Genomic DNA, 57,671 nt, shown 5'->3' with positions numbered 1-57,671 from the left:
CGACGTTATACAGCGAGCTGCTCATCAATGGTGTTTTGCGTTTAGGCTGCCCAACAATGACGCGCGACGATAAACGCTCAGCGCCATCCTGATAATAGATCAGTGAATAATTGGGGATGTTCACCATGATACCAGTGTGAACATTATCCGGTAACAGGCGCAGACGCTGGATATTCAGCGCCAGCAGCGTTGCGCGCATTTGCGGGGACACATTGAGCCAATCGCGCGTACGCTTACCAATAACGCCATCATCCTCCAGCCCTTGCCAGTGCTGGAAGCGTTTAACCGCATCAACCAGTTCGCCAGTATAACTGGCGTCGATAGCAGCGCCCTCGACCAGCGGAACCTGTCCTGTCGATACTGGCGTCGCGGCGGTATTTTCGTTAAATAGCGTAATGCTCTCCGTTGAAGACAGCATGCCAGTACGTTGCAGAATTTCACGCAGTACCGCCAGTTCCCGACTCTGCTGTTCCGGGCGCAGAGACTCCGCCAGATTCAGGCTCGGCCACGGGCGATTGTCCGTCAGCATCGTCTTCAGCGCTTCATGCATTTTGGCGTATTGCGAATGCTGTGGTGCCAGCGAAACGACATAAGCCGCGCTAGTGCCGGATTTCACGGCCTGTTGCCATTGCGCAACGATATTGAGCGCTGGCGATTGCAGACGGTAAGGCACGCTGCTGTACAGCCAGTCGTTACCGCTGCGTTCTACACCCGAGACGAACTGCAAATAGCCCAGCATCGCATCCGATAGCACGACGTCACGCGCAAATCCGGTCAACTGCGGATCGGTCAGCCAGGTTACCCACGTGGTGAACTGCGGCTGTACGCCAGCTATCGCCAATTCGGCCAGCTGTTGTTGAAACTGTTGAACCGCACGATTATCTGCCCACATAGGTTGCATCTGATGTTGGGCATAAAGCGATGATAAATCAGAGAGATAATGTACCGACATACCGTGTGGCAGCGCGGCCAGAAGCCCTGCACGGCTATTTTCTACAGACATCACGCCCGAGCTTTGCGATAAGCCGGATACCACCATCGGAGATGCTGCCAGCACCGAAAACGAAGGAGACAGGCTTCCGACCCAAATACAACCCGCGCGTAACAGCAGCCTGACCATTTTTCGTTTATGTAACAACAACATCCATTTATCCCCTGTACTCATTAATCACTATGCTTTCACGACAATCCACGTTGGATATGGAAATAACAAACCGAATTCGCTCGTATACGGTCATACTGGCGTAAGCACATTCTTTAGGTTTTTTTGTGTAGAAAACGAGAAAGAATGAAATATGATCATTTTATATAGCGTCCGTTATTACGGTACGCCACCTTGCAACATAAAACCGCAAATCCTTCTACGATCTGTAATCGTTTCATCGTCAGTATATAAAGAGAAAAATATTTTTGCTTCTTCTTCTGGTTATTATCTTACGCGTTTGATGAAGCTATTCGCATTCAACATTCCCTTTACACCACGCTTTACGAAAAAATAAAGCCGCTTAAAAAAGCGGCTTTATCATTATAGAGGAAAATATCGGCAAGGTTTGCAACGGTAAAATTTACCGCTCCCCATTACGAGGTTTGCTCTTGCGTCTCTGGCGCTTCCGTTCCAAAACCACGCAGCCCGACCACATGGACGTGCTCGTTGTTCTGGTAGACTTTACGCACCAGCTTATAGGTGGTTCCCTTCTCGGGGCTGATATTTTCCGGTGCCGCGATGACCAACTGCATTTCCAGACGATCGCAGAGCTCGAACAGCGTCGCGATCGATTTGGCATCCAGACGCGCCGCCTCATCGAGGAAGAGCAGACGACACGGAATAATATCTTTGCCGCGCAGGCGCTTGGACTCTTCTTCCCAGCTCTGCACCACCATAACCAGAATCGACATCCCAGTACCGATGGCTTCCCCAGTCGACAGCGCCCCACTTTCCGCCCTTAGCCAACCATCCGCGCCACGGTTAACTTCAACTTCCATTTCAAGGTAGTTTCGGTAATCCAGCAGCTCTTCACCGATGGTTTGCGGCGTGCGCTGCCCCATGTCAATTTCAGGATTCAGGCGCTGATACAGTTTTGCCAACGCTTCCGAGAAGGTCAGACGGTTGCTGTTAAACAGATCCTGATGCATTTCCTGCTGTTCGGACAACACGTTGAGCAGCGTGGTATGCGCTTCGCGCACGTTGACGTTGAGGCGAACGCTCTTCACCTGACCAAATGCGACCGCTTGCAGCCCCTGGTTCAGCATCCGAATGCGGTTCTGCTCGCGCTGGATCGTTTTACGAATGATGTTTGCCACGCTGCGTGAGCTGATAGCCAGCATCTGCTCACGCGCCGTCAGCTCTTCCGTCAGACGGTTAAGCTCGATCTCCATCTGTTCAATCGCTTCTACCGGATCATCGGTGCGGATAATATCCTGACGAATACGCTCGCGCAGATGCTGGTAAACGGCGATATAGAACTGGATTTTGCGTTCGGGCCGCTTCGGATCTTCGGAAAGCCGCAGCACATCGCGCAGATGTTCGTTATCCGCAACCGCCAGACGCAGCGCCCCCAGCGCCTTATCCGACATAGACCGCAGTTCGTCACCTTCCATATAGGCAAGTTCACGACGGTGCAGACGACGCTCGACGCCGTTGTCTTTCACCAAACGCATAACCGCACACCAGCCTGCTTTCGCCGTCACAACCTGCTCACGCATCTGATGGTAATCACGCTCCAGTTTACGCAGCTTCTTCTGCAAACTGTCCATTTCTGCTTCACAGAACGTAATCTGTTTTTCCAACTGATTACGCCGCGAGCGGTTGGTGCTTAATGCGGCATGCAGCTCATCACGACGCTGACGGGCGCGCGCTTCGGCATCCGCATCCGCACGTACGCCGATATCCTGAAGTTCTTGCGTCAGTTCCTTCAGCATGTCCTGTTTGGCATCGTAAGAACTTTTCAGCGAGGCTTGAACCTGACTGTACTGCGTCAGCTGTGCCTGATGCTGGCGTAGCTGCTCACGCGCTTTTGTCCGTTCTGCTTCAGCCTGTTCTAAACGATGGCGCAGTTTGTCATTCAAGCCAGCATTCTCACCCAGCATTCCAGCTGAATCGGCATAGCTGAAGTGCGCGCGACGCTGCACAACTTCGGTCAACGCAAACGCCTGCTGTTTTGCCTGCCGCTGGGCGTTCTGCGCCTGCGCATAATCTTCCTGCAACTGCTCATGCTGCTGCGGGTCGCTTTGCAGGACAGAAACCAACGGTTCCAGCTTAGCCAGCGTTGCACCGTGCTGCTGAATGAAACGGGCAGACTCTTCCGTTTCATCCAGTTCCGCACGAATCTCTTCCACACGATCCTGCAATGTCTCATCGCAAAGCAGGCTAATGCGCGGAATCAGTTTATTCAGCTGTGCGCTGGCTTCTTTCGCCTGATCGTACTGCTGACGCTGCTGCTGGTTTTCGCCATCAAAGCTCGCCATCGCCCGATCCAGCTCGCCGCGACGGGCACTGAGCGTACGGATTTCCACTTCGGGATCGTCATCAAAAACAACGGCCAGATGGGTACCAATAAAGCGACCAAAAGACTGGTGCAAGCGCTGCGTTTTCTGCACGTCAAACGACAGCGTGGCATACTGTTCCGCCAGCGCTTCGCGCTCATCACGCAGGCTTTCCAGGCGCATTTCCCGCGCGGCGCGGCCAAACAGCGGCACTTCTGGGAAACGCGAATAACGCCACTGGCGCTCCGCGACTTTCACCACGACGGCACGTTCCAGCTCGTCAACGGCAAATACGCTGTCATCAAACGACTGCGGGTCCCCCTCGATCAGGTACAGATCTTCTGGACAGTCTTCCAGACCGGCAAGCTGATCGCGAACCAGCGAGAGATCGGATACCACAATCGCATGGCGGGAGGGACCATAAAGCGCCGAGAAGTACGGCGCATCATCCAGCGTCACGTCATCATAAATTTCAGACAGCAACACGCCGCCAAAACGTTCCGCCAGCGCGTTCAGACGCGGATCTTCCGAACCACCGGGCTGACTCAGCCGCTCAATCTGTGCTTCAATCTGGCGTTTGCGAGCAGCGATGTCGTCACGTTCAACTGTAGTTTCACGCTCGCGCTCCAGCAGTTGCTGCATGAATTCCGTCACCTGACGGCTATCTTCGAACGTTTCACCGCTCTGCTCACTCAGTTGCGTCAGCATTTCCTGTGCGGCCAGCCAAACTGGCGCACGCATCGTCAGCTTCTGAATACGCTGCTGGGTTTGCTCCAACTCCTGACGCAGCGCCATACGACGCTCGCCCGCTTCCGCCACCAGCGATGACAGCGTTTCTATTCGGGCATCAAGTTCTTGCTGAAGTGATTCCAGCTCTTCCGGTTGATAATCCTGACCGTTGCGTTTGCTGAAATCCTGCAATAACCGCTCGGCATCCTGCTGCTCACGCAGGCGCTGTTCCAGCTCAGACAAACGCATCCGCAACGGCTGTACTCGCTCCGCCTGATAACGTTGTGAAGAGCTGTCGCGCAGCAAATCGCGCGCAACCTGCCAGGCCTCGTTGCGATTCACCGCACCGGCAATCTTAGTCACTAACTGATAAGCTTGTTCAAACTGACCGTGCGCCGCATCAGCCACGCTCAGTTTCTGCTCCAACATCAGCAGAATCTCTGTCGCTTCCTGCTCTTTCGCCTGATAGCTGTCCAGCCACTCATCCGCGTTGTCTGCCGTTAAATCCGGCAATTGGCACAGCATGCGGGCGCGTTCCAACGCCTGCTGAGCCTGCTGGTACTGAATAGCCCGCGTTTGCTGCACGTCCAACGCCTGCTGGTAATCGGCAAGCTGACTTTTCAGTTCATCCACTTCCAACTCGGCAGCATCGGCACGTTCTTCGTTTTCCGCCTGCTGCTCCCGCGCCTCTTCTACCACCTCGTTCTGTTCTTCGAGGCGATAGCTCAACTCTTCCAGATCGGCGTTATAGCGCTCGATTTTTTCCTGCTGACGCATGGCGGTCTGCACCAGATTCAGGTGATCGCTGGCCGCCTGATAATCTGTTTCCAGATCGCCTTCGGCACCGCTCTGCTCCGCCAGCTCCCGCGCCATTTCTACATGACGATATTGCTCAGTCGACAGTTGCTTACGGCTGGAGAACAAGTCACGACGCAGTTCCAACGCCCCATCCAGATGAATACGGCGCTCATTGGCATGCCGCATGTAGTCAGCGGCAACATAGGATGTCGCTTCAGAGATCAGGTGCTTAAACAGATCGCGATCGGACTGGGTAACACGGATCGCCTCCAGCGTCATGCGGTTTTCACGCAGCGCCGCTTCCATATCCTGAAACGCTTTACGCACGCCGCTATTTTCCGGCAGCAAATAGTCACGCAGCGAGCGAGTAATGGCGCTGGAGATACCACCGTACAGCGAGGCTTCGATCAAACGATAGAACTTGCTACGATCGGAAGCAGAACGCAGGCGGCGCGGCACGACGCCCAAATCAAACATCAGTGAATGATAATCGGTGATGGAGTTGAATTGCTTGAACTGAACACCTTCCATCTCCTCAACGCGTTCTTTCAGCTCCTGCAAGGAGAGCACTCGCGCCTGACGATCGCCGACCACCTGCGTCAGAATTTGCGTCGGCTGTATCGCCGTCGGTAATCCCTGAATGGTGAAAGGCTTGATATCAACTTTACGGTCGCGCCCTGCAACCTGCTGGAGACGAACCCCAACCAGCACGCGCTGATGACGTGAATTAACGACATCGAGCGTGGAGTAACAGACACCCGCGCGTAATTTACCGTGTAGCCCTTTATCGCGTGAGCCGCTGGTGGCCCCCGCTTCGGTGGTGTTTCTAAAGTGCAGCAGCGTCAGGTCAGGGATCAGCGCCGTAATAAAGGCGGCCATCGTGGTGGATTTCCCAGCACCGTTACCACCGGATAGCGTGGTAACCAGTTCATCCAGATCGAAGGTGCGGGCGAAAAAGCCGTTCCAGTTGACCAGCGTTAGTGAGCGAAATTTACCGCGTTCAATCATTCCTGTTCATCCTCAACACTTAAAGCCTGCCCCAGTAGGAATGGGATAGTCTCTTATTCATCCTCGCCCGTTTCTGGCGCGGTATCATCGGTGCGATCGTTATCGTCGCTGTCATCTTTCAGCGACAAACTACCTTCAACAGGCATCGCTTCACCATCGCGAATCATGCGTAGCTGTGCTTCGCGGGCATCATCGCCGCTGCGCACATCCGCTCCGAAGCGGAACACCGATTCAGTAATTCTGAATTTGCTGCTGTCATTGCCCATAAAGTAGATCATACCTAACCGACGTAAGCGGTTAAGTGAGGTTCTGACTTTTTCCTGCAATTTTTGGCGATCCAGATCGGAACCGGTGGAGCGCTGGTTAACCAGCTTCAGCAGTTTGCTTTCATCCGCCAGGCTCAGCAGCTCTTCATACAGTTCCTGCTGGCTGAAAATGCCTTCGTGCGCCAAACGCTCTGGGCTCAGATAGAGATAGCAGAGAATTTTCCCTACCATCATATCCAGCTCAGACAGCACCGAGCGCGGGATCAGCGTGGTAGAGCGCGGACGCAGATAGAAAAACCCTTCCGGCGCACGAATCAGCTCCACGTTATAACGGCTGTAGAACTCCTCCAGCACGTCCTGAAAATCCATCAAAAATACGTGGTTTTCCAGTTCTTCAATGCCAACATGACGCCCGGCACGCAATTGGCTGTCCAGCGCAGGAAAGAGATTATTCGATAACGCTGTTGCCAGCTTCACTGGCATAAATTGTTCAATATTTGTCGATGACATGGGCCTGCACCTTGGCTCCGTAATCATTGATTGCCTGCCACAATGCAGGCAATCCGGTGAAATCTGTTTCGGCTACGCCCAGACGTACAGCCTGGTCGACCACGATTCGGGCAACATCAAAATGCCGCGAGCGAGGATGCTGCGTGAGGTACTCTCGCATCACTTCACTCAAATCCAGCGGAATCTGTTGCGCTTTATATTTATGCAATGCCTGCTCGACCAGCGCGATCAGCTGCTCGCGCATTTCACTAAACTCTTCGTATTCCAGCTCCGGCGGCAGTTCACCGGTGACTTCTTCACTACGCAGCGTCAGTTCTTCATCACGCATATCGAGTAGACGATCGGCGTTGGCGAACGTCAGCGCCCAAGGGCTATCGAAATAGCTCTGCACCGACTGACGCAACCGCTGGGCAAAGACGCGGTTTTTATCCATATCAATCGCGGTACGGATGAACTTATGTACGTGACGGTCGTAACCAATCCACAAATCTATCGTCTGCTGCCCCCAGCTCACAATGCGATCGAGTTTGTTTTGCAGGTCAAACACCAGTTTGTCGACAAACTCCAGATTATGCGGGTTATTCATAATCGCATCCTGAATGCTCAACAGACTCGTCTGTAATTTGTCTCCGGCAGCTTCAAGCGTATCCTGCAGCTCACGCAACGTCGATGACGTTTCCGTTAGCAGTTGCTCACAGCTACTGATCGCCGCTCGCCAGTCCTGATTTAACAGCGCGGCGATATCGTCTTTAACGCCCTGCTGTTGCTCATCCATCACGCGCTGTGACAGATCGATACTGTCAAAAATTTCAGCCACGGAATATTTCAGTGGCGCAAATACGTTACGGTGCCAGTGAAACTCATCACCGTTTTCCTCCGCCGCATCGGCTGCACGGCTAAGTTCTTGCGCCACGATAGAGAGCTGCATGGAAAGGCGCAGCGTCGAGAACTCACGCTGGCGGATGTAATAATCGGTAATGCCGATCCCCAGTGGGGTCAGACGGTAAATCGCATTGCCTTCCGCCTGCTCGCTGGTAAAACGGTTAAGCAACCGCTGCCGCACCAGATCGTTAATCGCGTTATTGCCGCGGACGGTAATGGTTTCATTCGTCTGAGCAAATCCCTGACTCACATGACGGAAGGCATCAATCAACTCACCTTCACTCATTTCACCATCCATGCGTTCGCCATTAAGCGTGGCAATCGCCATCAAAAACGCTAGGCGTTCGGTGGGGAGGGAAATGGAGAAATCGTTTTTTCGTGCCCAGGCGACCAGTTCGGGTACAGTCTGGGAAAAATCACTCATAATGCATCCTTCAAATGGGGTTTATGCGCCATGACATGGATATAACGGCCCAAACTCACAAAAGGCTCTTGCCGACAATACAGCTGTTCAATCTCCAGAATGTCGTCAAACTTCTCAACTTGCTGCTGTTTATTTTTCAAGTAGTCATGAAACACGCGCACGCCGGTTTTCCCGCTAATAGTCAGCCCCATCTCATCAAGCCAGCCGTATACTTCTTGCGGGTTCAGCGGGTGATCCGGCGAGAGCGAGCGCCGTTTGCCCTTAGGCATTCCGGCCTGAACATAATCAAAGTTGCCCACCACCATGTTACGCATCAACAGCCCATGATGGTTATAGAACATCAGGGACAATGCCCCCCCAGGCGACAGACTATCGTACAGAGTTTTCAGTACCTGTTGTGGTTGCGCGACCCACTCCAGCACCGCATGGAACAATATCAGATCGGCGGGACTGTCCATATATTGCGCGACACCCTGTGCGGCACACTGCACAAAACGCATGTTATGGGTAACGCCCTGTTCCGCTGCGGCATTTTTGGCGCGCTGAATCATCTCACCGGAGACATCACACAACAATACCTGATGTCCTAAAGCTGCCAGACGACAGGCCATCTGCCCTTCGCCGCCTCCTGCATCAAGGATGTGCAAAGGCCGTGCCGGAAGTCGGGTCAAAAGATCGCTAAGATCCTGCCACAATACCGCCAACCGAAGTCTCCCCTTCGTCGTGCCATAGATATTCTGAGCAAATTTTTCGGCGATATCGTTAAAATTGCGATCCTGCATCAGTCATTGTTCCGCAGCATATAAACGGGGTTCTCGTGCAGGACATGTCTGCGCGATGCGATTTTTTCCAGCCTGCCATTTTGGCACAGGCTGGCTTAGAATAAATGGCCTTACCGCATGATATCTTCCCAAATGCGGTTTTTTCACTCAAAAGGAATGCAATTTTATGCTTTTCACACTCAAAAAGTTCGTCGGTGGGCTTATGCAGCCCCTGCCATTGCTATTGCTTCTGATGGGTGTTGGCCTGTTGCTGCTCTGGTTTACCCAGCGACAACGCACGGGGAAAACGATAATATTAACCAGTTGGCTGATGCTTATTCTGCTCAGCCTGCAGCCTGTTGCCGATCGACTGTTGTTACCATTGGAATCACACTACCCAACCTGGCGACAAACGCCGCAGGCGAGCAAAGCCGAGTATATTGTCGTGTTAGGCGGGGGGTATACCTATAACGCGGAATGGGCACCCAGTTCTAATCTCATCAGCAACAGCCTCCCACGCGTCACGGAAGGCGTTCGCCTTTATCATGCCAATCCTAGCGCAAAATTGATTTTTACTGGTGGATCCGCGCAGGGGAACCCTGTCAGCAGTGCGAAAACCGCGGCGCTGGTTGCCGAAAGCTTGGGCATTCCCCAGCAAGACATCATCATTCTGGATACGCCAAGGGATACGGAAGAGGAAGCGACGGCAACCGCTAAAATTGTTGGCGAACGCCCTTTCTTGCTGGTGACCTCAGCCAACCATTTACCTCGCGCCATGCGATTCTTCCAGGCTCAGGGGTTAGCGCCGATTCCCGCGCCAGCCAATCAGATGGCGATCACCTCCGCGCTCAACCCGTGGGAAAAAGTATTCCCTTCCGCTTACTATTTATCACACAGCGAGCGAGCTTGGTACGAAACACTCGGTCGCCTCTGGCAGGCACTGAAGGGAACCACGGCAGCACCGCACGCCGCGGAACAACAGCAGGCTCACTTCACTCCAGCCAAGGGGATAACTCACGGGAAGCCACATCAAATAGCTGACGGTCCAGCTGTCCCGTATGGATATAGCGGGATACCGCTTCCCAAATGACATATAGCCAGCGCCGGTAGACAAAGGATTCAGATACCGGTGCCTGTTTTAGATAGTGATAAAGTAACTGCTCCGGCATGCCGGATTCACAAAGGCGGAAGAGTTCGTACTCTCTGGGTGCCCACAGCATCATTCCCGGATTGATCATGGCCAATAGCTGATCGCTACGTGCGTCCTTCAACATACTGCGCAGCGAAAGGTTACCGTGTACCAGCACACAACCATCTTCGAAATCCTCAAACAGCATCTCTAAACACTGGCGCGAACGATAAAGCACGCTCCGGTCCTGCTGCGTAAGCTGCGGCGCATTGACATTGAGCAACGTGGACCACAGGACTTCCAGACGCTGCTGATACCAACTGAACCAATCATTGTCCTGCGTGCTGTCCACCGAACCAACGCAGCCATGGCTATCAATTCGGTGCCAGGCCAATACATTTTCAACGATTTGATCCATCAGCAACGTCCAGCGCTGGCCGCTTCGTGGCGGCGCTTCCACCGACACACCGCGCAAACGCTCAATCAGCAGCAGTTCCCGATAGGGCTGCTGCTGCGTCAGCACCAACCCGTAAACGGTTGGCAAACGCACGTCGCCTTCACGCGCCAGCATCGAGAGTTTGTAAGCTTCCTGCTGCGCCACGCCCTGACAAACATAACTTTTAGCCAACAAAGGCATAGCGTTGCCTTCTTTATCATACAAGGCATACAGATCCGCATACGGCTGTTCGCTTATGCGCTCAAGTCGGCTGAGGCTTTCCCCTAACACCGTACTGAGTTCCGATTTCAACTGTTCCATAAACGGCTATACCTCAGTTGAGCCAAATAGCTCCACTCACCATGATGCGGCGAGCGGATGACAAATACTTCAACGCAGATCAAATAAAAGGGGATCTCATGACGGCAGAGAGCACACCCTGCCGGGGTTGTTGCAGCGATATTCCCTGCCCGTCAGCAGGGAATATCGTGAGTGGTAGGCTAGCGTGTTAATACGTCGCCATTATTCGCGCTCAAAGGCACCCAGGTCTGGGGCTGATCCTTTATAAGGAAGTTTGACATCGCCACCCTTGTTGATCAGCGCACTACCTGAAGCAAGACGCAGGCTTTTCAGTACCGGCAAGCTGCCGTCAGCCTGACGCGGTGCATCCCATCCGGTCACGGACACGCTCTCGAAGTCAGAATCTGATACTGCAATTTTCAGATCCCACGAGTTATAGCGCATGTTCGCTCCATCGGAGAACGACAGGTCCTTACCGCCGTGAGAAACGTTGTTGCGCAGCGTACCCAGCCCAATCGCTTTTCCGTTTGCATCGATGCCGCGGATATTAAAGTTCGGGTTATTTTTATAGCCGGTGTTGTTAAAGAAATCGTTCGCTACCGGATGGTGGTTGGCATAAAATCCGGCCGCTTTATTTAAAAACGCCACCGAATTACGCACGGTATGTTTCACCGCATTCGCCACATAAACGCCACCGTAGCCACCGATTTTAAAACCATTCCCGTTACCCGCAGCCAGTGATTGTGTCGTCCCCGGTAAATAACCGTGTGACCAAGCCCAGGAATTTTCAATCAACACCGGAGAATAGGCATTAATTAAATCAAAGCCATCATCCGAGTTTGACCACGCCCGGCAACCGCGGAAAATATTACCCGGTTGGTTAGCAGGGATATGTGCACCAAAACCATCACCACTTTGGCCAGCACCATTAGAGGTCAGTGGATCGTAATTATGGTGAGAGTCGCTATTCAATACCAGATTATTTCCCCCACGCTGGATGAACAAACCCGTACCCATAATATGGTGAATATTCAACTGCTCGAATATATTATTACTGCCTCTAATCCACACGCCCCAGGATTCATGATTAAGGTTATTACGCTGTGGGACACCGGTTATTTCCAGCCCTTTTATGGAAACCCAATCTGCAACGACGTTGAACCCTTTAACCCGGCAATCATCCTGCATCTGACTGAAATCAAAAATCGGTACTTCCCCGCTAGAGGCCCAATATTCAATACGCTTACCTTCAGTGCCGCTCTTACTCAGCGTGATCGCATTCACCACATCGGTACGCGTCGTACAGACGTTCAGCCCTTTGGTAAACACGTATTTACCGCCACGGATCCACAGGCGGTCGCCAGGGTTTAATGTTTTCTGTGCGCGGTCGATTGTTTTCCAGGGAGAGTTTTTACTGCCGCTATTCGCGTCGTCGCCGTTGGGAGCCATGTAATAAACCGCCGCACTGCTGCCCGCCGCAGCCCCCATTAACATACCGCCGAGAAGAATTTTTGCGATGTAACGTTTAGCATTCATATCATTACCGTCCTTAGTTGAAATAACAAAAACACCATGAAGAAACATGGCGAATTGATAGTAGCATTTAACTATAAAAATAAAAGTTCCACTCGTGATGATTTAATTCAGAATGGGAATAAGCCATCCGCATAAATAAAGCAGCGCAGCGTAATTTGAGAATTTTTAAGAATATTTATCTAAATAAGTGCTAAATAACTTAAAAGATAATATGTCGTATAAAGAAAAAACGTCATGGAGAAAATCTATTCCGGCAAGAATAGATTCCCCCATGACGTATTCATCGTCGCATCGCGTGATAGATATTACTGACCTGCCATGACGTGCCGCACACGTGCCAGATCTTCTGGGGTATCAACGCCAACGCTAGGAACGGCTTTAGCGACTGCAACGTGAATCTTCTCGCCGTACCACAGCACACGTAGCTGCTCCAGTAGTTCGATTTGCTCCAGCTGGCTCGGTGCCCAACTAACATAACGGCGTACAAAACCCGCACGGTAAGCATAGATACCAATATGACGCAGGAAGTGATCGCCAATGGTTTCCTTAGACTGAGCAAAACGCTCTCTGTCCCAGGGAATGGCCGCACGGGAAAAATACAGCGCATATCCCTCAGCGTCGGTAACCACTTTTACCGCGTTCGGGTTGAATGCTTCTTCGCTGGTTTCAATCGGCACCGCTAGCGTTGCCATTCCCGCTTTACTCGCTGCGAGGTTTTCCGCCACCTGACGAATGATAACGGAAGGAATGAGCGGTTCATCGCCCTGAACGTTAACGATGATGTCGTCATCGGTAAAACCGTAACGTTCAATGACTTCAGCCAGACGCTCCGTGCCAGAATTATGATCGGCGCGGGTCAGACACACTTCGCCACCGGCTTGCTGCACGGCCGCCTCGACGTCGGGATGATCGGTGGCCACAATAACGCGCTGCGCCCCCGATTCCAGCGCCCGCTCCATCACATGGACGACCATCGGTTTGCCGTTGATGTCCGCCAGCGGTTTACCCGGCAGTCGGCTTGACGCAAAGCGCGCAGGAATGATCACAGTAAAGGTCATTGTGTTATCTCATCAGCCCCGAGTTTACGCGCCTCGCTTTCCAGCAGCACAGGGATACCATCACGAACCGGATAGGCCAAACCATCGACCTTGCATACCAGCTCCAGTTTCTCTTTATTAAAGTACAGCCGACCATTACAAACAGGACAGGCAACAATCTCAAGTAAACGGTGATCCATGCTTCCTCCATCTTTGGCCGATTGATGACCGGCATGTTCTTTCTCGCTATCGCAGCGATCTAATAAGGTGATATCCACAAGGGATATCTGAAACCGTGGTAACAGACTAATTTATGTTCTGCTACCCGCATTCCGATTAAGTACATTTTCCAGTTTGTCGAGCAATTGCGTGCCGTAGGGCTCAGCTAACACGGCATCGACAGGCAGATACCACCAGTTATCCTGAGCAAACGCCTTACATTTTACGGCATCTTTTTCCGTCATCAGCAGTGGCTGCGTCGCATCCTGAGTCAGCGAGTCGAGCTGTTCTGGCTGGTACGATTGATGGTCAGCAAAGGCGACTTCACGTGCAATACGAACACCAGCATCACGCAGCGTAGCAAAAAAACGCGGAGGATGTCCGATGCCCGCCATCGCAACGACATCATGCAACTGGCTCAGCGGTCGCGATTCACCGGAAAGCAAGTTAACCGCCATACCCGCCGTTAATGTCATGCCTATCTCGTTTGCTCGCGGCGTACCGCCGTTAACAATGACCGCATCCACCGACGCCAGACGGCTTTCTCTTTCCCGCATTGGGCCAGCAGGCAGCCACCATCCGTTGCCAAAACGCCGCATCCCGTCAATCACAACCAGCTCGATATCTCTTTCCAACGCATAGTGCTGTAATCCATCGTCAGTGATCACCACATCTAGCGTGTGCTGTGCCAATAACGCACTCACGGCATCCCGCCGACGGGGAGCAACCGCAACGGGCGCACCGGTACGCTGGAAAATCAGCACTGGCTCATCGCCTGCCTGCGCCGTCGTCACCGACTCATCCAGCATCAGCGGATAACGTTCAGCTTTCCCACCGTAACCACGTGACACCACACCGACACGATAGCCTCTGCGTTGCAACTGTTCGACGAGCCAAATGACTACCGGTGTTTTCCCATTGCCGCCTGCCGTCAGATTCCCCACGACCACAACGGGAACGGGAGATCGCCAGCTTTTCCGCCACCCTAGTCGATAGCTCTGGCGGATTAGAAACGTGATGAGTCCGTATAGCCACGAAAGCGGCAGCAGCAGCCAATAGAGCCGTGACTGCCTAGACCAGATACGTTCAATCATTCGCCAAACTGCATTCTATGCAACTGAGCATAGGCACCGTTTGCCGCCAGTAACGCAGCATGGTTACCACGCTCAATGATTCTGCCGTCTTCAACAACCAGAATCTCATCTGCTTTTTCAATCGTGGAAAGGCGGTGTGCAATTACCAGCGCGGTACGATCTTTTTGCAACTCGTCTAATGCAGCCTGAATCGCACGTTCAGATTCCGTGTCCAGCGCCGACGTAGCCTCATCCAAGATCAGTATCGGGCTATCACGCAGCAGAGCACGGGCAATCGCGATACGCTGCCGCTGTCCACCGGAAAGCATCACACCATTTTCACCAATAATCGTATCCAAACCGTGTTCCATCTTATTGATGAAATCCATCGCATACGCCATTTTCGCCGCACGCTCAATTTCCTCACGGCTATAGTGCTCATTGCGGGCATAGGCGATGTTGTTCGCTACCGTATCGTTGAACAAATGTACGTTTTGAGAAACCAGCGCGACCTGATTACGTAAGGAAGGCAGGCGATACTCGCGTAAATCATGGCCATCAAGCAGAATCTCTCCTGATTGAATATCGTAAAAACGGGTGATTAAACTGGCAATGGTCGATTTACCCGAACCAGAGCGGCCAACCAACGCCACCGTTTTACCCACGGGAATATGCAGATTGATATTCTTCAGCGCCAGATTTTCTCTTCCCGGATAGGCGAAATTCACCTGACAGAATTCGAGTTCACCTTTTGCGCGCTCGATCTCAAGCTTGCCCGTATCACGTTCCTGTTCCATGTCCAGAATCGCAAACAGCGTCTGGCACGCAGCCATACCACGCTGGAACTGCGCGTTAACGTTGGTCAGTGATTTTAACGGACGCATCAGGGCGATCATGGAAGAGAACACCACTGTGATCGTCCCCGCAGTTAGCGTTTCCATCACGCTGGGGAAACTGGCAGCATACAGCACAAACGCCAACGCCAGCGAAGCAATCAGCTGGATGATAGGATCGGAAATCGACGAAGCGGACACCATTTTCATGCCCTGCTGACGCATCCGGTTGCTAACCTGATCAAAACGCTTGGTTTCCACTTCCTGACCGCCAAACATCAGTACTTCTTTGTGGCCTTTAAGCATTTGCTCTGTGCTGGTGGTGACATGCCCCATAGTATCCTGCATGTTTTTACTGATATTGCGGAATCGCTTGGACACCATGCGCATTGCAATTGAGACGATCGGTGCAATCACAATCAGGATGATGGAAAGCTGCCAGCTGTAGTAGAACATCAGAATGAACAGGCCGATAATCGATGCCCCTTCTCTGACAACCGTAATCAACGCACCGGATGACGAAGCCGCAACCTGCTCCGAATCATAGGTGATGCGAGAAAGCAGCGTGCCAGTTGACTGCTGATCGAAGAACGACACCGGCATCCCCATGATATGGGAGAACAAGCGGCGACGCATATTCATCACCACTTTTCCTGAAACCCATGAAACACAGTAGCTGGACACGAAACCGGATAACCCTCTGACAAGCATCAGCCCAATGACAGCCAAAGGCATCCAAACCAATACGGAACGTTCCGCTTTGCCGAATCCTTCATCGAGCAAGGGTTTAAGCAGAGAGAGCATTAATGTATCGCCAGCTGCGTTTATGATGAGTGCAATTGCAGCAACAGTAAGCCCTGCTTTAAAAGGAGAGATCATCGGCCATAGGCGGCGAAAGGTCTGCCAGGTGGAGAGATCTTTATCATTCAGCATGTAGTGAACCTGAATCGGGAAGAAATAGCCGACCATTTTACTCATTATACCGCGCTACGCCAAACCACTGATGATACCAACGAGGCGATATGTGATCCCTAAACCGCAGAACATGCCATGAATCGCCGAAAAAACGAACACTTAGCTGACCAAATGATGCGGTATCCAGCCACGTGTATCCATATTGCCGATATCGTTCAACAATCTTTACTGAAGGCAACCGCCACGGGTTATAGCGTGCCGCAGAAGCCATAACAAACTCGGCATTTACCGCACGAATAAAGGGAGGCGATGATGATGTCTTGCTGCCATGGTGAGGGATTTGTAACAAATTCGCATGCAGCGCATTACGCTCTAACTTAATCAACGCCTTTTCCGCCTCCGACGCCAGATCGCCCGTCAGTAAGATACGGTGTTTTCCATCATCAACGCGGATAACGCAGGAGTCGTTGTTTTCCGCTCGTTCGACAAGCGCTAACGGCCATAGTACGGTAAACGTGAGCCCCTGCCAGCGCCAACGCTCGCCACGTTGGCAAGGACGATGATTCATAGGCCTGATTGCACTATATACCGTTGCTTCAGGATAGGCTGCCTGTAGCGTCTCTAGCCCCCCGATATGGTCCATATGGCTGTGGCTCAGGATAATGTTTTCCACATCGACTCCCCGCCATCGTAGGTAAGGTAGAATTTCCCGCTTCGCCATATCTCCGCCCTCCCAACGATTTCCCGTATCGTACAATACCGCCTTCCCATGCCGTTCGATCACGATGGCAAGGCCGTGACCGACATCCAGCATGTCCACTCGCCATTCCGGTTCATCACTCTTTGTGCGGAAAACCAATAAAACCAGAATCAGAGCACCGACACTCGCAGGATGGATGCGCCACCAGCTAAAGCGCCATATCACAACCGCGCCCCAGCCCGCGACGCTTCCTAGCAGCAGCGATGCATCAAGATACACCCACCCCGTTTGTAGATACGTCAGCGGGGCGAATACCACGCGCAACGAAATATCCGCCAGCCACCAGAGCATTTCACTCAGCGGCGCAAATGCCATCGTGCTCAATGCCAGCAAAATGAGCGGAGTGGTAACGAAGGACACCAAAGGCACAGCCCAAAGGTTCGCGGGCAGGGAAGTGATACTGAAACCGTGGAAAATATGAAGTTGCAAGGGCATCAATAGCAGCGTGACTCCCGTTTGCAGGTGGATCCAACGCAGCCAGAACCACCGTCGCCGGGTCTGTAGCCGATGAGGAAGTGGTGCCCACTGAAACCAGAAAATCAGCGACGCAACGGCAAGGCAAGATAGCCAAAAACTGTCTGACAATACGCTCAATGGATCGCTAACCAGAATCAGCGCGACACACCATAGCCAAACCTGCCAAGCGGAACAGTTGGCGCTCCACACTTTCAGGCAAACCCATACGCTAAGCGCCAACGCCGAACGCACCGCAGGAGGGTTACCCCCTGCCAGCCAGACATATCCCCAGGCAGCCACGGCGCTCATCAGCAAGGGAAAACGATAGCCAACCCACGACACGGGAAAGCCATATTGTAACCCCCGCGCCATCCCCCAGCCAACCAGCCCCGCAAGTACGATATGGAGACCCGAGATCGCCATCAGGTGCATTGTTCCGGTATTCTGAAGTAGGGTCTTGAGTTCCAGGCTAACCGTTTTCATCTCGCCAAACGTCAACGCCAGTAAAATAGAACGCCACGGTAATCCCTGCACCTGCTGTTCCGCCTGTGCGATCGTGCGCTGGCGGAAATCACATCGGCTATCAACCACCTTTGCCGCCAGCACACGACCCGATAGCGGTTGCCGTTTGGCTATCGCCCAGCGTTGGCTATCGAAACCGCCTTCATTTAATCGACTGTGAATAGGTCGTAAACTGGCAGTGATTGCCCAACGTTGACCACCACACCAGTTTTCCATAGCCGGTGATAAGGTCAGTTGGGCATATAATGGTGGGAAGATTCTGTGCTGATTTATCTCTTCCAGCCGCACCGTGATCCAATCATCATCATGCTCATTGAACCGTATGCTGCTTATGGTCACGACAGCGTTAACCTGCCCCTGCGTAACGCGCTCAATTTGTAGCAGTAAGGTTTGAGCATTCAACGACGCCCAGCAAAAACTCACCGCAGCAAGAGCGACAAACCGAATCCCTGCGTGACGATATCCCATTAGCAGCGCACAAGCAGACAGACCCGTTCCCCACCATAGCAACGTTTGCGCAGGGATCTGCGGTAAAAAAAGCAGCGGCAAGATGCCAAGCACGCTCGCCCAAGCCAGACTATTTACCGACATCATCCATTACCATGACACAACTGCCCTCTTTCCCTGTGGTTCGCACAGAAATATTGCAGTACCTCAAACGCATGTGACAGAAAGAAAAATGCAGGTGGGAAAGCGTCTCGCAAAGAAGCGGCTACATTGCAAAAAATAGCATCTGGAATACGAGCTGGATGCCAATTATTGGGCATTCGATACGGTTACTGGCGACCAAGCTATAACAGCCGAGGCATTAGCAAGCACACGTTTAAGCAGAAAGAGGAAGGATTACTGATGCAGAAACTAAACGAAAAAAGATCGCCGAAGCGATCCTTTTTACACTAAAAACTGTGCGTTAGGTTACTTAACTTCGCCCATCGCTTTCAGCTTTTTAGACAGCTCACGGCGTTCTTTCGATAGATCGGCGTTTTTGATGATGTAGTCATCAACGCGGTCTTCATAATCACCGCGCATGTTAGCGATGATATTTTGCACGTCCTCAATGGACATACCGGGTTTCAGATATTCGCTCAGGTTGTCCAGCAGCAGAACGCGCTTTTGGTTATCACGAATTTTCTTCTCGTTGTCGACGATTTCACGCTGAAGTTTGTTTTTACGACGAAACATGCGCACGAATTCCAGCACATCCTGGAAACACGGCTTAGTGTCCTTATCCATCTTTTACCCTTACCTTAAGTCATACATAAATTCTTTATGCATTCACCATACAGGTTATACCCAGCGTCTTTCAAGCAGTGCTTACGCCCTTTGCGCTAACACCTCGCTGAGCGGATAATCTGTCATCAAACCATACCCTAAATAATTCGAGTTGCATGCAGGCGGCGACCGCACGAGTCCCCAGGAGCTTACCCAAGTAAGTGACTGGGGTGAGCAAGGGAAGCCAACGTACATGCGGCTTGAAGTATGACGGGTATTCAGCGGTAATATACTGCGATACGCTGGTTATGAACCTGCTCAATGGCCACTTCCGTATCGAAAATATCTTCCAACACCTCGGATACCATAATGTCTTCCGGTTTTCCCGTGTAGATGATCTGCCCTTTGCGCATCGCAATAATGTAATCCGAATAGGCGGAAGCAAAGTTGATATCGTGGATAACCAGCACGATGGTTTTGCCTAGCTCGTCGGCCGCACGGCGAATCTGCTTCATCATCGCTACGGCGTGCTTCATATCCAGATTATTCAGCGGTTCATCCAGCAGCACGTATTCCGTGTCCTGACACAGCACCATCGCAACATAGGCACGCTGCCGCTGGCCGCCGGAAAGCTCATCTAAAAAGCGATCTTTCAATTCGGTCAGATTGAGGAACGCCAGCGCGGCGCTGATACGTTCACGATCGTCAGCATTCAGCCGCCCTTTGGTATAAGGATAGCGACCAAACCCTACTAGCTCCGCTACCGTTAAGCGGCTGGTAAACTGATTTTCCTGACGCAGCACGGACAAACACGTCGCCAGTTTATCGCTTGGCGTGGTCATCACGTCCATGCCGTTGACTTTTACCTGTCCGCGATCCGCGTCCAGCAGGCGACTGATGATGGACAACAATGTCGACTTCCCTGCACCATTCGGGCCGATAATCGACGTGACGCCACCGCGAGGCACCGTCGCCGTGACATTATTCAATACCGTCACGTTATTATACGTTTTAGTTACATTGCCGATCTCAATCACACGGAAACCTTTTTCAGTAGCAACACAATAAACAACGATCCACCCACAAATTCGATCACGACCGACAGCGCCCCAGACATATTCAGCAGATGCTCAAGCACCAACTGTCCGCCAACCAGTGAAATCACGCCCAGCAGGAAAGCCGCGGGCAGCAACAGGCGATGCTGGCTGGAACCAATCACTAAATAGGCAAGGTTTGCGATCATAAAACCTAAGAAGGTAAGCGGGCCGACCAGCGCCGTTGAAATGGCCACCAGCACGGAAACCAGCAGCAGAATGATCGTGACGCTGCGCTTGTAGTCGATACCTAGGTTAATCGCGTTATTACGTCCCAGCGCCAGCACATCAAACCGAAAGCGCATGCGCCAGATCACCACCGCGACCACCAGCGTAATGCCAACCGACAGCGCCACCAGTTCAGGCACGGTACGGGTGAAGGTGGCAAACATCCGCCCTTGTAGAATGGCGAACTCACCTGGCGTCAGCAGACGCTGCATTAAGCCCGCCATGCTGCGAAACAGCGTGCCGCAGATAATCCCGACCAGTAAAACCAGATGTAGGTTATTGCGGCTGCCGGTGAACAGCCAGCGGTACAGCAGCGCGGAGAAGAGGATGAGCAGCAGCGTCTCAAGAACGAATTTGCCTTCAACGCCCAGACCCGGAATACCGCTAATGCCGAAAACAAACACCAGCGAGGTCTGAATCAGGATAAACAGGGCTTCAAACCCCATAATCGATGGCGTCAGCACCCGGTTATTCGTCACCGTTTGGAACAGTACCGTCGACGCGCTGGCGGCAAATGCCACCAACAGCATCGTCGTCAGCATCAGCCCGCGGTGCGTTAAAATGTAGCGCAGGTTGCTGCCTAGGTTGATGGTCATAAACAGCACGATCACCACGACAGCCGCGCCAGCCAGCCACATCAACCGCTGCGTCGGCGATAACCCCGCACGTTTTTCGCTGACGGTTCCGGTCAGCACCGTATTACGTTCATTGACTGACATGGCGTTTCTGGCTTAGCAATAAGAGAAGGAAAACGGCAGCGCCAATGACGCCAAGAATCACGCTTACTGGAATCTCGAAAGGATAGCGAATCACGCGGCTGATAATGTCGCAGCACAGCACCAGACCGCCGCCAAGCAGGCACACCCACGGGATCGTTTTGCGCACATTGTCGCCCATCATCATGCTGATCAAGTTCGGCACGATCAGTCCGATAAACGGCAGGCTGCCAACAACCACGACTACTACACCGCTGACGATGGCGATAATGCTCAGCCCCATCATCATCACCTGCCGATAGTTGAGGCCGACATTGACGGAAAATTCACGCCCCATGCCTGCGACCGTGAAGCGGTCAGCAATCCAGCAGGCCACCAGCGTTAACGCACCAACCAGCCAGAGCAGCTCGTAACGCCCTTGCAAGACACCGGAGAAATCACCAGATTCCCAACTGCCGAGCGCCTGTAGCAGATCAAAATACATCGCGCCAAACGTGGTGATTGAACTGATAACCGCACCCAGCATAATGCCGACCAGCGGCACCACCAGTGCGGATTTCAGCACAATTCGCTGTAGCAGCATCATGAACAGGAAGGTACCCGCTAAAGCGAACAGGCTCGCCACCACCATTTTGGTGAAAATCGTCGCGCCGGGCACGGCGATCATCACCACCAGCAAACCTAAGCTAGCCGACTGTGTGGTCCCCGCCAGAGACGGTTCGACAAAACGGTTTTGCGTCAGCAACTGCATGATGAGACCCGCCACACTCATGGCGCTGCCTGCCAGCAGCAAAGCTAGCGTGCGGGGAACACGGCTGATAAAGAAAATATCGCGCATTTCCGGGTCGTTCCAGACGGCCTGCATATTCAGTTGCCCTGCCCCAACAAACAGGCTGACAACGATCATACAGGCCAGAAACGCAAGACCCAGCGAATAGTAAAAAGACTTCATTGATTCTGCCGTAACCCTGCCGTTATTGCTTATCTAACGCGTCGCTGACGGTAGTCACGAGGTTTTTATAGCTTTGCAGCCCCCCAGCGATATACAGCGATGCAGAATCCAGATAGATCACGCGATTGTTTTTCCAGGCGTTAGTTTTGTGAATCAGCGGGTTATCCAGCACCTGCTGGGCCGATTCCCCGCCCGGGCGACCAATCGCGCTGTCACGATCGAGGATGAACAGCCATTCTGGGTTCACGCTCAGTAAAAATTCTGAGGTCACCACGTTGCCATGACGCCCGGATTCAGGGAATTCGGTCGCTGGTTTGAAGCCCAGCTCATCAAACACGAAGCCAAAGCGCGACTTAGGACCGTAGGCCGACATCTTGCCGCCGCTAATCATCAGAACCAGCGCATTGCCCGCGTTTTCTGTTTTGGCACGCGTTTGGGCGATCTGCTGCTTGAAATCATCAATCTGTTTTTTCGCTTCATCTTCTTTGCCAAAGATGGAGCCCAGTTGCTCGATGCGCTGGATAAAGCTCGTCATAAACTGGTGCTCATCCACATCCATCGAGATCGTCGGTGCAATACCGCTCAGCTTGTCGTAAGCGTCGCGCGTACGTCCACCGGCAATAATCAGATCGGGTTTAGCGCTGCTGAGCGCTTCATAGGCAGGTTCAAACAGCGTCCCGGCGTTCAGGTAAGTATCGCTGTTATATTTTGATAAAAACGCAGGCAGCGGCGTGCTGCTTTTCGGTACACCGGCAATCCCGTCGACCTTCAGCGCATCCAGCGTATCCAATGAGGCAGGATCAAACACAATCACTTTCTTCGGCGGCTGTGGAACCTGAGTGGTGCCCTGCGCATGCTCAATGCTGACCGTGTGGCTTCCTTCTGAAGACGATGCCTGCTGATCGCAGCCGGCCAGAACAAACATAGATGCCAATAACGTCGCCTTCACTGCAAACGTTGCATTCAATCGCACCGCATTTAACCGCATAAGTGTGTTCTCCATTTCGCTGTTTGTCGCCGAATGCTACCCCGCAGCGGACGCTACGCGGCAATAAAGAATTTAATTATCATTCGCATTAAAACGAAAATTGTAACCGAATGGACACAGTCATGCCTAGCGATTATGTCTACCCTCCTATTGATGTAAGTCAGGGAAGTGATGCAAATCAGGAAAGCGCCACAGAAAAGTCGATTCAATGGTATCCTTGCCGTTTTCCAGATTGTTTTGCCTGATTTCAGGCTTAGCGCGCACACGTAGCTAACTGCATATATGGCCGAGAAAACACAACCCACTTTTTTCATTCATGACTACGAGACGTTCGGTAAGCATCCGGCGCGCGATCGCCCCGCGCAGTTTGCGGGTGTCCGTACCGATATGGATTTCAATATTATCGGCGAGCCGCTAGTCATTTATTGCCGTCCGTCGGATGATTACCTGCCGGAACCAGAAGCGGTGATGATCACCGGAATTACGCCGCAGGCCGCGCTGGCAAAAGGCGTCAATGAAGCGGAGTTCGCCCGTCAGATCCACGAGGCATTCAGCGTGCCCGGCACCTGCATCATGGGCTACAACAACATTCGCTTTGATGATGAAGTCAGCCGTAATATTTTCTATCGTAACTTCTACGATCCTTATGCCTACAGCTGGCAAAACGGGAATTCCCGTTGGGATTTGCTGGATGCGTTACGCGCCTGCTATGCCCTGCGGCCGGAAGGTATCGTCTGGCCGGAAAATGATGACGGCCTGCCCAGTTTTCGCCTTGAACATCTGACAAAAGCCAACGGCATCGCGCACGAGCAAGCGCACGATGCAATGTCAGACGTTTATGCCACCATCGCTATGGCGAAACTGTTTAAGCAAGCTCAGCCCAAGCTGTTTGACTATCTGTTCCCGTTGCGTAACAAAAACAAAATTTCCGCGCTGATTGATATCCCGCAAATGAAGCCGCTCGTTCACGTGTCTGGCATGTTTGGCGCGGCAAGGAGCAACACCAGTTGGGTTGTGCCGCTCGCCTGGCACCCGGACAACCGTAATGCGGTCATCATGTGCGATTTGGCTGGCGATATGACGCCGCTGCTGGAGCTGGACAGCGAAGCATTGCGTGAGCGGTTATACACCCGCCGGGATGCACTGGAAGCCAATCAGAGCGCGGTTCCACTTAAGCTAGTGCACATCAACAAATGTCCGGTCTTAGCGCCGGCCAATACCTTACGGCCAGAAGACGCAGAAAGATTAGGCATCGATCGTCAACGCTGTTTAGACAATCTGGCCGTGCTGCGTAACAACGCGAGCGTCAGAGAAAAAGTGGTGGAACTGTTTGCCGATGCCCCTGCTTTCGCCGCTTCTGATGATGTCGATCTGCGGCTTTATGATGGCTTCTTTGGCGATGCCGACCGCATGGCGATGAAGATTATTCAGGAGACCGCCCCGCAGAACCTTCCCGCGCTGGATCTCACATTTGCCGATAATCGTCTGGAACCGCTGTTCTTCCGCTACCGTGCCCGCAATTTCCCCGGCACACTGGACGACCGGGAACAGCAGCGTTGGTTGCAACATCGGCGTGCGGTATTTACGCCGGAGCGCTTGCAGTCCTATCTGTCGGAACTCAGCAACCTGTATCAGTTGCATGAAGACGATAAAGAGAAGATGGCACAGCTAAAAGCGCTGTACGCCTATGCGCAGGAACTAGTGGGCTAAAGCATAAAAAAGCGGAGCGCACTGGCTCCGCTTTTCTCTTTTATGTAAGCCGTCAGTTTATTTAAACCGGCTCTTCACTACATTGTGGTACTGGCTGACGGAAGCTGCGCGTCACGAATGCCAGATAGAGCAATCCAATCGTCGCCCACACCAGACCCAACGTCATCGAACTGGCTTCCAGATTCACCCACAGCGCCCCCACCGTCAACGCACCCAGCACAGGCATCACGAGGAAGTTAATGGTGTCTTTCACTGTGCGATTACGGCGTTCACGAATATAGAACTGTGAAATGACCGACAGGTTCACGAACGTAAACGCCACCAGCGCACCGAAGTTGATCAGCGCGGTTGCCGTCACCAGATCGAACGACACCGCAGACAGTGCAATGACGCCAACCAGCAAGACGTTCAAAGACGGCGTACGCCATTTCGGGTGGATGTAACCGAAGAAGCGCTCTGGGAATACACCATCACGACCCATGACATACATCAGACGAGACACACCTGCATGTGCGGCCATACCCGATGCCAGCACTGTAACGCAGGAGAACACCAGAATCACGGACTGGAAGAATTTACCCGCGACATACAGCATGATTTCCGGTTGAGACGCATCCGGCTCTTTAAAGCGCGAAATATCCGGGAAATACAGTTGCAGGAAGTACGCCACGGCAACAAAGATCACGCCGCCAATCAGCGCCGTCAGGAAGATGGCTTTTGGAATCACTCGGCCTGCATCCTGCGTTTCTTCCGACAGAGAACTGATGCCGTCAAAACCCAGGAATGAGAAGCAGAGAATAGTCGCCCCGGTAATCATCGGCACGACGTGAGCATTCTCAGACCAGAACGGACGCGTGCTGGTCAATGTTCCGGCACCTTCGCCCAGATAAACACCGTGAATCACCAGCCCCAGGAACACCGCCATGATAGCAACCTGCACCACCACGATAATGGAGTTCAGGTTAGCAACCAGACTGATGCCACGCAGGTTAAACAGCGTCATCAAACCGACCAGCGCCGCCACAAAAATCCATGACGGTACGCCGGGGAAGATCGCTTCCAGATAGATTTTCGCCAGCAGGATGTTGATCATCGGCATGAACAGATAGTCCAGCAGCGACGACCAACCGACCATGAATCCGACGTGCGGGCTAATCGCTTTTTGCGCGTAGGTATACGCAGAACCCGCAGATGGGAAACGTTTTACCAATTTGCCATAGCTCAGCGCCGTGAACAGAATGGCGATCAGCGCAAACGCATAAGCAGTCGCCACATGACCGTCGGTCAGGCCAGACACGATACCGAAGGTATCAAAAATGGTCATCGGCTGCATGTACGCCAGCCCCATCATAACGACAGGCCACAGCGTGAGCGTTCTTTTTAACTGAGCACGTTTTGCGCCAGTATTAGGCAGTTGAGAATCAAGCGACATGGCGCACACCTCCGTCAGTCACAGCAAAGGCAGCACTGTTGTCGGCGAACGCACTAAAAATAAGGGAGTGGATACAGGATTCGCCTGAATCACGATGAGAAGAGGTGGCTGTAACAGCACCAGAGATAACTTGCGACTGCGTCGCGCCATAACCAATACCTTTGCAGCACAAACCGGCGGGCACCGGTGCGAAACGTGTTAATTGCCCCATCTTTCCTTTCCTCACTGTGCTCACAGGCACACACAAAATTATCTATCCGGATCGTTGTCCGGCCTCTTTGGTTGAAGACCCTATACCCAGCAAACCTGAGTCACAGAGAAAGGTAAGAAACCACACCAATACCCCTGTAACCAGAAGGTTGACGAGCATAAATGTAAAAAAATAACCGACGCTATTAGACGTCGGTTATTTGCAAGGCGCGTATTCTGCACCACTCGATCTCATCTGACAAGGCTCTGAGAACGTTGGAAACCATTTATTTATCCCCACCCTTCTTCGTGCTGCCTATACGTTGGCTTTTCGCATGAATTATGGGTATAAATAAGCTAATACTCGTTATAAAAACGTTGCTGTTATGTGTGAAGCCCAAACAAAAAGTGGTGCTTAAAAATTACAACTCTTGGAACCGCTTTTTCTTTTCGTTTTGTAATCTTTCCAACTCAAAAATCACCTGCTGAAGATCGCGTTCCTGCGCCGCGTTCAGTGAAGGGAACTTGAAGCTCAAACGCTGCGTCAGCTTAAAGTCGCCTTTGTTATCGACGATCTTCACCATTGCCTGACCGACGAACTGCAAATCCACGCAGAAGAAACCGTGGTCAGCAAGATCCATCTCCACGCTCTTAATGATGTCACCGTCAGTCAACAACCCCGTGGTGTCACGATCGGTATACAGGCTCAACCCACCCAGTGAGAGATCTTTGATAGTGAACTGGAAAACACTCTCATCCGGCAGTTCGCCACGGCACGTCAACGGCGGCCACAGCGGCGTGTTAATGCGGAAATAGGTTCTACGCTGGATAAGATAAAGCAGTTCAGGAATCTGCGCGCTAAAGGCTGGCAGTCCGTCATAAGTTACCGTCTTCGCAATTTCAGCATTAAATTCAACTTTTGCACCGGCAGGCTCAGCAACAAAAGACAGCGCTCCCGCATACAGTGCGCGGTTATTTTCACGCTCAATGCCGCCTAAATCGAAGACAAACAGGTTGTTATCGGGTACGACGTCAAGAATTTTACTGATGAACTGTCCATGAGAATGATGAACCATCAAAGACGTATCATTCTTCTTTAATTCGCGCAATGTTGCACAGATGGCCAGTTTGTTGCGCTTAACAAACTGCTCTTTCAAATTTTCATTCACCGCTTTCATCCCCACCATTGTTTACACGAATTATGTGTCAATGGCTTATATTGATGCACGCCTCTTCGTTATCTTTCAAGTCCCATGCATGCCAACACGATGCACTGCACTGGCTGCATATTGAAAACGATTACTCGGAGTACCTAAAACAGCATGAAACCTACCTTAAATACATCGAGTGACAGGACAAAGCGTTGGTCCTTTAAGGCAAGGCACACTTATGCGCCTCGTCACGTGACAAGCGAAGAACAAACTCGTGGAAAGGAATTTGAGCAGCCAGCACGTACGTAACTCGAAGTATGACGGGTAGAAGTTGGTGAAAACGATATCGGCAATTTTCTCAATAACTTTAGTGGAACAAGAGGAAAAGTGTTAAGGAGCCGTCAAATGATGAAAATTATCGACGCCAGTCATCACGAGGCCAGCCGCTCCTTATATAACACCCGTTCGCTATTCAGCAGGATAATGATACAGCAACCAGGTTAAGGCCAGTAAATCGGCGCTGCCGCCTGGGCTAAGGTTTCTGGCAATCAGCGCGTCGTCCATCTCCCTCAATGCCTGACGATCCAGCGGACCAATCAGCAATCGCCGTGCGTAATCCTGCACAAACGCCAGCCCGTCCATGCCGCCGCGTGAAACGACATTGGTATCCGGATTATGGGCCATCAGCACCAACAGCGTCCGTAACAGCGCGGTTTCGTCATCCTCTCCGGCGGCAATAGCCTCCTGCAAAGCGGGCAACGCGTACTGGCATACGGTATTGAAACCGCTGGCGGCTTCCCCTCTCGCGCCCGTCAGGCCATGACGTTGATAGAGATGTTCACCCGCCGTTGCGGTACCAGAACACGTCTCCAGCTCATTCCGCACCACATCGTGACACATTGTCGCAACGCTATCGCACAGGCTGCGCTGCGTCACTCGCTCTCCCCGTCCTGCCAACCAACCGGCAGCACTACACAGCAGGCCAAACGCGAATATCCCACCTTTATGGGTATTCACGCCTTTCGTCGCTGACAGCATCGCCTGTTCGCAGGCAATACCAATAGGTCGAACCTGAAACAGCAGCTGCGCTAGCGGTACGCTGGCATGCTGATAACCCGCCTCGGTAAAATGCCGAAACCAGGGGGCGATCGCCTGAATGCTGGTCTGAAACAGCGCGACATCCATATCGCGGTGAGATCCGTTATTGGCGCGATCCACCAGTCCGGGCTTCGGCGTCAGCATGACTTCCATCGTCAACGCGTGCGCCACCCGCCGGTCGATATCTGGTAACGCGTCGCGCTTCCGATAATCGCCGACAGCAGAACGGGATACCGCCGCAGACAGGATACCGTCAGGCTGGCGTAAAGTAGGCATTAACCTTTTCCTCAATGTGCTCAAGCAGCTCAGGCAGCGAATGGCGGCGCGAGCGGCTACAGGCGTGTGCCATCTGGTCACACAATAGGCAGGTGCGCCCGCTGTGCGCCAGCATCGACCGGCCAATCAATCCTTCTTCTGGGCTGAAGATATCGAAATCCCATAGTCGCCCCAGCTCATGGCTATCTTCCAGCGCAATGGTCGCGGCTTTCACCGACAGCGCATCTTTGGTGATCGCCCATAGCCCTTCCGCGCCCGTTGCCATCCAGCATATCTGCTGTTCCAGCACCGTCCACCCTCGCGTCTGACACAGCGAAGCGAACGACTTGATGGCTTCGGCCATCACCTGCCGATAGCCTTCGCTATCTTTTACCGGCCCCGGCGTGACCAGCGTCAGCGACACCAGTGTCGTACCGTGGCGGGCAAGCCATTCTTGCTGGCGAACTGCGCGGCGTTCCTTCGCCGCGAGTAAGGTTTCCAGCGAGATGGAAACAGCATTTGTCATCATCGATTCCCTCATGCGTTTACGCTTATTCGTCGGCTTCTTTCACCTGACGAACGACGTCAATCACGCTGCCATCGCGATAGCGAATAACGCCGACGATGCGATCGTGAAACTCGATAGCGCGTGGTTCCCCCACCAGCGCAATCGCACGCTGATACAGATCTTCAATCGTCATCACCGTCAGACCCGCCTGTTTCAGGCGTTCAGCAACTTCAGGGCGCGCCGGGTTAACGGCAATGCCGTGATCGGTCACCAGTACGTCAATGCTTTCTCCCGGCGTAACCCGCGTCGTCACCTGACGCACCACGGTCGGGATGCGGCTACGAATCAGCGGCGCAACCACGATGGTCAGATTTGCTGCCGTTGCGACGTCACAGTGCCCACCGGACGCACCGCGCATCACGCCGTCTGAGCCGGTGATGACGTTGACATTAAAATCGGTGTCGATTTCCAGCGCGCTGAGAATCACCATATCAAGCTGATCGCAGCAGGCCGCTTTAGAACTGGGGTTGGCGTAAACGTTAGTGGAAATCTCGACGTGATTCGGGTTCTTCGCCAGCGATGCAGCCGCATTGGCATCGAAACACTGGGTATCGATCAGTTTTTCGATCAGTCCTTTTTCGTGCAGATCGACGATCCCGCCCGTGATGCCACCGAGCGCGAAGCGTGCCACAATATTCTGTTGGCGCATTTTATCTTCGAGGAAACGCGTACAGGCCGTAGAAGCCGCGCCAGAACCGGTCTGGATCGAGAAACCATTTTTGAAATAACCGGCATGTTCAATCACGTCTGCCGCGGAACGAGCGATCAGCAATTCACGTGGGTTGCTGGTGACGCGCGCCGCGCCCACGCTGATTTTGGCCGGATCGCCCACTTCATCGACCTGAACGATGTAGTCCACCTGATCCTGCACAATGCTGGCTGGCATGTTCGGGAACGGCACCAGCGCTTCGGTCAGCAGCACCACTTTATGGGCAAACTGCGCATCAACCATCGCATAGCCCAACGAGCCGCAGCTGGATTTCCCCGCGGTGCCGTTGGCGTTGCCAAATTCATCGCTGCATGGAACCCCCAAGAAAGCGACATCGATATTCAGTTCACCGCTTTGCAGCAGATGAACCCGACCGCCGTGGGAATGAATCTGTACCGGTTCTTTCATTAATCCATGAGAAATGGCATCGGCCAGCTTGCCACGCATCCCCGAGGTGTAAATTCGACCGATCACGCCCGCTTTAATGTGCTCGATCAGCGACGCGTTACAGCTCATCAGCGAGCTGGATGCCAATGTCAGATCGAGAAAGCCCATGCGAGCCAGCGTATCAATCACCCGGTTAATGACCTTATCGCCTTCGCGGAAATGGTGATGGAAAGAGATCGTCATCCCATCTTTCAGTCCGCTGTGACGAATCGCCTCCTCCAGATCGGCGCACAGTTTGCGCTCATGTTTTTGGGCGACATCATTCAGCCACGGCGTATTGTGGTTGGCGTTGACGAAGGGTTGCAGATGACGTTTTTCCGGGTACTGCTTTTGCAGTGCTTCAATAAAATGACTCATTGTCTAATCCTGTAATTCCTGAGAGCGGCCATTGCGGTGTAAATCACGCAATGGCTATTTGCGAACGCCGGAGGCCTGAGCACGTTCCAGCACCCTTCTGGCGTGGTCGATGATTGGCCCGTCGATCATTTTCCCGTTCAGGGAAATCACGCCCAGACCGGCACGTTCACCCTCCTCAGCGGCTTTGATCACCAGATGGGAATAGTCCACTTCATCCTGCGTGGGAGCATAGGCGTTGTGTAGCAGCTCAATCTGGCGTGGGTTAATCAGGGATTTACCGTTAAAGCCCAGTCTGCGGATCAGATCGACCTCTTTCAGGAAGCCCGCATCGTCATTGACGTTGGGATAAACCACGTCGAAGGCGTCGATACCGGCAGCGCGAGCCGCATGTAGCACCGCACAGCGGGCATAAAACAGCTCTGTGCCGTCACCGCGTTCCGTCTGCATATCCATCACATAGTCGAACGCCGCCAGCGCAATCCCGATCATGCGCTCGGAAGAACGGGCAATCGCGACAGCATTAATCACGCCCACCGCAGACTCAATCGCCGCCATAATGCGCGTGGAGCCAACTTCACGACCACAGGCTTTCTCGATACGAACCAGATGGTGTTCCAGCTCATCGACATCGTCGGTGGAGTCAGTTTTCGGCAGGCGGATCACATCGGCACCACCGCGCACGGCGGCTTCAAGATCCAGCAGGCCAAACGGCGTACTGAGCTGGTTGATGCGCACCACGGTTTCAATATCACGGTACATCGGGTGCTGGAGCGCATGGAAAACCAGCAGACGCGCGGTGTCTTTCTCACGCAGGGAAACCGCATCTTCCAGATCGAACATGATGGAGTCAGGTTTATAGATAAACGCATTGGACAGCATGGCGGCGTTCGCGCCGGGGAGGAATAACATGCTGCGACGAAGCTTATTCATTATAATTTCTCCCATTCAATCTGCTGTCCGTCTGCGGCGCGCAATACCGCGCTTTGCACGCGAGCACGAATGACACAATCCAGCGCGCCTTTGTCATCCACAATGATCGTCCCTTCCTGTACGCACAGCGCTTTCAGCGTGTCATTCACGACCTGTTTGATTTGATGACCGAACTGTTTCATCACTTCGCTGTTGATGACCACGGTGAGTTTTCCCTCTGCCGGTGCCACTTTGACCAGCAAATCGCTGGATTCAAAGGTGCCCGCCAGGGACTCCTTAACAATCTTCATAGATTTATCCTGATTAATTTTAATTACGCGTATTCGGGTTCGTAGTAGCGCTGTAAATGCGCAAAGGTTGAGGCCGGCACGATGTCCTGAATACGGCTGTACTGCCGAAGTTTGAGTAATTTCCTGACTTCCGAAGCGGAAATTGCCAGTCCTGAGGTTTGCCGTTTACGTTCAATTTCAACCACGCTTAACGCGGGGGAAGACACCGTCTGGTCTTTCTCCAGCCAGTAGTGCATGTCCTGGTTGTACTGATACGTCACCGGGCAAAAGGGTTCGGTGCCGACGAAGCGCTGGGTAATCCCCAGTGCTGGCGCGATATACTTCCTGAAAATGATTAAATCCAGCGCCGCGTGGGCGCGTGTGATCAGCTTCTCTTCCTTCAGGAAGTAGCCGGGAAACGTCGCTTTAGAGATCATGTAGTGAGAACCGGCATGTACTGTCAGATTGCGGATGTGTTCCACGCCGCGCTGTACCATCTCCAGACGTTCACTGAATGGGAAAAAGGAAACGTCTTCCCGCACCACGAAAACGTGCAGCCAGTCACACGACTGCGCCGCATGTTCTGCCAGATAGCGGTGGCCCAGCGTGAAGGGGTTCGCGTTCATGACAATTGCGCCGATCTTTTTATCTGTCCGCGTCGCAAGCGGTTCAGGATGTGCAAAGGCCGCTAAAGACTGGCAATACTGTTGAATGCCAATCGGCGTGTTTTCCATCAGCACCGCGCTGTCCTGATAGCACGCCAGCGGGTAGAAGCCACATCCGCGAAAGATGTCGACATTTTCTGGTCGGGTATAGAGAAACAGGTGGAAGTGGCCGCGCTGCGCCGCCTGCTGCATCACTTCATTCACCACCTGCACGCCCAGATTGAGGTGTCTGAATTCAGGATCGACCGCAACGCATTTAATGGTGTTGGAAGCTAGCCCTGCGCAGGCAATCAGCCGCCCGCCCCGTTTGCCAACCACAACGATGTCAATATCGTCATCCATGCCGAGCTGGCAGTGTGCGAGGAACTGTCGTACGGCATCCCTCTCCTGCTCCCGAAGGCGCACATCCAGCGTGTCAAAAAAGACGGAATCATTGGCATACATCACGGTTCTTCCTGCAACTCGAATTATTTAGGCAATCTATTGCAGGCTGCCGGTTTAGCGCCAGCAGCCTGGTACTTACACGGATAGTCAGTGCGCGACGGCTTCAGCCGTTGCCTGAACCGATTTCACCGGCGCAGCGGCATCCACTATCGTGTTACGCAAATGGCCAATGTTTTCGATTTCAACTTCAATGCAGTCACCCGCGTTCATAAACAGCGGTGGATTGCGTTTTTTACCCACGCCGCCCGGTGAACCGGTAATGATCACGTCGCCGGCACTCAGCTCGGTGAACGTGCTGATGTATTCAATCAGTTCAGCGACTTTGTGGATCATGCTGCTGGTATTGTCGTCCTGCACCATGCGGCCATTCAGATACGTGCGGATTGCCAATACATGCGGATCGGGAATTTCATCCGTGGTGGTTAAATAAGGGCCGAACGCACCGGTTTTCTGCCAGTTCTTACCCGCAGTAAACCAGCTGTGCTGCCAGTCACGCGCGGAGCCATCCATGTAGCAGCTGTAGCCTGCGACATGAGAGAGCGCGACATCCTGAGAAATATTCTGTCCGCCTTTACCGATGACGACCGCCAGCTCGCCTTCATAATCGAACTCGCTGGAATAATGCGGTTTGATAACCGGCGTTGCGTGCCCGGTTTGCGAATCCGCAAAGCGCACAAATAATGTTGGCGCAGGATTCTCTTCATTAAATTCCTGACGTTTAGCGGCGTAATTCATCCCCACACACAGTATTTTCCCTGGAGCGGTAATAACGGGTAAAAACGTCACATCCGCGACCGGAATATCCGGCGTACTCATACTGAATTCGTGTGCCACGTGTAACGCATTCTGCGCCAGCAGTGTTTTCAGATCGGGATAGCGGTGACCAATTTTACCGCCGAGATCGATTAATCCCGTTGGCGTATAAATGCCGTAACTGTCCTTACCGTTATAACGATAGCTTGCAAGTTTCATAATATTTCCTGTGCAAAATAAACCCACGCGCATTGGCGGTTTTTATTTCGTTAACCCAGCTCATTTTTCAACGTAATATTTATATACCCTAAATAATTCGAGTTTCAGGAAGGCGGCAAGAGAGCGAATCCCGATGAGCTTACTCAAGTAAGTGATTCGGGTGAGTGAACGCAGTCAACGCACATGCAACTTGAAGTATGACGGGTATAGCTCAGCGCTTTTTATTTTCTGAATAACATCAGACTAAAAAGTTGGCGAGCACCAGCAGTGATATCGAAACGTTAATCGCACCGCCGATACGCGTGGCAATCTGTGCGAATGGCATCAGCACCATACGGTTACCTGCTGTCAGAATCGCAACGTCACCGGTACCGCCCTGTCCGCTCTGGCAGCAGGAAATAATGGCAACATCAATCGGGTGCATGCCGATTTTTCTACCCACAAAGAAGCCAGTCGCGACCAGCGTCACTACGGTAGAAATAATCACCAGCAGGTTTTGAATCGTAAAAGCGTTCACCAATTCCTGCCACGGTGTAATCGCCACACCAACAGCAAACAGAATCGGATACGTCACAGAGGTCTGGAAGAACTTATAAACGACCTGAGAACCTTCCAGCATTTTCGGTGAAACACCGTGAGCCAGTTTCACCAACACCGCAGCGAACAGCATGCCAACCGGTGCAGGCAGGCCAATGACTTTGTGACCAAGCATACCCACCATATACAGCAGGATTGCCAGTAGAGCGCCAGAGGCAATGGTAGTTACATCGGCTTTGCCGCTAAAGGCAGAAGCGGGTGTGCTGCTTGCGCCACCGCCCAGGTTATTGTCTTTATTCGGCATCAATTCACCTTCACCAGTCAGGTGTGGATAGCGTTTACCCAACTGATTCAGAACACCGGCAAGAATGATCGCGGTCAGGCTGCCCAGCATCACGATAGGCAAGACGCGCCCCAGCGCAACGCCCTGATCCATATGCAGAATCGTGGCATAACCGATAGACAGCGGGATAGCACCTTCACCCACTCCGCCCGCCATAATCGGCAGAATCAGGAAGAAGAAGATTTGGAACGGATCCAGGCCAAGCGCAATACCGACGCCCATGCCCACCAGCATGCCGGCGATTTCACCGCACAGCATAGGGAAGAAAATACGCAGGAAGCCCTGAATCAGCGTCTGCCGATTCATACTCATGATGCTGCCGACAATAATGCAGCAGATATAGAGATACAGGATGTTGGTACTTTTATAGAACTTGGTCGTGGATTCAACGACAACGTCCGGCAGCAGGCCGTAATGCACCATCGCCGAGGGGATAAAGGTCGCACAGATTGCCGCCGCCCCCATCTTGCCGATAATCGGCAGACGCTTGCCAAATTCACCACAGGCAAACCCGAAGAATGCCAGCGTCGCCACCATCACGACGATGTCGCTCGGCAACTTGCCACTCAGGCAGTCGATGCCGATTAATACCCCCGCCAGTACAAAAAGCGGCACAGGGATAATACCTACTTTATAGGTATCCAGAACGTGCCACCATTTTTCCTTTAATGAGGCCTTCCCAGCCGCCTCATTATTTACCACAATATATGAATCATCAGTCGTGCTCATAACTCTGTCCCCGTTTTATTTTGTCCGCGAATGATAGGGGTCGGCCACCTATTATTATGTGATTCCCTTCAAATTAAAAAATGAGTTTTAAAGGTGTTTATGGTTTATATGGTTTATATTCAAAAATTGTTTATTAGGCACGCAGTTAGATGATTTTACGCTCAAAATAAACTTTACGGTTTCTATGGAGTTTATGGTTTTTATTTCCTAAAAATGACTATGTTGATAAAACGTAATTAAGTTGTTTATTAAAGAAAACAGATGCGTTTAATTTTATCTGTTTATTACTGCCATCGTATTGGTAACAACCTATTTAAACGTGTTATTGCTCACAAGTTTTTTCCTCTCAGTCCATTCTTATTACCATTCGTGATAAATTCATCAGCTATTTTTCGTTCACCGGCAGGTTACCGCACATCATGAGAATTAGACTTTCCTTTCATATCAAATTATTTATCTATTTGATCGTCTTCTTCTCTTCGTTACTTCTGATGACGGGTATTTATTATTACCACGATATCGATAAGCAGCTGTATTCCGAGCTGGGTACTCGAGCGCAGGTACAGGCCAGAGAAATCGCCATCATCCCGTCCTTGATTGAATCGGTGAAGCATAAAGACATCAAGCAGATAAGCACGCTCGTTCAACAATTGAAGCTGCGCAGCGACGCCAGCTATATCGTGATCGGGGATAATCAGGCACATCACCTGTTTCATTCTGAAGATGCCAGTCTTGTCGGCACGCAGATGGTGGGCGGCGATAACGTTGAGGTGCTCGCCGGAAAAAGTATCATCACGGTGCGTCGGGGCGGCATTGGTATCTCACTACGCAGCAAAGCACCGATTGTGGCTGACGGTCAGGTCATTGGTATTGTCTCCGTCGGCTATCTGAAAACCCATATCGATAACCTGACGTTCAGTAAACTGGCGCATATCCTGCTAGCGATTCTGGCGATGTTTGTTGCGCTGTTTATCTTTTCCTGGTGGTTCTCGCGTAATCTTAAGAAGCAGATGTTTGGCCTCGAACCGCTTGAGATTCGTATGCTGGTCAGGCAGCAGAAGGCGCTGCTCGAATCGATCTACGAAGGGGTGATCGCCATCGATAAGCAGCACCGCATTGCTGCCATTAATCATGCCGCCAAAGAGATCCTCGGACTGAACGAACCTTCCTATCTGTTGCGCGGCAAGCCGATTGATACCGTCATTAAACCCGTCCCCTTCTTCTCCGGCGAGGCCATGTGGAATAGCGACACCCACGATGAAATCTGTCGCTTTAATCACGCCACCGTGATTGCCAGCCGAGTGCGGATCATGCTGGAGGATGAACTTCAGGGCTGGGTTATCAGCTTCCGCGGTAAAAATGATATTCATACGCTTAGCATGCAACTCAGTCAGGTGAAACGTTACGCGAATAGTCTGCGTATTTTGCGCCATGAGCAGTTGAATTGGACGGCGACGTTGGCCGGGCTTCTGCACCTAAAACGCTATGGCGAAGCTATTAAATATATTGAAGCGCAGTCAGAAAGCGCACAGGTGGTGCTGGATTTTGTGTCGCGCCGCTTCTGTTCACCCGCTCTGTGCGGGCTGCTGCTGGGCAAATACGCGACGGCACGGGAAAAAGGCATTGAGATTGTTTTCGATCCACGCTGCCAGCTTACCCATATTCCACCGGCGCTGAGCGAAACGGAACTGATGTCCATCATTGGTAATTTGCTGGACAACGCGATGGAAGCCACATTAGCCACCACCGCACCACATTATCCTGTCGAGGTGTATATCTATGACAGCGAACAAGAATTGGTCATTGAAGTCGCCGATCAAGGGACGGGTATCGATCCGGCTATTGCTGATAACCTGTTTGAAATGGGTGTAACCAGCAAAACACAGGGCGATCACGGGCTGGGGCTGCATCTGGTCGCCAGCTACGTCAATCAGGCTCAGGGAATGATCGAGGTCTCGGCCAACCAGCCGAATGGCAGCATATTTTCCCTATTTATTCCGATGTCCCCACAATAATTTGAGCGGCAGCGTATTGAATAACGCATAGGCCGCTTGAGGTATAACGGACACTATTTTATTTTATAATTCAGAGACTAACAGGGATTTACACCATGCAGCACACTGAACATTTCGATGTCTTAATCGTTGAAGATGAAAGTAAGCTGGCAAATATTCATGCTGAATTTATTGAAAAACATTTCAATCTGCGTGTCGTCGGGATTGCCGCTACGCTTTTTGAAGCCAAAAAGCTCCTTCAGCAGCACAGGCCGCGCCTGATTTTGCTGGATAACTATTTGCCTGACGGCGAAGGGGTTTCGCTGATTGAAAGCCAACTACTCAAAGGAATGAACTGTTCCGTCATCTTCATTACCGCCGCCAGCGATATGAATACCTGCGCTCAGGCGATTCGCTGCGGGGCCTTTGACTACATTATCAAACCGCTCTCCTACCCACGGCTGCGCTCTTCGCTGGAGCGATTTATTCAATTCGTGAAAACTCAGCACACTTACAAAATTGTCGATCAGCAGAACGTAGATATTCTCTATCAGTTGCAATCGTCCGGCGCAGTCTCCTCCTCCTCAGCGAAAGGCATTGAAGAGAACACGCTGGGGCTGATCAAGCAGATTTTTGCTAACGATGACGGCGATACACTCTATTCTGTCGATGATATCGTCGAAAAAACCGGACTCAGTAAAACGACGGCGCGTCGCTATCTGGAGTTCTGCGTTGAAAATCAGTTCCTCGATATCGAAATGCGTTACGGCAAGATTGGTCACCCACGTCGGCTGTATCGTACCAAAAGCACCCACTAGCCCCCCTATCCTATGACGGTGAGATTAGCCGTCATAGGGCATTCGGCACAGTCAGACAACAATGTACGATAAAAATTGAGATAAAAATCCGCTAACGTAATAACGTCATGCACTACTCAGTGCACCTTACCTCTATTAATTCAAAACTTAACCATTCGTTATTTTTACCCTGCTTATATTTCAAAAAAAATTCTAAATTACCCCGTTCCTTCTCAAGTTTTTAAAAATAATCATAGTTCCCTGTATTTATCTCTACAGCGGTTACCGTAACGCCTATTGGTAATTCAACCCGCACTTGCTGTGCAGTTGTCCAACCATAAGAGAGAAACCTCACAAATTATTATTAGTTTCCTCACTCACACTAAAAAAAATCGCCATAAATCCGATAAGCACTATGGGTCATATCGCTATTAATTCGTTACCCGACACCAGTAATTCATCCCCGGAGAGACGTCATGTTCTTAGCCAAAAAAATCAGAAATCTTAAAATATCCCAAAAGCTGTATCTTGGGTTTGGGGTAATCCTGCTACTGGTCATCATTGCATCGCTACTGAGCGCAGGGCGCTTCAGAGAAATTCGTGATATCTATGAGAAAACCAATCTTATTTACAACATCAACATCGAAGTCTTTCAGGCCAAAATAAACCGCCTGAAGTATTTTTATTCCTATGAAGAGAAGTCGCGTGAAACCATGGCGGGCTTCGTTAAACATGCTTCAGAGTTAACCACTGAAGCGAAAACGCTCTCATGGAGTCCAGAAGGCGCGCCCCTCGTCAACGATCTCGGCCAGCACCTGACCGAATTTCAGAACGCTATCACCGAGATGGGGAAAGCCACGCAGCGCCTGGTAGAAAATCGCGACAAAATCAGCATCGCCAACGGGCAAAACATTACCGCAGACTTTTATACCAAGCTGCGTCAGCAGCCTTCTGATAGCGCAACGCAATATCAGGCGGAAGATTTGGCAACGCAGGTTTCAGAACTCAAACAGTTATCCTATGAGCTGCAGCTTAAGCAAAATGCCGATGCCGCGAAGAAGCTCGATGAGGCTTTTAGCCGCTTTGACAGCAGTTATCAGGCCGCCACTGCGGCACTGACGCCTGAACAAAAGGTCGCGGCAGAGGGCCTGCGGAGCTATGTCAACAGCTATAAAAAACTCAATGCTGACTACTTCCAGAGCGTCAACGATCTGAAAAAAGCCGAAGACGGCGTGAAGGTTGGCGGGGATAAAAGCAGTGCCTCCATTAAAGCGCTTATCACTATCGTCAAAGAGAAGAATGACGAGCTGGCATACGGTTCCGCGACTATCACGATGATCATTGGCCTCATCGCCGTCGTGATCGGTATTATCATCTCACTGCTGATTACCCGCCAAATCACCCGTCCCGTGATTCATAACCTTTCTCTGGCGGAAAAAATCGCCGCAGGCGATCTGACCTCAACAATCGTGGCTGACCGCGATGATGAGCTGGGCCAGCTAACGGCCGCCATGGGCAGAATGAACGAAAAACTGCGCCATATGATCAGTGATGTACGTGACAGCGTGGACAGCGTGTCGACCTCTGCTGCCAAGATTGCCGCCGGCAATAGCGATCTCTCCTCACGCACCGAGCAGCAGTCGGCCGCAGTGGTAGAAACCGCCGCCAGCATGGAAGAACTGACGTCGACCGTGAAGAACAACGCCGAAAACGCCAAACAGGCGAGTCAGATCAGTACTGAAGCCTCGCAAAATGCGCACAAAGGCGGCGAAGTGGTACGGGATGTGGTGGATACCATGTCAGGCATTTCAGACAGCTCACGAAAGATTGCCGACATCACCGCCGTTATCAACAGCATTGCTTTCCAGACCAATATTCTGGCGCTGAACGCCGCCGTAGAGGCCGCACGCGCCGGGGAGCAAGGCCGTGGATTCGCCGTGGTTGCCAGCGAAGTACGGACGCTTTCTCAACGCACCTCTCAAGCTGCAAAAGAAATCGCCAGCCTGATATCCGAATCGGTGTCGCGTATCAATGTAGGCACACAACTGGTAGCCAATGCGGGAACCGCGATGGATCAGATCGTCTCCTCTGTCTCGCGGGTTAACGACATCATGGGGGAAATTGCCTCCGCTTCCGATGAGCAAAGCCGCGGCATTGAGCAAATTTCTCGCGCCATCAGCGAGCTTGATACCACCACGCAGCAGAATGCGGCGCTGGTCATGGAATCCTCAATCTCCGCTAACTCGCTGGAAGAACAGTCTGCAATACTCGAAAGTATGGTGGCGAACTTCCGCCTGTCCGATCACGAGGGGCGCAAACCCAAAGCAACTCTCCCCGGTTTGCCGCCACAGCAGAAACGCCTGCCACCTGCATCAAAACAGTCGCAGGATTCAGGCTGGACAACGTTCTAACATTAGATCCTTCAGCCCTGATATGACGTCAGGGCTGAATTCAATGATCAATAAATCGTTAAATAATCAGTAAGCTACGTTGTTTTGGATGTATCCCCATAAAACACTGTGCATTTGCACAGCCCGCCTTGATATCCATCACAAAATGTTATTATCCCCTACTCTGGCACTAACATCGCGATAAGAAAGCCCGATAACTCATAGTAGCTAGCAATGAAACCGTCGTGAAACATGACATCGTTATTAACCGTGAAATAATCGTTAGCAATAAAACTGTGATCATTATTACTAATAAATCGTCCTACATGGAGAGTTATAATGCAGAATCTTGCCAGTCGAATCCGTAACACAAAAATCGCACATAAACTGTATGCGGGATTTGGCATTATTTTATTACTCGTTATTGTTGCCTCATCGCTTAGTACAAAAAGATTTAAAGACATCAAAGATATCTATGAGAAAACCAATCTTATTTACAGCATCAATATTGAGGTGTTTCAGGCAAAAATAAATCGTGTTAAATATTTCTACGCCCCTGATGAAAAGACAAAAGATATTCTGGCGAAATTCGTTAAAAGCGCGACAGACTTAACAGACAGTGCAAAAACGCTGGCCTGGAGCACCGATGAGTTAGGCCACATCAACAGCTTAAAAGAAAACTTAGAAGGCTTTCAGACATCGGTATCCGCAATGTCTGTTGCAACACAAAAAGCGGTTGCTATTCAGGGAAAAATAAATCAACTCCATGCACAAGCCACGCTGGAACCTGTTGCACAGACCATTCATAGCACCAGTTCATTCCCCGATAATGATGCCTATTACGCGATTAGCAGACTCGCTTTCTTGTTAAGTGAAGTGCAAAAGCTGAGTTATGAGCTGCAAATAACAAAAGATGAGAAAACCGTCACTGCACTGAATAACCGTTATGCGGAAACGGAATCAGCCTATCAGGCCTTACCGATTTTACCTGCCGATCTGAAAGGTCAGGCTGACGCATTACGCAATTACATCAAGCAATATCAACAGATTAACGCAGACTATTACACCGCTTTCGATAACGTGAAAAAAGCAGAATATCTGGTCATGAGAGCAGGAACGAAAAGCAGTGCCGACATCAACGCACTGACGGCCATTATCAAAGCGAAAAACGATGAGCTGGCCTATAACTCTGCCACCATTACCATGATTATCGGTCTCATCGCCGTCATCATCGGTATCATTATTTCGATCTACATCACCCGGATTATTACCCGCCCCATCATCCATAACCTGTCGCTGGCGGAACGTATTGCCAGTGGCGATCTCACCACCTCGATTCAAACCGATCGCCACGATGAACTGGGGCGGCTTACCCACGCAATGGGGACAATGAATGAACAGCTGCGCCACGTTATCTCCGAAGTGCGGGACAGCGTCGGTAGCGTTAGCCAGTCAGCAAGTAAAATTGCCACAGGCAATAGCGATCTTTCATCACGCACCGAACAGCAGTCGGCTGCCGTCGTTGAAACCGCAGCCAGCATGGAAGAACTGACGTCAACGGTGAAAAATAACGCCGATAACGCTAAACATGCCAGCCAGATCGCAGCCGATGCCTCCAAGAATGCGCTGAAAGGCGGTGAGGTCGTGAAACAGGTTGTGACGACCATGGACAATATCGCGGCCAGCTCCAAAAAAATCGCCGATATCACCACCGTCATCAATAGCATTGCTTTCCAGACCAACATTCTGGCGCTGAACGCCGCGGTAGAAGCCGCGCGCGCCGGTGAACAAGGGCGCGGTTTTGCCGTGGTAGCAGGCGAAGTACGCAGTTTATCGCAGCGCAGTTCTCAGGCCGCCAAAGACATCGAAGCGCTGATCTCAGAGTCCGTCGAGCGTACCAATGCGGGTAGCCATCTTGTGGCAGTTGCCGGAGAAACCATGGAGCAAATCGTCGATTCCGTTTCTCGCGTGAACGACATCATGGGGGAAATTTCATCCGCTTCGGAAGAACAGAGCCGGGGAATTGGGCAAATCGCGCAGGCAATCAGCGAACTGGACACCACCACTCAGCAGAACGCCTCGCTGGTAATGGAATCCTCTATTTCCGCCAACTCGCTGGAAGAACAGGCTGTATTGTTAGAGAAGTTGCTTGAGCACTTCCGCGTATCCCAATCGGATAACCGCGCAGGCTCACGCGCACCATCCTCTGCGTCACGCCACGCGCTGCCAAAACGTGTGTCAACGGCAGACAAAAAAGCCGTGTCATCAGAAAGCGACTGGACGTCGTTTTAGCGACTCACGCCCGGATGGCATCACGTGCATCCGGGCGTATCAGAAACCCTATAGCGGTATCAAAAATCGTGGCAAACAAGCCAGAACGCATTGCCGTTAGCGCTACAAACCTTCATTCAGCGGCATCATTGAGGGATTAGGGTACTGATACTCAAACCCGAGTTCATGGCAGATACGCTGTCCATCCACAATCTTCCCCTGATCGCTGTCGGTTACGGGCGCAAACTGCGGCGGAGACAGGTGCAATCTGCGCGCCTGTTCAAGATAAAAGTCCTGTCTGGCAGGATGTTCTGGCGCACACAGATTATAGATATGCCCGCCGTTCGGAAGCTTAAGCAGCAACAGGATTGCCGCCAGCACATCTTCCTGATGTACCAGATTCACGCCATGATTACCGCGCGGCAGATTGGTTTTGCCCGCAAGGAAACGTCCAGGATGGCGTTCACCACCGACCAGCCCCGCAAGACGCAAGATATCGACGGAGGTATCAGGTAGATGCTGCAACCACTGTTCGAGGGACACCAGCGTTTTCCCTGCTACCGTCGTCGGCTGTAGCGGCGAGTTTTCTTTTGCCGTGCCGCTGCTATCGCCATAAACCGAGGTTGAACTGGTGAAGATAATACGCGGGACATGAAACACGCGCGCCATATTCACCAACTGCTGTACCGCTTGCGCATACCCTTCCCCGCCTTCCGCCGTTCGGCTGGCGGGCAAGGTCACGATCAATACGTCAACCTGTAGTAATGCGCTAAGCTCGTCTGCGTCGCATTCCAATTCAGGCGTCAGCGCGAGTTGATAGCACTCAATGCCGCTCATTCGCGCGGCTTCCACGCCATCCCGAGTGGTTTTCGTCCCTGTCACGTGGTAGCCGTGCCCATTCAGCGCCAGAGCTAGTGGCATACCCAACCAGCCCAACCCCACAATCGATACTTTTTTCATCAGCCGTTCTCCCCTGCAAGGAGCTTGTTAATTAACACTATACTCTACATAATTCGAGTTTCAGGCAGGCGGCAAGAGAAGGCATCCCGATGAGCTTACTCAAGTAAGTGATTCGGGTGACTGAACGCAGCCAACGCACATGCAACTTGAAGTATGACGAGTATACGCACGCCTACAGAGTAAACGGCTTTGACGCCCACCGCTACGGATGCCTGTCCGATTTCCGTAGTCTTTTCTGTCTATCAAAAGCGGATATCCAGCGCGATTATGCTGGCACATCCCCCAACCAAAACGAACTTCCCACATCTGCTAAAAAAATGTTGCACAACAGCCCGAACATGGTTTAGGTTATTCGACAGAAATCGTTATTGATTTAATAAACACTGACACAACAAAGAGACATTTTATGACACGCGTTCTGTTTAACCACCATCATCACCATCATCCTGATTAGTCTTTCGGGCAGTTGGTGCTGGAAGACATTAAGATCTTCCAGTGGCGCAGAACACAAAGAGAGCCCTCGGAAGATCATCTTCCGAGGGTTTTTTTATGCTCGCTCTATTTCCAAAAATTTAAATTTGACAGGTTAATGAGGTTTCCATGCTGGATAAAACACGTTTACGGATAGCAATGCAGAAGTCAGGCCGCCTGAGCGACGATTCACGCGAACTGCTGGCGCGCTGCGGGATCAAAATCAACTTACAGCAACAGCGTCTGATTGCATTCGCAGAAAATATGCCGATTGATATCCTGCGAGTGCGCGATGACGATATTCCCGGCCTGGTCATGGATGGCGTAGTCGATCTGGGCATCATCGGCGAAAACGTGCTGGAAGAAGAGCTGTTAAACCGTCGTGCACAGGGTGAAGATCCGCGTTACTTCACGCTGCGTCGTCTGGATTTCGGCGGCTGCCGCCTGTCGCTGGCGATGCCGCTGGACGAAGCCTATACCGGTCCTGAATGTCTGCAAAACAAACGTATCGCCACCTCTTATCCTCACCTGCTCAAACAATATCTCGACAGACAATCTGTCAATTTCAAATCCTGTCTGCTCAACGGTTCCGTCGAAGTAGCACCGCGTGCCGGTCTGGCCGATGCTATCTGCGATCTGGTCTCTACCGGTGCCACACTGGAAGCCAACGGCCTGCGTGAAGTGGAAGTGATTTACCGTTCCAAAGCCTGCCTGATTCAGCGCGACGGCGAGATGCCAGAAGAGAAACAGCTGCTGATCGATAAACTGCTGACCCGTATGCAAGGCGTGATTCAGGCACGTGAATCGAAATACATCATGCTGCACGCGCCGAGCGAACGTCTGGAAGAAGTCATCGCCCTGTTGCCTGGCGCTGAGCGCCCAACCATTCTGCCACTGGCCGGCGACCAAAGCCGCGTTGCCATGCACATGGTCAGTAGCGAAACGCTGTTCTGGGAAACGATGGAAAAACTGAAATCGTTGGGTGCCAGCTCCATTCTGGTTCTGCCTATTGAAAAAATGATGGAGTGATGACGATGGCTGACAACACCAACAGCACCGGCAGTTTTAGCACGCTCGTTGACTGGCAGCGCTGTTCAGCAGAAGAGCAGCGTCAGCTACTGACTCGCCCGGCTATTTCCGCATCAGACCGCATCACCGCCATCGTGAGCGATATTCTGGCAAATGTGAAAAGCCGTGGTGATAGCGCGTTACGCGACTACAGCGCACAGTTCGATAAGGTTCAGGTGAATGCGATTCGCGTCACCGAGGCCGAGATTGCCGCCGCCTCCGCCCGTTTGGGCGATGAGGTAAAACAGGCGATGGCGATCGCCGTGCGTAATATCGAGACATTCCACAACGCGCAAAAACTGCCGATTGTCGATATCGAAACGCAGCCAGGCGTACGTTGCCAGCAGCTCACTCGCCCTATCGCAACCGTCGGGCTGTATATTCCTGGGGGCTCTGCCCCGCTGCCGTCAACCGTGCTGATGCTGGGAACGCCTTCACGCATTGCCGGCTGTGGTCGTGTCGTACTGTGCTCACCGCCGCCGATTGCCGATGAAATTCTGTATGCCGCACAGCTGTGCGGCATTAAAGAAGTCTTTCAGCTCGGTGGCGCGCAAGCGATTGCTGCGATGGCATTTGGCACCGAGAGCGTGCCGAAAGTGGATAAGATCTTTGGCCCCGGTAACGCGTATGTCACGGAAGCTAAGCGTCAGGTTAGTCAGCAGCTCGATGGCGCGGCCATTGATATGCCCGCTGGTCCATCCGAAGTATTAGTGATCGCCGACAGCGGCGCGACGCCCGCGTTTGTCGCCTCCGACCTGTTGTCGCAGGCAGAACACGGCCCGGATTCACAGGTCATTCTGCTTACACCGGACGCAGCAATGGCCAAAGCCGTAGCAGACGCCGTTGAAGAACAGCTCACGCAATTGTCCCGTGCAGACATCGCGCGTCAGGCACTTGCCAGCAGCCGCGTCATCGTTGCGCGTGATTTGGCACAGTGCATTGAAATCAGTAATCAATATGGTCCAGAGCACTTGATCATCCAGACGCGGGACGCCGAATCACTGGTTGATAGCATCACCAGCGCGGGTTCAGTTTTCCTTGGCGACTGGTCACCGGAATCCGCGGGCGACTACGCCTCCGGCACCAACCACGTTCTGCCGACCTATGGCTATACCTCGACCTATTCAAGCCTGGGACTGGCCGATTTTCAGAAGCGCATGACCGTACAGCAGCTCACGCCGCAGGGGTTACTGCAACTGGCGCCGACCATAGAAATATTGGCACAGGCCGAACAGCTGACCGCCCACAAAAACGCCGTTACCCTGCGTGTTGCAGCACTGAAGGAGCAAGCATGAGCAGCATTGAAGAACTGGCACGCGCCAATGTCCGTGCGCTGACGCCGTACCAATCTGCCCGTCGTCTGGGCGGTAACGGCGATGTCTGGCTGAATGCCAATGAATACCCTGAAGCACCAGAATTTCAGTTAACGCTGCAAACGTTGAACCGCTACCCGGAATGCCAGCCAGTCACGGTTATCGGCCGTTACGCCGAGTATGCTGGCGTAACACCGGAGCAGGTTCTGGTCAGCCGCGGTGCTGACGAAGGTATCGAACTGCTGATCCGCGCGTTCTGCGAACCGGGGAAAGACGCCATCCTGTTCTGTCCACCCACCTACGGCATGTACGCCGTCAGCGCCGAGACGTTTGGCGTGGAACGCCGTACCGTAGCCAGCAAATCAGACTGGCAGTTGGATCTCGACGCGATTGAAGCACAGCTGGACGGCACTAAGGTCATTTACGTATGCAGCCCGAACAACCCAACCGGCAACCTGATCGCACGGGAGGATTTGCGTCAGCTACTCACGCTGGCTCAGGGCAAAGCGCTGGTCGTTATTGATGAAGCCTACATTGAATTCTGTCCGCAGGCGACCACCTCGGTCTGGCTGGACGAATTCCCACATTTGGTGATTCTGCGTACCTTGTCCAAAGCCTTTTCACTCGCTGGATTGCGTTGTGGCTTCACGCTGGCGAACCCTGAGGTCATTCAGCTTCTGCTGAAGGTCATTGCCCCTTATCCGCTGTCCACTCCCGTAGCGGATATCGCCGCGCAGGCGCTGAGTCACGAAGGGATCGCCAAAATGAAGGCGAATGTTGAGGAGATTACCTCCGCTCGCCGCTGGCTGAGCGATGCCTTAAAAGACATTCCCTGCATTGAAGAAATCTTCCCCAGCGAGAGTAACTATCTACTGGTGCGCTTTACCGCCTCCCCTTCTGTATTTAAAACGCTGTGGGATCAAGGCATTATTCTGCGTGACCAAAATAAGCAACCGAGCCTCGCAGGCTGTTTGCGCATTACTATCGGCAACCGCTACGAATGTGAACGCGTTGTTGCTGCATTACAATCATTGCCGGGCATCAACGCTTAATTTTAAGGAGCTCACGTGGGCCAGAAATACCTCTTTATCGACCGTGACGGAACATTGATTGCTGAACCGCCTGAGGATTTTCAGGTTGACCGTCTGGATAAACTGGCGCTGGAACCAGATGTCATTCCCTCGCTGCTGGCACTGCAAAAAGTCGGTTATACGCTGGTGATGATTACGAATCAGGATGGATTGGGAACCGAGAGCTTTCCGCAGGAAACCTTCGATCCACCGCACAACTTGATGATGCAGATTCTGACATCGCAGGGCATCCGTTTTGAGCAAGTGCTGATCTGCCCGCATTTACCCGCGGATAACTGCACCTGTCGCAAGCCCAAGACCGAGCTGGTGACTGCCTATTTGAACAACGGCCTGATGGATGTGGCGAATAGCTACGTCATCGGCGACCGCCAGACCGATATTCAACTGGCGCAGAACATGGGCATAACCGGGCTGCTCTATCAGCGTGGCGGGCTAAGCTGGCAAGCGATTACCAACCAGTTGACCAAGCGTGACCGCCATGCGCACGTCAACCGCGTCACGCGTGAAACCGCGATTGATGTAAACGTCTGGCTGGATCAGGAAGGTGGCAGCAAAATCAACACCGGCGTCGGCTTCTTCGATCACATGCTGGATCAAATCGCCACCCACGGCGGATTCCGCATGAACATTGAAGTGAAAGGCGATCTATACATCGACGATCACCACACGGTAGAAGATACCGGTCTGGCGCTGGGCGAAGCCCTGAATAAAGCGCTGGGCGATAAACGTGGTATTGGCCGCTTTGGCTTTGTTCTGCCTATGGATGAGTGTCTGGCACGCTGTGCGCTTGATATTTCCGGACGTCCGCACCTGGAATACAAAGCAGAATTCAGCTACCAGCGCGTTGGCGACCTGAGTACAGAAATGGTCGAACACTTCTTCCGTTCACTGTCTTATTCTATGGCCTGTACGCTGCACCTGAAAACCAAAGGGCGTAACGATCATCACCGTGTGGAAAGCCTGTTCAAAGTCTTCGGGCGCACGCTGCGTCAGGCAATCCGCGTCGAGGGTGATACGCTGCCGAGCTCGAAAGGAGTGCTCTGATGAAGGTCGTCATTCTTGATACTGGCTGCGCTAATCTCTCTTCGGTGACCTACGCCGTGCAGCGGTTGGGGTATACGCCCGTTGTAAGCCGCGAGGCCGAGATTGTCCTGCAAGCGGACAAGCTGTTTCTGCCGGGCGTTGGCACCGCACAGGCTGCGATGAATCAACTGGAAGAGCGCGACCTGATTGCGTTGATCAAAGCCTGTACCCAGCCCGTTCTCGGTATTTGCCTTGGTATGCAGTTATTAGGCACAAACAGCGACGAAAATGGCGGCATTCCCACGCTCGGCATTGTTGATTCGCCGGTGAAAAAGATGGTTGACCATGGCTTACCGTTGCCGCATATGGGCTGGAATCAGGTCATTCCGAAGGCCGGACATCGTTTGTTCCGCGATATCGATGACGGTGCCTATTTCTATTTCGTTCACAGCTATGCCATGCCGGTCTGCGAAAACACGATTGCCCAAGCCAACTACGGCGAAGCCTTCACCGCCGCGCTGGAAAAAGATAACTTCTTTGGCGTGCAGTTCCACCCTGAGCGTTCGGGTGCGGCGGGCGCGCAACTGCTGAAAAACTTTCTGGAGATGTAGAGCGTCATGATTATTCCCGCATTAGATCTGATTGATGGACAGGTTGTCCGTCTACATCAGGGTGATTATGGCCAACAGCGCCAGTACGGCAGCGATCCGCTCCCCCGCTTGCAGGATTACCAGCAACAAGGCGCAGGCGTGCTGCATTTGGTGGATTTGACCGGTGCAAAAGATCCCTCGGCCCGCCAGATTCCGCTATTAACGACGCTGTTGGCTGGCGTTACCGTCCCCGTTCAGATTGGCGGCGGCATCCGCACCGAGCAGGACGTGGAAGCGTTATTAAAAGCCGGAGCCAGCCGTGTCGTCATCGGCTCCACCGCCGTTAAGCAGCCGGAACTTGTTCAGCAATGGTTCACCCGCTACGGCGCAGAAGCGCTGGTGCTGGCGCTGGACGTGCGCATCGACGCCAACGGCACGAAGTTCGTCGCCATCAGCGGCTGGCAGGAAAATTCAAACGCCACGCTTGAGCAGGTCGTTGAACAATATCTGCCGTTCGGTCTGAAACATGTGCTGTGCACTGATATTTCTCGTGACGGTACGCTGAGCGGCTCCAACGTCGAACTCTATCGTGAAATCAGCCAGCGCTACCCGCAGATTGCCTTTCAGGCATCCGGCGGCATCGGTAACTTGACGGATATCGCCAATTTGCGCGGCAGCGGTGTGCAGGGCGTGATCGTAGGTCGTGCGCTGCTGGAAGGTAAATTCAACGTCGCGGAGGCTATTTCATGCTGGCAAAACGGATAATTCCCTGCCTGGACGTGCGTAACGGTCAGGTCGTCAAAGGTGTACAGTTCCGCAACCACGAAATCATCGGTGACATTGTGCCATTGGCGCAGCGCTACGCGCAGGAAGGGGCAGATGAGCTGGTTTTTTATGATATCACCGCCTCTTCCGATGGCCGTGTAGTCGATAAAAGCTGGGTATCCCGCGTCGCGGAAGTGATTGATATTCCCTTCTGTGTGGCGGGCGGCATTAAAAGCGTGGAAGAAGCGGGTCAAATCCTCTCTTTCGGCGCAGATAAGATTTCCATCAACTCACCGGCACTGGCCGACCCAGAGCTGATTACCCGCCTGGCTGACCGCTATGGCGTACAATGCATCGTCGTCGGGATTGATACCTGGCACGATGCTGCTACAGGCCGCTACCATGTGAATCAATACACGGGTGATGAAGCGCGCACCAAGGTCACCACTTGGGAAACGCTGGATTGGGTAGAAGAAGTGCAGAAGCGCGGTGCGGGTGAGATTGTCCTGAACATGATGAATCAGGACGGCGTGCGTAACGGCTATGATTTACATCAGTTAAATCTGGTGCGTGATGTCTGTCATGTCCCGCTTATTGCTTCCGGCGGCGCAGGCACCATGGAACATTTTCTGGATGCGTTCCAAACCGCCCACGTTGATGGCGCGCTGGCAGCATCGGTGTTTCACAAGCAAATTATTAATATTGGCGAACTGAAACAATATCTTAAGCAACAGGGTGTGGAGATTCGAGTGTGTTAAGCGAAGCAGTTTTTCTAAACGACGAACAACGAAACCAACTCGATTGGGAAAAAACGGACGGTATGCTGCCGGTTGTCGTGCAACATGCGGTATCCGGTGAAGTATTGATGCTGGGCTACATGAATCAGGACGCGTTGCAGGCTACGGAAGAGAGCGGCAAGGTCACGTTTTTCTCGCGGACCAAGCAGCGCTTGTGGACGAAAGGCGAATCTTCCGGCCATTTCCTGAATGTCGTCTCTATCACGCCGGACTGCGATAACGACACCCTGCTGATTCTGGTTAATCCCATCGGTCCAACCTGCCATCTGGGCACCAGCAGTTGCTTCTCGCCTGCTGCCAGCGACTGGACGTTCCTCTATCAGTTAGAGCAACTGCTGGCCGAGCGTAAGCATGCTGACCCAGATAGCTCTTACACTGCGCGCCTATATGCCAGCGGCACCAAGCGCATTGCGCAGAAGGTCGGTGAGGAAGGATTGGAAGCGGCATTAGCGGCCACGGTGCATGACCGCGAAGAACTGACCAACGAAGCCGCAGATTTGATGTACCACCTGCTGGTGCTGTTGCAGGATCAGGATTTAGATCTGGCGACCATCATTAATCGCCTGAAAGCGCGTCACAATAAGTAAACCTGTTCCCCGCGTTATCGATCGCTGATAACGCGGGGCTTTATTATGGCAACATCGCCGTGTTAGCTTGAGTGTACCTTACGTCCCCCTTTCCAGGTTTCCAGAACCGGAATATGACGCATATCTTTCACCGGATTATTTTTATCTGCTGAATCATAGGTCAGCGGGGAATCCGCCAGAATAATAAAATCAGCACATTTACCAGCGACCAACGATCCGACCCACTGATCTGCATGACACTGCCAGGCGGCATCATAAGTTGCGGATTTAAGCGCGGCGAAACGGGAAATCCGCTCTTGCTCGCGCAACACAGCAGGAGTCGCCTGTTGAGGCGCGCCTTCCATCACACGAGAAATCGCCTGTTCCATCATGCGTAGCGGGCCAAGCGGTGTAACACCGTTATCGCTGTGTAGCGTAATCCTCATCCCGTGATTGATCGCGGATTGGCAGCGATCAAGGTGATTAGCGCGATCCTCTCCCAGAATGGTTTGCTGGAATGCCCAGCCCCAATACCCCACATGACCAATTAAGAAACTGGGGGAAATACCGAGCTGTTTCATTTCCACAAGATGATCGTCAGTGAGCAGGGAGGCATGTTCCAAACGATCCCGCCGCAGTTCGTAAGTCTCTGATGTCACGCCAGCCAGTTTAAAAGACGCTAAGGTCAGCCTGATGGCTTCATCGCCATTCGTATGAATCATCAATGACCAGTTTTTATCTACAACGTTCTGCACCAGCGTATTGATATTAGTGGATGGATCAAAGTTGAAGGCACCGACATTATCCACGCCTGGCGTTTTTTCATAGAGGTGATTACAGCAGTACGGCGTGGATTGATACCCCGTCAGCCCTTGGTTTGAACCATCTGAAATAACCTTGATATACGGCAAGTGAAAGTGTTCATCTCCATACCCCGGAGAGTAATAATTCACCACTTTATTTTCAAAATCCTCACTACTCGTAACAATCAGTGCACCGCCTATCCGCACCGGACAAATCGGCAGATGCGCCCATTTGTCCAGGAAACTCACTTGATCGAAGCCCGGCTGAGACCCTTTGGGTTCAACGCCAGCATCAAGCATATAAGTCACGCCTCGTTTACTCGCTAAAGCAAATAGTTTGCTCATCGATGCAATGAGCTTTACCGCCAATTCCGTTTTAGGGTAGCTACTGACCATGACATTTAGCACTGGCTGGATACCAACTATTTCCTTAAGGATACCGTTTTCGCTGATAGGTGGGACAAGGGGTGGTTTATCTGCATAATAGTCTTTAACACACTTAATCGCCGCATGATTGATATAAGCAAGATGCATCGAGGCATTGAGGACAAATACCGGTTGGAGTGTCGTGATTTTATCGAGAGCATCAGCATCAAATGCCTTATTTCCCTCAACAAACAGCGATGGATCAGCACCAAATCCGATAAGCCATTTATCGGATTTATGCGGTAACGCCTTCTCCTGTAGATGGGATATCACCCAGCTACGGTTATAATTTTTGCGTAATTTTTGCTCTTCAAACGGGCTAACATCATTACCAATACCAGAAAGCATCGCGGAGCTAGTGATGTGGACATGCGGCTCAATCAGCCCCGGTAACAGCGTTTGTTTGCCTGATAATTGATGCTCAGACGTGTTTTTCGGCATTTTGGCTTTCACATCCTGATACGAACCCGTTGCAACCACCAGTCCGTCACGAATGCCCATGGCCTCAACTGCAACTTCCTTCCCATCTTCTAACGTCAGAATAGCTTTTCCAGGGCTCCCATCCTTATTTGGTGCGGAACGGAATAGCTTCGTTTCAATATGTAGACTGTTCTCCCCCTCAGGGATCTCAACTGGCGTATCGGGGAAAAATGATTTCCACAGAGGGCTACAGCAGGAACAGCTTATGCTACCGGAATGGCCACACGCTTCACTCATACACTTTCCTTATTTAGAGATAACGCATTAGAAATGTTAATGTACCGAATAAAAAATAGGCAATAACATTAAAAACTTCAACGTCCAAGCAGTTGAAAATCAAAAATTCATATTTCGTGTGCTGACGATCACTTAGCCGCGTGAAGGTCAAAAAGGAAAGCGTATTAAGTGAGATCGCACTCTGATAAGTAACTAGATCAAATCATGTGGAAGGTTGGAGAGGAAAATAGGCCATAAATGTAAAAAAGCACCCAAATGGGTGCTTTTATAAGGCTGGTATTTAGGACTAATGATTAGCCGTAAATATTAGCGCGGTCGCGGAGTTCCTTACCCGGTTTAAAGTGAGGGACGTACTTACCTTCCAACTCAACTTTGTCACCCGTTTTCGGATTACGACCTACACGCGGTGCACGGTAGTGAAGTGAAAAACTGCCAAACCCACGGATTTCAATACGGTCGCCTTCGGCTAGCGTAGAAGCCATTTGTTCGAGCATTTCTTTCACTGCATCCTCAACCACTTTGGCTGGGATATGAGATTGCTGTCCAGCAAGCCTTTCAATAAGTTCAGACTTGGTCATAGCTCCTCCAAGTGCGGTTATCAATAACCAGGATAACTGACTACCGTTACAAGAATGAGCAACTTACGTTGCTCATTCCACCGTAGTGATTACTCGCCTTTAGCTGCTTTGAACGCTTCTGCCATCGCGCTGGAGAAATTGTTTTCTTCCGGCTTGTTGTTAACAGTTGCGATTGCATCTTTCTCGTCAGCTTCGTCTTTCGCACGAACAGACAGGCTAACAACGCGGTTTTTACGATCAACACCAGTATATTTCGCTTCAACGCTGTCGCCAACGCTCAGTACCAGAGTTGCATCTTCAACGCGGTCACGAGAAGCATCAGAAGCACGCAGATAGCCTTCAACACCGTCTGCTAATTCAACTGTAGCACCTTTGGCGTCAACTGCTATAACTTTACCAGTAACAATAGCACCTTTCTTGTTAACAGACAGGTAGTTATTGAACGGGTCTTCAGACAGTTGTTTCACACCCAGGGAGATACGCTCGCGCTCTGCGTCAACCTGCAGAACAACAGCGGCGATTTCATCACCTTTCTTGAATTCGCGAACGGCTTCTTCGCCAGCCACGTTCCAAGAGATGTCGGACAGGTGAACCAGACCGTCGATGCCGCCGTCCAGACCGATGAAGATACCAAAGTCAGTGATAGACTTGATTTTACCTTCAACGCGGTCGCCCTTGTTGTGGGTTTCTGCGAACAGCTGCCATGGGTTGGATTTACACTGTTTCAGGCCCAGGGAGATACGACGACGTTCTTCGTCGATGTCCAGAACCATAACTTCCACTACATCACCAACGTTAACAACTTTGGATGGGTGGATGTTTTTGTTGGTCCAATCCATTTCAGAAACGTGTACCAGACCTTCAACGCCTTCTTCGATTTCAACGAAGCAGCCGTAGTCAGTCAGGTTGGTCACGCGGCCAGTCAGACGCGTGCTTTCTGGGTAACGCTTAGCGATAGCGACCCATGGATCTTCGCCCAGCTGTTTCAGGCCCAGAGACACACGAGTACGCTCGCGGTCGAACTTCAGCACTTTAACAGTGATTTCGTCGCCCACATTGACGATTTCGCTTGGGTGTTTAACACGTTTCCAAGCCATATCAGTGATGTGCAGCAGGCCATCAACGCCGCCCAGATCAACGAATGCACCGTAGTCAGTAAGGTTCTTAACGATACCTTTAACTTCCATGCCTTCCTGCAGGTTTTCCAGCAGTTGATCGCGCTCAGCGCTGTTTTCAGATTCGATAACTGCACGGCGGGAAACAACAACGTTGTTGCGTTTCTGATCCAGCTTGATAACTTTGAACTCAAGCTCTTTGCCTTCCAGATGCAGCGTATCGCGAACCGGACGAACGTCTACCAGAGAACCTGGCAGGAACGCGCGAATGCCGTTCAGCTCAACAGTGAAACCGCCTTTAACTTTACCGTTGATAATACCGGTAACAGTTGCAGCTTCTTCATAAGCTTTTTCCAGCGTCAGCCATGCTTCATGACGTTTAGCTTTTTCGCGAGAAAGCAGCGTTTCACCGAAGCCATCTTCGATAGCGTCCAGAGCAACGTCAACTTCATCACCAACCTGAATTTCCAATTCGCCTTGTGCGTTCTTGAATTGCTCTACCGGAATGGCAGATTCAGATTTCAAACCGGCATCAACCAGTACGACATCTTTATCAATAGCAACAACAACACCACGTACGATGGAACCAGGACGGGTTTCGATTTCTTTCAGGGATTCTTCAAAGAGTTGAGCAAAAGATTCAGTCATGTTTGATAATCTTAAGGGTTTCATTTTAACGTCCATCTGGCATCCTGCTCGATGGGGTTGTTTAACATGCCCCGCTGTGCATCCTTACAGCGAGGTAAAAATTCAGTTTTCTGTGATTACGCTAAAATTTCGCGGGCATAAGCCAACGCGCGCGCTATCACTTCATCGATTGTCATTTCCGTTGAATCTAGCACCAACGCATCGGCAGCAGGCACTAACGGCGCAACGGCGCGACTGCGATCGCGCTCATCCCGTTCTTTTATCTCAGACAAAAGACGTTCAAAGTTAACATTAAAGCCCTTCCCCTGCAACTGTAGCATGCGGCGTTGTGCACGTTCTTCCGCACTGGCATCCAAAAAAATCTTCACTGGGGCATCAGGAAAGACTACCGTTCCCATGTCTCTGCCATCAGCAATCAACCCTGGAACCTCGCGAAATGCACGCTGCCGACGTAATAATGCTTCACGAACGCGAGGGAAAGCAGCAGCCTGAGACGCCGTGTTGCCTACCGCTTCGGTACGAATTTCATGGCTAACGTCTTCGCCTTCCAGGGTGACTTTCAACTGCCCGTCTTCTGCAACAAAACGCACATCAAGATGAGAAGCTAGCGGAACCAGTGCGTCTTCCGAACTGATATCCACATGGTGGTGCAATGCCGCCAGAGCCAAAACACGATAGATAGCCCCCGAGTCCAGCAGGTTCCATTGTAAAGCTTCAGCCAACGCCTTACACAAGGTACCTTTGCCTGCGCCGCTCGGTCCGTCAACCGTAATTACCGGTGCCATCACCGTCATCTCTCTCTCCTTAATACTGGGAAGTTCCGCTTATGCCGTTTTATGGCATCACGGAGCATCATTATACGCATCAATACAGAGAAAGGTTACCCCAATGCCGGAATGGCGGGAAAAATAAGGCATTCTCTGAACGCGGTACGCAATTTCAGAAGAAAAGCTGAGCGTTGCTCGGAGAAATCGATAGAGAAAAAAGGCACGGAAACCGTGCCTTAGAGAGATCAGGCTAGCTCGCTGAGGCGTGCCAGTTGTTCGAAGTAGTCTGGGAAGGTTTTAGCCGTACATTTCGGATCCAGAATCGTAACTGGCGTATCCGATAGCGCCACTAGAGAGAAACACATCGCCATACGATGATCGTTGTACGTGCCGATTTCTGCCGCTTTCAGCTTGGCCGGCGGCGTAATGCAAATGTAGTCGTTACCCTC

49 protein-coding genes and 1 other annotated feature (2 of these 50 cut by a window edge) are annotated in these 57,671 nt (G+C 51.9%); of the genes, 15 read left to right on the top strand and 34 right to left on the bottom strand.

Annotated features, from left to right (window positions below; translation table 11 throughout):
• The 5 genes from ldtD to cmoM form a co-directional block, all read right to left on the bottom strand.
• Positions 1-1,144, bottom strand: partial view of a L,D-transpeptidase gene (ldtD, locus tag JFY74_09225; protein QQG30176.1) — the 5' portion only. Its footprint begins 593 nt before the window's first position; 1,144 of the gene's 1,737 nt are visible here — the first part of the coding sequence; its start codon is at positions 1,142-1,144; its stop codon lies beyond the left edge, outside the window.
• Positions 1,145-1,578: 434 nt separating this feature from the next.
• Complete coding sequence (mukB, locus tag JFY74_09220) at positions 1,579-6,018, bottom strand: chromosome partition protein MukB (GenBank protein ID QQG30175.1); 4,440 nt, start codon at positions 6,016-6,018, stop codon at positions 1,579-1,581.
• Between the two features lie 53 nt (positions 6,019-6,071).
• Positions 6,072-6,794 (bottom strand): chromosome partition protein MukE, encoded by a 723-nt coding sequence (mukE, locus tag JFY74_09215; GenBank protein QQG30174.1) that lies wholly within the window; start codon positions 6,792-6,794, stop codon positions 6,072-6,074.
• Positions 6,775-8,100 (bottom strand): chromosome partition protein MukF, encoded by a 1,326-nt coding sequence (gene mukF / locus JFY74_09210; GenBank protein ID QQG30173.1) that lies wholly within the window; start codon positions 8,098-8,100, stop codon positions 6,775-6,777. Before mukF ends, mukE begins: the two co-directional genes overlap by 20 nt.
• Positions 8,097-8,882 (bottom strand): tRNA uridine 5-oxyacetic acid(34) methyltransferase CmoM, encoded by a 786-nt coding sequence (gene cmoM / locus JFY74_09205; GenBank protein ID QQG30172.1) that lies wholly within the window; start codon positions 8,880-8,882, stop codon positions 8,097-8,099. Before cmoM ends, mukF begins: the two co-directional genes overlap by 4 nt.
• Before the next feature lie 166 nt (positions 8,883-9,048).
• Between cmoM and elyC the strand changes: the two genes are divergently transcribed.
• Positions 9,049-9,951, top strand: a complete 903-nt coding sequence (elyC, locus tag JFY74_09200; protein ID QQG30171.1) for an envelope biogenesis factor ElyC — start codon at positions 9,049-9,051, stop codon at positions 9,949-9,951.
• Here the strand turns inward: elyC and JFY74_09195 are convergent.
• The 12 genes from JFY74_09195 to JFY74_09140 all read right to left on the bottom strand — a co-directional run bounded on the left by JFY74_09195 (position 9,854) and on the right by JFY74_09140 (position 23,267).
• Positions 9,854-10,747, bottom strand: coding sequence for a YcbJ family phosphotransferase (locus tag JFY74_09195; protein QQG30170.1), 894 nt, complete (start codon positions 10,745-10,747; stop codon positions 9,854-9,856). The genes elyC and JFY74_09195 overlap by 98 nt on opposite strands.
• A 201-nt stretch (positions 10,748-10,948) precedes the next feature.
• A complete protein-coding gene (locus JFY74_09190; protein ID QQG30169.1) occupies positions 10,949-12,262 on the bottom strand; it encodes a right-handed parallel beta-helix repeat-containing protein in 1,314 nt (437 codons plus the stop codon).
• 305 nt (positions 12,263-12,567) lie between these two features.
• Entirely contained in the window at positions 12,568-13,320 is a 753-nt protein-coding gene (gene kdsB / locus JFY74_09185) for a 3-deoxy-manno-octulosonate cytidylyltransferase (protein QQG30168.1), read from the bottom strand.
• A complete protein-coding gene (locus tag JFY74_09180) occupies positions 13,317-13,499 on the bottom strand; it encodes a hypothetical protein (GenBank protein ID QQG30167.1) in 183 nt (60 codons plus the stop codon). Before JFY74_09180 ends, kdsB begins: the two co-directional genes overlap by 4 nt.
• 111 nt (positions 13,500-13,610) lie before the next feature.
• On the bottom strand, positions 13,611-14,612 hold the full coding sequence (gene lpxK / locus JFY74_09175) for a tetraacyldisaccharide 4'-kinase (GenBank protein ID QQG30166.1): 1,002 nt from the start codon (positions 14,610-14,612) through the stop codon (positions 13,611-13,613).
• A complete protein-coding gene (gene msbA / locus JFY74_09170; GenBank protein ID QQG30502.1) occupies positions 14,609-16,357 on the bottom strand; it encodes a lipid A ABC transporter ATP-binding protein/permease MsbA in 1,749 nt (582 codons plus the stop codon). The genes lpxK and msbA overlap by 4 nt, the downstream gene beginning before the upstream one ends.
• A gap of 37 nt (positions 16,358-16,394) precedes the next feature.
• The gene (locus tag JFY74_09165; GenBank protein ID QQG30501.1) at positions 16,395-18,668 is read right to left on the bottom strand and encodes a ComEC family protein; all 2,274 of its coding nucleotides are present in this window, start codon (positions 18,666-18,668) and stop codon (positions 16,395-16,397) included.
• A gap of 324 nt (positions 18,669-18,992) precedes the next feature.
• Positions 18,993-19,310, bottom strand: coding sequence for a DUF496 family protein (locus tag JFY74_09160; protein ID QQG30165.1), 318 nt, complete (start codon positions 19,308-19,310; stop codon positions 18,993-18,995).
• A gap of 257 nt (positions 19,311-19,567) precedes the next feature.
• Positions 19,568-20,326, bottom strand: coding sequence for an ABC transporter ATP-binding protein (locus JFY74_09155; GenBank protein ID QQG30164.1), 759 nt, complete (start codon positions 20,324-20,326; stop codon positions 19,568-19,570).
• Positions 20,323-21,330, bottom strand: a complete 1,008-nt coding sequence (locus JFY74_09150; GenBank protein ID QQG30163.1) for an iron chelate uptake ABC transporter family permease subunit — start codon at positions 21,328-21,330, stop codon at positions 20,323-20,325. Before JFY74_09150 ends, JFY74_09155 begins: the two co-directional genes overlap by 4 nt.
• Positions 21,317-22,279, bottom strand: a complete 963-nt coding sequence (locus JFY74_09145) for an ABC transporter permease (protein ID QQG30162.1) — start codon at positions 22,277-22,279, stop codon at positions 21,317-21,319. The genes JFY74_09150 and JFY74_09145 overlap by 14 nt, the downstream gene beginning before the upstream one ends.
• 22 nt (positions 22,280-22,301) lie before the next feature.
• Complete coding sequence (locus JFY74_09140) at positions 22,302-23,267, bottom strand: siderophore ABC transporter substrate-binding protein (protein ID QQG30161.1); 966 nt, start codon at positions 23,265-23,267, stop codon at positions 22,302-22,304.
• A 282-nt stretch (positions 23,268-23,549) separates the two neighbouring features.
• On the opposite strand from JFY74_09140, the gene sbcB reads away from it, so the two are divergent.
• The gene (gene sbcB / locus JFY74_09135) at positions 23,550-24,977 is read left to right on the top strand and encodes an exodeoxyribonuclease I (protein QQG30160.1); all 1,428 of its coding nucleotides are present in this window, start codon (positions 23,550-23,552) and stop codon (positions 24,975-24,977) included.
• A gap of 61 nt (positions 24,978-25,038) precedes the next feature.
• On the opposite strand, the gene JFY74_09130 is transcribed toward sbcB, so the two are convergent.
• From JFY74_09130 to JFY74_09080, 11 genes are all read right to left on the bottom strand, one after another.
• Positions 25,039-26,409 carry an APC family permease gene (locus tag JFY74_09130; GenBank protein QQG30159.1) on the bottom strand — a complete coding sequence of 457 codons (1,371 nt, stop codon included), beginning with the start codon at positions 26,407-26,409 and terminating at the stop codon, positions 25,039-25,041.
• Positions 26,399-26,620, bottom strand: a complete 222-nt coding sequence (locus tag JFY74_09125) for a hypothetical protein (protein ID QQG30158.1) — start codon at positions 26,618-26,620, stop codon at positions 26,399-26,401. The genes JFY74_09130 and JFY74_09125 overlap by 11 nt, the downstream gene beginning before the upstream one ends.
• A gap of 400 nt (positions 26,621-27,020) precedes the next feature.
• Positions 27,021-27,776, bottom strand: a complete 756-nt coding sequence (locus tag JFY74_09120) for a flagellar brake protein (protein QQG30500.1) — start codon at positions 27,774-27,776, stop codon at positions 27,021-27,023.
• A 441-nt stretch (positions 27,777-28,217) separates the two neighbouring features.
• Positions 28,218-29,123 (bottom strand): triphosphoribosyl-dephospho-CoA synthase CitG, encoded by a 906-nt coding sequence (gene citG, locus JFY74_09115; protein QQG30157.1) that lies wholly within the window; start codon positions 29,121-29,123, stop codon positions 28,218-28,220.
• Positions 29,101-29,628: a citrate lyase holo-[acyl-carrier protein] synthase gene (gene citX / locus JFY74_09110; protein QQG30499.1), complete on the bottom strand. Its 528-nt coding sequence runs from the start codon at positions 29,626-29,628 to the stop codon at positions 29,101-29,103. Before citX ends, citG begins: the two co-directional genes overlap by 23 nt.
• A gap of 25 nt (positions 29,629-29,653) precedes the next feature.
• Positions 29,654-31,183 (bottom strand): citrate lyase subunit alpha, encoded by a 1,530-nt coding sequence (citF, locus tag JFY74_09105; protein ID QQG30156.1) that lies wholly within the window; start codon positions 31,181-31,183, stop codon positions 29,654-29,656.
• A 54-nt stretch (positions 31,184-31,237) separates the two neighbouring features.
• Positions 31,238-32,113: a citrate (pro-3S)-lyase subunit beta gene (gene citE, locus JFY74_09100; protein ID QQG30155.1), complete on the bottom strand. Its 876-nt coding sequence runs from the start codon at positions 32,111-32,113 to the stop codon at positions 31,238-31,240.
• Positions 32,113-32,403, bottom strand: a complete 291-nt coding sequence (gene citD, locus JFY74_09095) for a citrate lyase acyl carrier protein (protein ID QQG30154.1) — start codon at positions 32,401-32,403, stop codon at positions 32,113-32,115. The genes citE and citD overlap by 1 nt, the downstream gene beginning before the upstream one ends.
• A gap of 23 nt (positions 32,404-32,426) precedes the next feature.
• Positions 32,427-33,491, bottom strand: a complete 1,065-nt coding sequence (gene citC, locus JFY74_09090; protein ID QQG30498.1) for a [citrate (pro-3S)-lyase] ligase — start codon at positions 33,489-33,491, stop codon at positions 32,427-32,429.
• Positions 33,492-33,578: 87 nt separating this feature from the next.
• Positions 33,579-34,463 (bottom strand): fumarylacetoacetate hydrolase family protein, encoded by an 885-nt coding sequence (locus tag JFY74_09085; protein ID QQG30153.1) that lies wholly within the window; start codon positions 34,461-34,463, stop codon positions 33,579-33,581.
• 238 nt (positions 34,464-34,701) lie between these two features.
• Positions 34,702-36,072, bottom strand: a complete 1,371-nt coding sequence (locus JFY74_09080) for a 2-hydroxycarboxylate transporter family protein (protein QQG30152.1) — start codon at positions 36,070-36,072, stop codon at positions 34,702-34,704.
• Positions 36,073-36,491: 419 nt separating this feature from the next.
• Between JFY74_09080 and JFY74_09075 the strand changes: the two genes are divergently transcribed.
• From JFY74_09075 to JFY74_09060, 4 genes are all read left to right on the top strand, one after another.
• Complete coding sequence (locus JFY74_09075) at positions 36,492-38,087, top strand: sensor histidine kinase (GenBank protein QQG30151.1); 1,596 nt, start codon at positions 36,492-36,494, stop codon at positions 38,085-38,087.
• Between the two features lie 95 nt (positions 38,088-38,182).
• A complete protein-coding gene (locus JFY74_09070) occupies positions 38,183-38,884 on the top strand; it encodes a response regulator (GenBank protein QQG30150.1) in 702 nt (233 codons plus the stop codon).
• Positions 38,885-39,339: 455 nt separating this feature from the next.
• Positions 39,340-41,274, top strand: coding sequence for a methyl-accepting chemotaxis protein (locus JFY74_09065; protein ID QQG30149.1), 1,935 nt, complete (start codon positions 39,340-39,342; stop codon positions 41,272-41,274).
• A 318-nt stretch (positions 41,275-41,592) separates the two neighbouring features.
• Positions 41,593-43,545, top strand: coding sequence for a HAMP domain-containing protein (locus tag JFY74_09060; GenBank protein ID QQG30148.1), 1,953 nt, complete (start codon positions 41,593-41,595; stop codon positions 43,543-43,545).
• 102 nt (positions 43,546-43,647) lie between these two features.
• On the opposite strand, the gene JFY74_09055 is transcribed toward JFY74_09060, so the two are convergent.
• Positions 43,648-44,484 (bottom strand): SDR family oxidoreductase, encoded by an 837-nt coding sequence (locus JFY74_09055; GenBank protein QQG30147.1) that lies wholly within the window; start codon positions 44,482-44,484, stop codon positions 43,648-43,650.
• A 406-nt stretch (positions 44,485-44,890) separates the two neighbouring features.
• On the opposite strand from JFY74_09055, the gene hisL reads away from it, so the two are divergent.
• The 9 genes from hisL (at position 44,891) to JFY74_09010 (ending at position 52,189) form a co-directional block, all read left to right on the top strand.
• Positions 44,891-44,938, top strand: coding sequence for a his operon leader peptide (hisL, locus tag JFY74_09050; GenBank protein ID QQG30497.1), 48 nt, complete (start codon positions 44,891-44,893; stop codon positions 44,936-44,938).
• Positions 44,914-45,035 (top strand) — a sequence feature (His leader region). It overlaps the preceding gene by 25 nt.
• Before the next feature lie 49 nt (positions 45,036-45,084).
• On the top strand, positions 45,085-45,984 hold the full coding sequence (gene hisG, locus JFY74_09045) for an ATP phosphoribosyltransferase (GenBank protein QQG30146.1): 900 nt from the start codon (positions 45,085-45,087) through the stop codon (positions 45,982-45,984).
• Between the two features lie 5 nt (positions 45,985-45,989).
• Positions 45,990-47,318, top strand: coding sequence for a histidinol dehydrogenase (gene hisD / locus JFY74_09040; protein ID QQG30145.1), 1,329 nt, complete (start codon positions 45,990-45,992; stop codon positions 47,316-47,318).
• A complete protein-coding gene (hisC, locus tag JFY74_09035; protein ID QQG30144.1) occupies positions 47,315-48,388 on the top strand; it encodes a histidinol-phosphate transaminase in 1,074 nt (357 codons plus the stop codon). The genes hisD and hisC overlap by 4 nt, the downstream gene beginning before the upstream one ends.
• 15 nt (positions 48,389-48,403) lie before the next feature.
• Positions 48,404-49,471 carry a bifunctional histidinol-phosphatase/imidazoleglycerol-phosphate dehydratase HisB gene (hisB, locus tag JFY74_09030; protein ID QQG30143.1) on the top strand — a complete coding sequence of 356 codons (1,068 nt, stop codon included), beginning with the start codon at positions 48,404-48,406 and terminating at the stop codon, positions 49,469-49,471.
• Complete coding sequence (gene hisH, locus JFY74_09025) at positions 49,471-50,061, top strand: imidazole glycerol phosphate synthase subunit HisH (protein ID QQG30142.1); 591 nt, start codon at positions 49,471-49,473, stop codon at positions 50,059-50,061. Before hisB ends, hisH begins: the two co-directional genes overlap by 1 nt.
• 6 nt (positions 50,062-50,067) lie before the next feature.
• Positions 50,068-50,805, top strand: a complete 738-nt coding sequence (hisA, locus tag JFY74_09020; protein QQG30141.1) for a 1-(5-phosphoribosyl)-5-[(5-phosphoribosylamino)methylideneamino]imidazole-4-carboxamide isomerase — start codon at positions 50,068-50,070, stop codon at positions 50,803-50,805.
• Positions 50,787-51,563 carry an imidazole glycerol phosphate synthase subunit HisF gene (gene hisF, locus JFY74_09015; GenBank protein ID QQG30140.1) on the top strand — a complete coding sequence of 259 codons (777 nt, stop codon included), beginning with the start codon at positions 50,787-50,789 and terminating at the stop codon, positions 51,561-51,563. Before hisA ends, hisF begins: the two co-directional genes overlap by 19 nt.
• Positions 51,557-52,189 carry a bifunctional phosphoribosyl-AMP cyclohydrolase/phosphoribosyl-ATP diphosphatase HisIE gene (locus tag JFY74_09010; protein ID QQG30139.1) on the top strand — a complete coding sequence of 211 codons (633 nt, stop codon included), beginning with the start codon at positions 51,557-51,559 and terminating at the stop codon, positions 52,187-52,189. The genes hisF and JFY74_09010 overlap by 7 nt, the downstream gene beginning before the upstream one ends.
• A gap of 62 nt (positions 52,190-52,251) precedes the next feature.
• On the opposite strand, the gene JFY74_09005 is transcribed toward JFY74_09010, so the two are convergent.
• From JFY74_09005 to aroA, 5 genes are all read right to left on the bottom strand, one after another.
• Positions 52,252-54,114, bottom strand: coding sequence for an amidohydrolase (locus JFY74_09005; GenBank protein ID QQG30138.1), 1,863 nt, complete (start codon positions 54,112-54,114; stop codon positions 52,252-52,254).
• 293 nt (positions 54,115-54,407) lie between these two features.
• On the bottom strand, positions 54,408-54,692 hold the full coding sequence (ihfB, locus tag JFY74_09000; protein ID QQG30137.1) for an integration host factor subunit beta: 285 nt from the start codon (positions 54,690-54,692) through the stop codon (positions 54,408-54,410).
• An 89-nt stretch (positions 54,693-54,781) separates the two neighbouring features.
• The gene (rpsA, locus tag JFY74_08995; GenBank protein ID QQG30136.1) at positions 54,782-56,479 is read right to left on the bottom strand and encodes a 30S ribosomal protein S1; all 1,698 of its coding nucleotides are present in this window, start codon (positions 56,477-56,479) and stop codon (positions 54,782-54,784) included.
• 92 nt (positions 56,480-56,571) lie between these two features.
• Positions 56,572-57,249 carry a (d)CMP kinase gene (gene cmk, locus JFY74_08990; GenBank protein QQG30135.1) on the bottom strand — a complete coding sequence of 226 codons (678 nt, stop codon included), beginning with the start codon at positions 57,247-57,249 and terminating at the stop codon, positions 56,572-56,574.
• 218 nt (positions 57,250-57,467) lie between these two features.
• A protein-coding gene (aroA, locus tag JFY74_08985) for a 3-phosphoshikimate 1-carboxyvinyltransferase (GenBank protein ID QQG30134.1) crosses the window boundary here: on the bottom strand, positions 57,468-57,671 show its 3' end. The gene runs 1,086 nt beyond the window's last position; the window shows 204 of its 1,290 coding nt (coding positions 1,087-1,290); the start codon falls outside the window, past its right edge; its stop codon occupies positions 57,468-57,470.

Source organism: Pectobacterium carotovorum, from assembly GCA_016415585.1.
Taxonomy (GTDB): Bacteria; Pseudomonadota; Gammaproteobacteria; order Enterobacterales; family Enterobacteriaceae; genus Pectobacterium; species Pectobacterium carotovorum_K.
This window is presented reverse-complemented; position numbering and strand designations above follow the sequence as displayed.

Bases quoted from the DNA above. Each gene is read 5' to 3' on its own strand.
- JFY74_09165 (QQG30501.1), bottom strand. From the start codon at position 18,668: ATGTCGGTAAATAGTCTGGCTTGGGCGAGCGTGCTTGGCATCTTGCCG.
- JFY74_09160 (QQG30165.1), bottom strand. From the start codon at position 19,310: ATGGATAAGGACACTAAGCCGTGTTTCCAGGATGTGCTGGAATTCGTG.
- JFY74_09075 (QQG30151.1), top strand. From the start codon at position 36,492: ATGAGAATTAGACTTTCCTTTCATATCAAATTATTTATCTATTTGATC.
- JFY74_09145 (QQG30162.1), bottom strand. From the start codon at position 22,279: ATGAAGTCTTTTTACTATTCGCTGGGTCTTGCGTTTCTGGCCTGTATG.
- rpsA (QQG30136.1), bottom strand. From the start codon at position 56,479: ATGAAACCCTTAAGATTATCAAACATGACTGAATCTTTTGCTCAACTC.
- sbcB (QQG30160.1), top strand. From the start codon at position 23,550: ATGGCCGAGAAAACACAACCCACTTTTTTCATTCATGACTACGAGACG.
- JFY74_09005 (QQG30138.1), bottom strand. From the start codon at position 54,114: ATGAGTGAAGCGTGTGGCCATTCCGGTAGCATAAGCTGTTCCTGCTGT.
- JFY74_09080 (QQG30152.1), bottom strand. From the start codon at position 36,072: ATGAGCACGACTGATGATTCATATATTGTGGTAAATAATGAGGCGGCT.
- cmk (QQG30135.1), bottom strand. From the start codon at position 57,249: ATGACGGTGATGGCACCGGTAATTACGGTTGACGGACCGAGCGGCGCA.
- citX (QQG30499.1), bottom strand. From the start codon at position 29,628: ATGACAAATGCTGTTTCCATCTCGCTGGAAACCTTACTCGCGGCGAAG.
- citG (QQG30157.1), bottom strand. From the start codon at position 29,123: ATGCCTACTTTACGCCAGCCTGACGGTATCCTGTCTGCGGCGGTATCC.
- hisA (QQG30141.1), top strand. From the start codon at position 50,068: ATGATTATTCCCGCATTAGATCTGATTGATGGACAGGTTGTCCGTCTA.
- JFY74_09070 (QQG30150.1), top strand. From the start codon at position 38,183: ATGCAGCACACTGAACATTTCGATGTCTTAATCGTTGAAGATGAAAGT.
- JFY74_09190 (QQG30169.1), bottom strand. From the start codon at position 12,262: ATGAATGCTAAACGTTACATCGCAAAAATTCTTCTCGGCGGTATGTTA.
- hisD (QQG30145.1), top strand. From the start codon at position 45,990: ATGGCTGACAACACCAACAGCACCGGCAGTTTTAGCACGCTCGTTGAC.
- kdsB (QQG30168.1), bottom strand. From the start codon at position 13,320: ATGACCTTTACTGTGATCATTCCTGCGCGCTTTGCGTCAAGCCGACTG.
- ihfB (QQG30137.1), bottom strand. From the start codon at position 54,692: ATGACCAAGTCTGAACTTATTGAAAGGCTTGCTGGACAGCAATCTCAT.
- JFY74_09180 (QQG30167.1), bottom strand. From the start codon at position 13,499: ATGGATCACCGTTTACTTGAGATTGTTGCCTGTCCTGTTTGTAATGGT.
- citE (QQG30155.1), bottom strand. From the start codon at position 32,113: ATGAATAAGCTTCGTCGCAGCATGTTATTCCTCCCCGGCGCGAACGCC.
- hisG (QQG30146.1), top strand. From the start codon at position 45,085: ATGCTGGATAAAACACGTTTACGGATAGCAATGCAGAAGTCAGGCCGC.
- JFY74_09060 (QQG30148.1), top strand. From the start codon at position 41,593: ATGCAGAATCTTGCCAGTCGAATCCGTAACACAAAAATCGCACATAAA.
- mukB (QQG30175.1), bottom strand. From the start codon at position 6,018: ATGATTGAACGCGGTAAATTTCGCTCACTAACGCTGGTCAACTGGAAC.
- JFY74_09150 (QQG30163.1), bottom strand. From the start codon at position 21,330: ATGTCAGTCAATGAACGTAATACGGTGCTGACCGGAACCGTCAGCGAA.
- JFY74_09140 (QQG30161.1), bottom strand. From the start codon at position 23,267: ATGCGGTTAAATGCGGTGCGATTGAATGCAACGTTTGCAGTGAAGGCG.
- elyC (QQG30171.1), top strand. From the start codon at position 9,049: ATGCTTTTCACACTCAAAAAGTTCGTCGGTGGGCTTATGCAGCCCCTG.
- JFY74_09055 (QQG30147.1), bottom strand. From the start codon at position 44,484: ATGAAAAAAGTATCGATTGTGGGGTTGGGCTGGTTGGGTATGCCACTA.
- cmoM (QQG30172.1), bottom strand. From the start codon at position 8,882: ATGCAGGATCGCAATTTTAACGATATCGCCGAAAAATTTGCTCAGAAT.
- hisC (QQG30144.1), top strand. From the start codon at position 47,315: ATGAGCAGCATTGAAGAACTGGCACGCGCCAATGTCCGTGCGCTGACG.
- JFY74_09120 (QQG30500.1), bottom strand. From the start codon at position 27,776: ATGAAAGCGGTGAATGAAAATTTGAAAGAGCAGTTTGTTAAGCGCAAC.
- lpxK (QQG30166.1), bottom strand. From the start codon at position 14,612: ATGATTGAACGTATCTGGTCTAGGCAGTCACGGCTCTATTGGCTGCTG.
- citF (QQG30156.1), bottom strand. From the start codon at position 31,183: ATGAGTCATTTTATTGAAGCACTGCAAAAGCAGTACCCGGAAAAACGT.
- mukE (QQG30174.1), bottom strand. From the start codon at position 6,794: ATGTCATCGACAAATATTGAACAATTTATGCCAGTGAAGCTGGCAACA.
- JFY74_09130 (QQG30159.1), bottom strand. From the start codon at position 26,409: ATGTCGCTTGATTCTCAACTGCCTAATACTGGCGCAAAACGTGCTCAG.
- JFY74_09195 (QQG30170.1), bottom strand. From the start codon at position 10,747: ATGGAACAGTTGAAATCGGAACTCAGTACGGTGTTAGGGGAAAGCCTC.
- mukF (QQG30173.1), bottom strand. From the start codon at position 8,100: ATGAGTGATTTTTCCCAGACTGTACCCGAACTGGTCGCCTGGGCACGA.
- hisF (QQG30140.1), top strand. From the start codon at position 50,787: ATGCTGGCAAAACGGATAATTCCCTGCCTGGACGTGCGTAACGGTCAG.
- hisH (QQG30142.1), top strand. From the start codon at position 49,471: ATGAAGGTCGTCATTCTTGATACTGGCTGCGCTAATCTCTCTTCGGTG.
- msbA (QQG30502.1), bottom strand. From the start codon at position 16,357: ATGCTGAATGATAAAGATCTCTCCACCTGGCAGACCTTTCGCCGCCTA.
- citC (QQG30498.1), bottom strand. From the start codon at position 33,491: ATGTATGCCAATGATTCCGTCTTTTTTGACACGCTGGATGTGCGCCTT.
- citD (QQG30154.1), bottom strand. From the start codon at position 32,403: ATGAAGATTGTTAAGGAGTCCCTGGCGGGCACCTTTGAATCCAGCGAT.
- JFY74_09125 (QQG30158.1), bottom strand. From the start codon at position 26,620: ATGGGGCAATTAACACGTTTCGCACCGGTGCCCGCCGGTTTGTGCTGC.
- JFY74_09065 (QQG30149.1), top strand. From the start codon at position 39,340: ATGTTCTTAGCCAAAAAAATCAGAAATCTTAAAATATCCCAAAAGCTG.
- JFY74_09085 (QQG30153.1), bottom strand. From the start codon at position 34,463: ATGAAACTTGCAAGCTATCGTTATAACGGTAAGGACAGTTACGGCATT.